The organism is Paraburkholderia caffeinilytica (assembly GCF_003368325.1).
In the GTDB taxonomy this organism is placed as follows: Bacteria; Pseudomonadota; Gammaproteobacteria; order Burkholderiales; family Burkholderiaceae; genus Paraburkholderia; species Paraburkholderia caffeinilytica.
The window spans coordinates 285,112-342,466 of the sequence record NZ_CP031466.1 but is presented as its reverse complement, the minus strand read 5'-3'; the positions used below and the strand labels follow the sequence as shown (position 1 = coordinate 342,466).

The window sequence follows — 57,355 nt, the reverse complement described above, 5'->3', positions numbered from 1 at the left end:
CACGCCCGCTTCGATCCACAGCTTCCAGGACGGCTGCACCCAGCGATAAGTCAGTTCGGCGTTCTTCGCACTCGGCAATTCGTCATGGCCCGGCTCATGGTGCAAATAGGCGAGCCGCAGGCGAATCAGATCGGGACGGCCCGGCACGAAGACAGTTGTTTCGTTTTGCACACCGACATACGAGTAATCGAACTTGCCGACCGATGCCACGTTGAACACTTGCGGGACGATCCAGAAGCTCTGTGCCAACGCGACTGCATTCAGACCACCGCGCAAGCGGTAATTGCTAAACACGCGGCCTTCGTCCATGTTCTTCGTGTTGTAGATCGGCGCGATATAACTCGCGTACAGCTCCGCGCCACGCCACAGCGGTACGAACCCCTCGATGTTGGCGCCGAGCGAGATGTCGAAGTTGCCGTACTCAGTGCCGTACAGGTAACTGACGATCGGCTCGATCTGGATCCGCGTCAGCCCATGCGTATGCTCATTGCCATGCCATGCGATCGAATCCGCGTCATATGTCGGACGCGTGTGCATCGTCAGCGAGGCGCTTGCGGCTGTCGGCGCGCCGCCCGCAACGAACTGCGCAAATGCATCGCGATCGACAATGACTTCGCCCAACGGCTCATTGGCCTTCTTGATGACCACGTGAATCTTGTCGGCGCCATGCGGCGCATTCACGCTCGCTACACCAAGCACAATGCCGAGCGCGTCGGCTTCATTCTGGTTGTAGCGATGGTTCTCGTACTCGACCACCAGATCGCGACCACTCATCCCGACGCGCACGCGCTCGAGGCCGGCGGCAAACAGCTGCGCGGCGATTTCATCGAGCGCGGAGGTATCCAGCGTCTCCGGAATGGCAGGCGACTGCGCATCCGACGATTTGGCCGCCGTCACGTCGCTCAACATCACTGACGCGTACGACTGCAACGGCGGCACATATGTAATCGGCGCTGCGGCCAGCAAGTTGTTGTCGGCTGTGGCGGTACGCATATCCACCGGTTGCAGGCTGGCGAGACGGATTGAGCCGTCATCGTCGGCATCGGCATCGGCAGTCTGGGCGACCGGCACTTGCGAGCCTTCGCACAAGCCGTCCACACACCGCGCACTGCTAAAGCGTTTGCCCAGCGGAATCTGAATACCCACCGAGAACGACGTGCGCGGCGACACACCATCCGTCGAACGGATCGAACGCATGAATGTGCCAATCACGTTCGCATCGGCTAGCCACCTGATACGCGGAGACTGATAGCGCACGCCGGCATAAGGCGTCTTCGAATCGTCTTCTGCGAACAGCGACAAACCGGTGTTCCACAGCGAGACCTGCGCGCCGCCGAACAAGCCATCGAGGCGATCGCCCTGGCCGTAACCGGCGGTCAACGTCACAGGTCCAAATGCTTGCGACACCACGCCGTATTTCGAACGGAAGAAATGTGTCTGACCACCAATGTCGCTAATACCTAACGCAATGCTCGGCTGATACTTAAAGAACTTCGGTACTTCGACCTTGACGTCACCCATCAGGTGACGAAACAGAAAGTGGTCGGCGTTACTGAATGGCGCGTGAACATCAGCCGGGTAATTGGCGAGTCCGCCGGAAAACTCCACATAAGGCAGCAATCCCACCGCGCCCCAATACATTTGCGCGCCCGTCGCCTGCTTTCCATAGCGCGGATCGATGTAGTTGTTGTACTGCGCCTCCACCGTCCCTTCGGGCAACGCAAATCCGTACGGAATCACCAAACCACCCGCCTGCCCGAGGGCATTGAGCGCAGGGTCGGCCGCGTGCGCCGAAGCAGAAAACGCTAAAGCCGCAGCAAGCGCCAGCGCGTTCGGCGCCGATCGGAGTTGTTGTCCGCGTAATTTCATGGCCATGTATTTTTTATTGTGTGCAGGTGTCAGTACGCGTTGCTATGAACCAGACCCTTCGCTATTGTCGCGCCGACAATCCGCATGTCGAGCCCGAACGACCAATTGCGCAGGTAATACAGATCGTGTTCGACGCGTCCTTGCATCTTCTCGATCTGGTCTGTCTCTCCTCTGAATCCGTTGATCTGTGCCCATCCTGTGATCCCGGGCTTTATCCGGTATCGATGGATGTAGCCATTCACCACTTTCTGATAAAGCTCGTCGTGTTCAATCGCGTGAGGCCGCGGCCCCACTACCGACATATCGCCGCGCAGTACATTGAAGAACTGCGGCAACTCATCCAGGCTGGTACGCCTGAGAAACGCACCCACTCGCGTAATACGCGGGTCTCCTCGCGTGGCCTGTTTCACCACGCCCGTTTCGACGGCATGAGGACGCATCGAGCGGAATTTGTAGATCTTGAAGATGCGGCCATCCGCGCCCTTGCGCTTCTGCGTGAAGAACACCGGTCCACGCGAAGACAACTTGACGGCGATCGCAATCGCGATCAGTACGGGGGCAAGCGCAACCAGCGCGCACGCAGCGAACGCACGATCGAAAATCTCTTTCTTCACCAAAGCGCGAGCCGGCACGGGTGACGCAACCAGGTTGATCGCAGGCATGCCGATCAGATCGATCATGCCGCTATCGAACAGTGCAACGCTGCGCATATCGGGTACGAAGCGCACATTCACGAGGTCGTCGCGGAACTCGGCCACGAAGCGCGACAGCGTGCGTTCCTCGGAAAGCGGCAACGCAAGCCACAACTCCTGCACATCGTGAGATCTCACGTAGGCGGCGAACTTGGCAATGTTGTCGTACACCGGCACACCTGAGCCGATCGTTCCCGTCATCGGCCGCACATCGAAGGCGGCCACTGCGCGAAATCCGCTAGTCGTCGAGTCCTCGATATTGCGCACGACCTGGTGGCAGTGCGACCCGCATCCAACAACCGCAACCCGGCGGAGATTCATTCCTGCGTGCCGGACGCGTGCAAGCACGGCGTGCACAGCGAGACGCCACACGATCAGTGCGCCTCCCGTCATGGCCATCCAATAGGCGAACCAGAGACGCGAGATGAAATCCGTTCGATGCAGCGAGAACATCAGCGCGAGACCACAGCCTTGAACCACGAACCACGCGAGCGATACCTGACCGGCCATGCGCAGCATGGCCCGCCCACGCCATGAGCCGTACACGCCGAATGCGGGGAACAGAACCAGCGCAAAAGCCGCGGCAAACGCAACGAAGGCGGTGTCGATACGGCTTTGCATGAGATCTTCAAATCGCACTTGCGAAGCGGCCACCGCCCCAAGGACGACGAGCATCACATCGAGCAAGCGCGCGATCAGGCTTTGCAACCCCGGTATCGTTCTTCTTTGCTGCGCAAAATTCGCCGTATCCATTTTTATCCCCCGCGCTGGTCTCTCGCACCAAACGTTCTTGTCGAGCTGCTCAACTTGTGTTCGCTTCAACAGCTCGTGTCTCTCGCACTTCCACCACCACGCTCTTCGCGACAACAACACCCCGGCACGCGAAGAAGCGCGCAATGCAAAACAACCCGGATTTCACTCATCCAGCGCGAAACGAAGCGACTGGATGTTCCTGAACAACGATTGGGGGATTGACTACAAGCCGCTCGTACCCGCCCAGCCTGGGTACTCAGGCAAAACGCCGCCGCGACGAATCCGAACAAAAGATCACACCGCTTGTGCGTTGAGAAAACTGACCTGATAACCCCCGACCAGGCCAGTCGTTGATTCGAACTTCACCAACTCGAACTTCACCAACTCGAACTTCGCTAACACTTACTGCTTGTCTTGTCTGTGTTGTGCGTCGCGCAACCTATAAAGCAGCAAGCATGCCAATCTTCAGATTTTCTTGACGATTGCTCAGGGGATATCGGACAAACCCTTGTTAGATATAAGTTTTCGTTCGAACGCGTCTCTTAGGAAGCCGATGAGAAAAGACGCGGAATCGTGTGCGGTAACGCGCTCGTTACGTAACACCGCCCGTAACGGCCTCGTTCGATCCTGGGACGCCGGCGAGAGATTGCGAGACGCGGTAAATGTCTGATGAAAGAAGGATTGCGAGAGGGGTTTGCGCAGCGCGAGCAGCACTCTGAATGTAAGTCGAATCGCCTCGACGATCGATTCGTCAAAGGCGCACGCATCAGTACGGACACGAATAATCAACGATCGTTTCAAACAATTCGCGTCAGGACGCTCGTCTTTGGGCACATGGTTTGCTGAATCCCAAGGCGTCGATACTGCTTTTCGCAAGCTCGCCTGAACCGCGTGCTCCATGGCTGTCGTGACGGGCAGTTCCTGTGAACCCAAGCGGAGGTTATTAATATGTTGGGAACTATTCTTCTGATTGTGCTGATCCTTCTCCTCATCGGTGCGTTTCCGACGTGGCCGCATAGCCGCTCGTGGGGTTACGCCCCGACCGGTGGTCTCGGCATCGTGGTAATCGTTGTGATCGTGTTGCTCATTGCCGGCGTGATATAGCCGGCGTGAAGTGATCAGATCGGCAGTTCAACCCGAGCCGGCCGCCGGATATCGATGCAGTTCACAGCATCGATATCCGGCGGCCTTTCTTGTGTCGATCGTCGATACATATTTGCGCCGTCGCGCCGGTTTTATCGGCAATAGGCAGACGTTAGTTTGTCGTCTCCGACAACGGATACTTTGGAATGCTATTCACCTATTCTGATGATGTCCGCATGAGATCTCGCGACCATGTGCAATCTTGCGCGCTGCGCGAATGCCAACGGCATCCGAATAGCTAGCTGGGCATGCCGGATGCTGAAATCCTTTCAACCTGAGCCCTTCACCCGAAGGTCGCTCCGCGTGGCCCTGCCCGTCCCAGCGGCCGCGCATCCGCAGACGTTCGCACCCTGAACGTTACCCTCCTCACGTAAGCGCAAAATCACGCGCCGGCGCACCTGCCTTTTCACTTGCGCTGTACAAAACGGTGCGTAAAACTAGGCCTATTACGATTAGCCCGCGCAAAATGCCATATCTGCACTCGCACACAGACGCTGCGCAGGAGCAAGGAGGGACCGATGGTAAACAATGAGTACACACTGTCACACCAGGAGGTGGTGAAGGCAGTGATCATTCATCAGAACATTCATGAGGGCTTCTGGACGCTGAACATCAATTTCAACGTCGCCGCCAGTCATGGTGCGCTCATGCCGGACCCTTGTCTCGCCGTAACGATCAAGGGCATCGGCATCATGCGGGCGTCGCCTACCGACCCACTCGCGATCAACGCCGCGCTCGTCAATCCGCCGGCGCCTGAACCTGTTGAAGCTGCGGTGCACGTAACAGCCGCCGTCAATGGTGCGCACCAAGGCAGCATGCAATTCTGTCGTGACGTGTATCGCAACATCGCGGTACAAAGCGCGATCAAAGCGCCGACCAAGTCAAGCTAAGGTCCGCCCGCTATCTCGCAACGCGGACGCAGAGGTCCGGCGCCGATCAGCATTCGATTGAGAAAATGCGTCCATGCCCGGCAAGCGCGTCTTCCGGCACGGGTAATGCCGGAATTCGCCTGCGTGCCGCCCTCGTGTGAAGGCAGCAAGACACCGGATGGCAGCTTGTGGCCGCGCAAGACCGCCGGCCTGAGGCCGGCGATCCGGACGGTTGTCCCGGGCATGAATGCACCCTGAAAATATACCCGGACGCCCGCTGGATATGCTTCCTAAAGCAATCCTCCCATCCAGCGGATGCAGGACGTTCTTCCATTAAAATGGCATTTTACTGAACAAAATTCCGAGAATGCCATGACCACCCGAAATCGCCCACTGGACAATCAGGATCGAAAGATCATGCGCGAGTTGCAGAAGAACGCGCGCCTGAGCAACGCTGAACTCGCCGACCTGGTCGGCATGTCGACCACGGCGTGCTGGAATCGCACGCGTCAGCTGGAAACGGAGGGGTATATCCGCGGCTACGTCGCGTTGCTCGATCAACAGAAGCTCGGCTTCGCCGACGTGGTGCTGCTCGAAGTCACGCTCGACCGTCACGACGACGACGCCCTGGCCCGCTTCGGAGCCGAACTGGCGACGCTCACCGAAGTGCTGGAGGCGTATCTGGTGTCAGGCGATTACGACTATCTGGTCAAAGTGGCGGTCGACGGCACGGCGGGCTATGAACGCTTTCTACGCGAGAAACTCTATAAAATCGCGGGCATCCGTCACAGCCGCTCGATGTTCGCGCTGCGCTGCATGAAGAGCATTCCGTCGATTGCGATCTAATTCGGTTTGCCGACAAGACCGTATAGAAGCGCCGCCCAGCCCGATGCGAACCGCCGCGCGATCGCTGCCTCCACAGCATTCGCGCGCCCCGGCGCTTCCAGACATCACCGTGCGCCAATCAGTGCTTGTGGTGCAGCCAGTCCTTGATCGGATGCGCGTGCAGCCAGCGGGAAACCGGCCGGTCGTCGTGTTCCCGCCTGTAACGTACCGCGGCAAATATCGCGATACATAGCACCACCACGATTCCCACTACAAAACTGGTCATCGACTCGGTCATGGCAACCTCCTTTGAGGTCAGAACCATGCCTGTATTTTAGGTGACCGGAGAAATAGCGACTGCGGCGCTCATTCGTCTGCGGAGACCGCGACTCGTCGCAGCACGGTCATCGGACCGAGCGCCTCGATGACTTGCATCTGCGCCGCGTCGCGCACGAAAAGCGATCCGGCAAACCCCAGTGCATTCACCGAGATTCCCTCGACACGTTCCGACGACCTCGGCACGAGCAGCATCCATCGAGGGGCGACAAGCAGGTTGTACGGCGCCGATTGGTGCAGTTCTCCGTTCACCTCGATTGCTTGCAGGCCGACCGCTTCGAGCAACGCGTGGTAGCAATCGAACGCGGCGTGTACCGCGTGCCTTGAGGCGGCAGGAGCCAGTTCCAGACGGGCAAACGCGTGCCTGAAAGGCAGGCCGGGTACGTTGCCAATCGAACCCTCCATGCACGCGGAAGCAAGAACGGACTCAATAGGCAGCGGCGGACCTGATTCTGCGAGCGGCAGCGGCACGATCTGCAGATGCTTGTGGAGTTGACTCGCGCCGGCGTCCACGCCGCCGTTGTAGAAACCCAGACCATGGAACTCGTCCATGCAAGCGATCAATGCAGCAAAGTCCGCCAGATCGAGCAGCGCGTCCTGCGATTCGAAACCACGTGTGACAATCAGCAGATGGTGGTCGATGACGTTGAACTTGTTGAGCAAGGCGACGTGCGTGGCCGATATATCGGCCACAAAAAGGTCCGGGTCATAAGGAAGGAACGGATTGAATGCGCCGCGCGTACCGGCGTTGGGCTTAGGCGCGTGCCGGGCTTCCTCCTTGCGAGCGAGGCTGGAGACCCGGCGGACGAGGAAGCGTACGCCACAGTCTTCGATCAGCGCCTGGGTTGTCTCGATCGGTCGCAGTGCGCCACGACGCAGCGCATGCTCAGTCTGGCGCAGGATGGCCGGCCATAGCGTGCCGGGCTGAAGACGGAGCGGCTCCATGGATCAGGCCAACCGGCACTCATGCCGCAGACGCGCATGTCGCAAACGCGCATGTCGCGTAATGACAGCCACCGCACCTACGCTTTGTAACCGATAGCACGTAGCAGATCCTTGCGCCATTTCACGTCCTCCTCGTTTTCCACGCCAAGCGGCGGGAACCCGTCGACCACCCCCAGGATACCGCGCCCCTGATCCGTCTCGGCAACCAGAATCTGCGTGGGATTCGCCGTCGCACAGAAGATCCGGCATACCTCCGGCACCGCCTTTATCGCGTTGAGAACATTGACCGGGAAAAAGCCGTCGCCCAAAAAGATCAGAAAGCTGTGGCCCGCCGCAATCGCCATGGCATTCCGGCTCGCCAACTCGACCAGATCGGCGGCGGTGCCGGACTGGCGCACGAGGCGCTTACCCGACGCTTCACAAAAGGCCAAGCCAAACTTGATACCCGGCACGGTACCGACCATGGCCTCGTGAAGATCCTCGACAGACTTGATGAAGTGGGTTTGTCCCAGGATGAAGTTCGTCGCTTCGGGTTTGACGATTGTTACCGTAAGCAGTTGCATATCGGACCTCGCTCAGTGGCGTCAGGAACACCGGCGGGAGGCTGCTTTCGTCGGCGGATCGCGATTCGTCACATTCGCCGGCCGGCGACTGCCTTCCACAATCAAGCCTAGTACGAACGACTCGTCAGCGGAAGCGCGGGTCGCCAGTGGCGTCGTCACAGCCAGTGAGCGCTGGGCGAGATGAGACGCATGACCGCGCATTTGCTGCACTAGAATGGATTTTCAGACTACCGGATCGTGCTGGCGAGGTATCCGGCCAACGCAGACGGGACTCATGCTGGAGGGTGTAATGCCGACGTACCAATATCGTTGCGATAAATGTGGCGAGTTGTTCGAACACGCTGAACATCTCGCTGAACACGAGACCGCCCATCCGCGCTGCCCCAAGTGCGGAAGCGAAACGTGTCAGCACGTGCCGACGCCCTTTGTCGCCAAGACGTCACGAAAGAGCTGAACGCAGCGCGACTCACCGGTTAGCGTCTGCCTGGCCGCTATCGCGCGAGTCGCGCTGCGTTCGTCACGTGTTTGCTTCAACGGCTGTCAGGCAACAGGATCCGCTCGTCCACCCGGCGGATGTCCGTGTGGCCGCAAAAGGCCATGGTGATGTCCAGTTCCTTCTGGATGATCTGCAGGCACTGTGTGACGCCCGCCTCTCCCATCGCGCCCAGGCCGTAGAGGAAGCTGCGGCCGATCAGCGTGCCTTTCGCGCCGAGCGCAACGGCTTTCAGCACGTCCTGTCCGCTGCGAATGCCGCCATCCATCCACACTTCGATGCGCGAGCCAACCTCGCGCGCGATCTCCGGGAGCGCCGAGATCGAAGAAGGCGCGCCGTCCAGCTGACGGCCGCCATGGTTGGAGACGATCAACGCATCAGCGCCGCTGTCGGCGGCGAGGCGCGCATCTTCGGCATCCATGATGCCTTTCAGAATGAGTTTGCCGCCCCACAGCTTCTTGACCCATTCGACGTCGGCCCAGCTCAGCGCCGGATCGAACTGCTCGGCGGTCCATGAGCTCAGGGACGACAGATCGCCCACGCCCTTCGCATGGCCGACGATGTTGCCGAAGGTGCGCCGCCGCGTGCCGAGCATGCCGAGGCACCAGCGCGGCTTGCTCGCCAGGTTGATGAGGTTCGCAGGGGTCAATTTGGGCGGCGCCGACAGCCCGTTCTTGATGTCCTTGTGACGCTGGCCGAGGATCTGCAGATCCAGTGTCAGCATCAAGGCGCTGCACCGTGCAGCGCGAGCGCGCTCGATCAATCGCACGATGAAATCGCGGTCGCGCATCATGTAAAGCTGAAACCAGAACGGCTTGCTGGTCTCGGCGGCCACGTCCTCGATCGAGCAGATGCTCATGGTGGACAGGGTGAACGGAACGCCGAACTTCTCCGCCGCGCGCGCAGCGAGGATTTCGCCGTCGGCATGCTGCATGCCGGTCAACCCCGTCGGCGCGAGCGCCACGGGCATGGCGGCCGCCTGGCCGATCATTTCCGTGCGCGTGCTGCGGCCCGCCATGTTGACCGCCACGCGCTGCCGCAGCTTCAGGCGATGGAAGTCGCTTTCATTGGCGCGATAGGTACTTTCGGTCCACGAGCCGCTGTCGGCGTAGTCGTAGAACATGCGCGGCACGCGCCGTTGAGCAAGCACGCGTAAATCTTCGATGCAGGTGATGGCAGGCACGGTTTCTCTCAGCGCAGGGAATAAGCGATGAGTGTACGTGCTTAAGACAGTCGCCCGGTATCCCGGGAATTCCTGGGGACAGTTCAACGCCAGTACGCAGATGCTCCCGCTGCGCCGGCTCAGGCTCTGCGTAACGGCTTCTGGCAAGCCGGCCGCCCGCACCGCTCGCCGCGTCAAGTCCCGTTCAACACACTTTCTAAATGCGAATGATTTGCATTTACCAGAAAATTGGCTCATCATCACGTCCATGCCATCCGCTGTCCGCAAAAACTTGAAGCACGCCGTGACGCACATCCGGCGTCATCGCCTATCCGTCGCACGCAACATGTGGCGGCCTGCGACGCGGCCCTCCTCCGGTCAGGCCGGCGCGACTCATTGGACCGTGTCCATTCAGGAGCAACGATGAACTTCCGCTCTCACCACAACAGCCGTCCCGAACTGGTCGACGATCACGTCGCGGATACCGCCGACGCACCCGATCGCACGGTCCTCAGCGCCGTGCGCACCTGGCTGCGGCCGGCGTGTGAAACGGCGCGCGGCGGCGTGCACTGGCGCGACATCCTGAGCGGCGTGGGCTTGCGGCAAGACGGCATCGAGCATTTCGATCTGCTGATGCGTTCGCTGAGGCACGTGTCCTATCGTCCGCTCGACATGCGATGCCGCTGCGCCAGCGATCTCGGCAAGGACGAAGCCGTGATTCTGCAAACCATCGCGTTGCTGCAGAAAACGCATAGCGGCGCTGCGTTGCGCATGCTGAGCGAATGGCTGCCGGGGCCCGCCGTCAGCGGCGTGTTGAAACTGATCCGCTGGTTCGCCATCGATCTGCTCGATGCCGGTGTCGAACTCGACGTGCAAGCGCGCCGCGTCACGTATATGCATTGAGGACCCGAGCGTATGCCGTTGGAACTCGTTTATCTCGCGCCTTCGCGTGCGCATGGCAACTCGCCTGGCGTCGACTCGCAGGCGGCGAATAGCGCTAACGCGTTGCAAGCCGATCAACCTGTTCGACCGGTTCAAGCTGCTCGCCCCGTCCATGCGATCGCCCGTGCCGTCACGCCCGAATTCATCTCGCGGCCGCTAACGCGCCGCTATCCGCACAGCGTTGCCGCACCCCGCGCGGGTGAGTTGCATGTGTGGCGATTCCGCTGCGAATGGCTACCCGTGCCGGTGCAGGAAGGCGAGACGTGGCTGTCGAAGGGAGAGCGCGAACGCGCCCGGCTTCACCCGAACTCGGCGCTACGCAAACGCTTTATCAGCGCACGCGTGGTGGTGCGCTGGATCGTCGCGAATCTGTTCGACGGCGAGCCACATGCCGTCGATCTGCAGGACGACGGCAACGAGAAACTGCGCGCGCGGCATCCGCACGACGGTCGCGGCATCACGATCGATATCGCCTACGGCGGCATCTGGATCGTGATCGGCATCGCGCCGACGACGCTCGGCCTGAGCGTCGTCGTCCCCTCGCCCGGCGCGAGTCTCGACGAGACACAGGAAGGCTCACGCCAACGCGCGCGTTACAGCAGCTTGTGCAATGCGTTGCGCTACGCACCTGTCGATATCGATCTGGCGCTGCTCTCGAGCGACACCGCGGCCTGCGCGTTCGATCTTGCTGAACATGGCTGCTGGCATGTGCTCGATCTGCCGATGTCGGGCAAGATTCGTGCAGCCGTTGCACTCGCGCAGCCGGTCACGCAAGTGCATGCCTTTGGATGGCCGAAGGCTTGTGTGTTTGGTGAATCGAACGCGTAGTACAGCGCCTACACAGAAAGAATCGGTTCGGACGTCAAGCGCGCTGTCGCAACGGGCTATGCGCGACGCTACCCGATATGACGTTCGAGCCGGTTCGATCTTTAGATGCGCGTCGCTTGCCTCGGTACGCCGAATCGCAACGCAGCCTCATTGTGCTCGCTCACCACGGTGTATCAGATCTCTGCGCGCAACGGCTCCGTTGGATCGGCCACACGGCGATCGGCCTGCGCGGGGCGCAGCATGGCGATCAGAAACGCCGCCACGAGGCCGCTCGCTGCAAGCACATAGAGCCCCGCCGCGACCGAGTGAAACGAAGCCTCCGCCGCGTTACGCGCGGTCGGCGCAAAGAAGCCGCCGAGATTGCCGACCGCGTTGATCACGGCGAAGCCCCCCGCCGCCGCCGTGCCGCCCAGATAAGCCGCCGGGAACGTCCAGAAGATCGGCTGCACGGTCATGATGCCCATCGTCACGAAACACAGCGCCACGATCGCCCCCACGGGACCCATGTTGGCCGAGACCGCAAGACCGCACGCAATCGAGAGCGCCGAGAGCACCGCAAAACCACGCCGGTGTCCGGTACGTACCGCGAAACCCGGATAGAACGCGCCCGCCACAATGGCGCACGCCCATGGAATGGCCGAGGTCAGCCCAACGTGCAACCCCACTTTGACATGCAGAAGCGCGCTCACCTGGGTCGGCAGATAAAACGCCACGCCGTAGCCTGCAATCTGGATCGAGAAGTAGAGGACCGCGAAATGCAGAAGCTTCGGATCGGCTAGCGCGGCACGGAAGCTCATCTTGCCGGTCTGCTGCTTCAGCCGGTCTTCAGCAGCGAGTGCGCGCGCGAGCGCTTGCGCTTCTTCGCGCGGCATCCATTTCGCGTCTTCGGGGCGGTTGCACAGGTAAAAATAAGCCCACACACCCACCGCCGACGCCAGCAGTCCCTCGACAAGAAACATCAATTGCCAGCCATGCAGGCCGAACAGGCCGTCGAGCTCGAGCAGCAAGCCCGACAGCGGACCTCCCAGCATCAACGCGAGCGGTGAGCCGAAATAGAAGAGCCCCATGATCTGTCCGCGCGCACGCGCCGGGAACCAGTATGTCATGTAGAGAACCGCGCCGGGGAACAGACCCGCCTCCGCCGCACCCAGAAAGAAGCGAATGAAAGAGAACAGCGAATCGCTCCTTGCATACGCCATGGTCGCCGAAATCAGCCCCCATGTGACCATGATGCGCGAAAGCCAGACACGCGCGCCGACGCGATGCATCATCAGATTGCTGGGTACCTCGAAGAGCGCGTACGCAATGAAGAAAATGCCCGCACCGAATGCGAATGCCGCGTTGCTCACACCGGTCGACGCCTGATAGGCCTGCTGGGCAAAACCGATATTCGCCCGGTCCAGATAGGCCAGCATGTACATCAGGATCAGAAACGGCACGAGCCGCCACTTGGCGCGCCTGATCGCGCGTTCCAGCAACGCCTCTTCGTCCCCGTTGACGGGGTGCAGGTTCGTCTCCATTTCGTCTCCTTGTTGTTCCCTTGACGGGATACGGCTTCCGGTCTTGTGCCGGTCATCGTGGGCCGCGGTTCAGATCATTCAGATCACTTTGCCGGGATTGAGCAGGTTCTCCGGATCCAGCGCCGTTTTCAGGCGGCGCATCAGTGCGAGCTCAGCTTCGCTGCGCGTGTAGGGTAGCCACGGTTTCTTGGTGAGGCCGATGCCGTGTTCGGCTGAAATCGTTCCACCGAACTGTTGGACAAGACCGTAGACAATGGCGGTAATCTCTTCTTTCGGTTGCGGCACGGCGCCCGGCACGCAAGCAACGATGTGCAGGTTGCCGTCGCCGATGTGTCCGTAGAAGAGCGCGACCGCATCGGCAAAACGTGCCCGCAATGCCGCGAGACAAGCGCTGACGTATTGATCCATCACCGCGACCGGTAAGCCAATGTCGAACGGCTCGTGCGGTCCGAGTACCTGGGGAAATTCAGCACAGGCATCGCGCGCGCCCCAAAACGCCTGAACGTCTGCAAGCGATTGGGCGAGCGCCGCATCGGCGAGCACGCCGCCTTCCATCTGGCGCGTCAGCCAGGCTTCGAAGCGCGGGGCATCGAACGCCTCCTCCATCCCCTGGGCTTCGATCAACACGTAGCAGGCATGCTCGCCGGGTAGCGGATTGCTCACGCCGGGCACGCGCTGCGTGACCGTCCGCCAGTAATCCGGCCACATTACCTCGAACGCGGACAGGAGCGGGCCCAGGCCACGGCGCGCCGCGTTCAGCAGCGCGACCAGCTTGTCGTAGCTTTCCACCGCGCACAGGGCCGCCATCGTGCAGCCGGGCTTGGGAGACAGCCGCAGCACGATGCGCGTGATGATGCCGAGCGTCCCCTCACTACCGATGAACAGATGCTTGAGGTCATAGCCTGCATTGTTCTTCAGCATCTTGTTGAGATTAGTGACCACGCTGCCGTCGGGGAGCACGACTTCGAGCCCCAGCACCATGTCGCGCGCCATGCCGTAACGGATCACTCGATTGCCACCCGCGTTGGTCGACAGATTGCCGCCAATCGCGCATGAGCCGCGCGCACCGAGATCCAGTGGAATGAAGAAACCGGCGTCGTCCGCTGCCTGCTGCACGCTCTGCAATGGCGTACCCGCCTTGACCGTCATGGTTGCCGATGCCGGGTCGATCTCCTCGATCCCAACCATACGCTCGAGCGACAGCGCCACCGCCCCTTCGATAGGCCGCGCGCCGCCGCACAGGCCGGTCAATCCGCCTTGCGGCACGACCGGCACGCGATATTGCGCGCAGATGCGCATCGCGGCGGCCACGCCGTGCGTGTCGGCGGGACGCAGGACCGCGAGCGGCCGCTGCGGTGCGAGCGTGCTCCAGTCAAGTTCGTTGCGCGCGGGGATGTCCTCGCCCGTCAGCACGGCGGCTGCGCCGAGGGCTTCGCGCAGCGCGGCGAAGAGCGTCGCGGCCATATCGTCGGCCTGCTCGGGCAGGCAGATTTCGTGATCCATCGTGTCTTCCTCCTGGTCCTCGCACACTTGCTGCTGCGTGAATTTCACGCTGCTGCGCCGGATAGCAGTGCACGCGGCAGCGCAGCAGTCGCATGCGCGTCAATGCCGACAAGTGGTGCCCGTACCCGGCGCCAGCCGTCGTTACCCTGGCAAGCGGCCACCCACGCCTTGAGAAGCGGTACGAAGGACTGGCCGTCAACGGCTCGCAGCAACGCCGTAATCACGCCGGAGTCCGGGTCCCGTGCGCTGTCATAGGACGCGCGAACCTGCTCCGGCGCGATATTCGCAAGCCCGCAGATCGATCCCGCGCCACCCGCCGCCCGTGCGCGTCCGATCGTATCTTCCGCGCCTACATAGACATTCAGGCCAGGATGATTGCGAATCAGCGCGAGCGAATGGTCGAGGTTCCCGCTACTGTCCTTGATGCCGTCAATCACGCTGCCGTAGCGCTGGCGCAGCGTCGCAATGGCCTCGTCGTCGAAGCCCACTCCGGACACCTGAGGAATGTGGTACAGGATGACGCGCAAGCGCGAATCGCCGACCGCGTCGATCACCTGCCCGATCGCTTCGGCAACGCCGGCGCTGCTGACACCCTTGAAGAAGAACGGCGGTAGTAGCAATACGCGACGGCAACCCTGCGCAAGCGCATGCCGCGTCAGGGAGATCGCGTCGCCGAGTGCCGCCGCGCCCGTGCCGACTACCAGTTCGCTGCTTTCGATTCCCCGCGCGAGCAGTCCCTCGAGGGTAGCGCTGCGTTCATCCACGGTGAACGACGGACCTTCGCCTGTCGTGCCGAACAGCGTAATGCCGTGTAAGCCGCGCCGCAGCAGATCGGCCGAATGCTGTGCCAGCAATGCCACATCCACCCGGTTCGCCGCATCGAGTGGGGTCGTGACCGCCGCCAGCACGCCCTGCCCTTCAAAAGCCATGCCTGTCTCCTCTCGTCATAGACACTGGCGGCGCGAAGCCCGCCCTATCCGGTCAACATCGCCCCGGAACGATCCGGTTACGTGCCAACTACGAACTGACATGTTAGTTAGAAATCGGAGAGGCGTCAAAAAAGAATTTGCAGGGAAGGGAACCGGGGGATTGCGGCCGCCCCGGTTGATCCGGTTGATCCGGTTGATCCGGTTGATCCGGTTGATCCGGTTGATCCGGTTGATCCGGTGGATCCGGTTGATCCGGTTGATCCGGTTGATCTGGTTGATCCGGTTGATCCGGTTGATCCGGGTGATCCGGTTGATCCGGTTGATCCGGTTGATCCGGTTGATCCGGTTGATCCGGTTGATCCGGTAGGTCCGCGCTCTGCTAGCCGAAGTTACCCATCGAGCGCTGCCGCGCGTTCTCGATATGTGTATTGAGCAGATCGACCGCCTTGTCCACATCGCGCTCCTTGATGGCCGCGATCAGTTCAAGATGCTCCGTCATCGTCGGGACCACCACGTCGGGCTTCAGGACCACGTGTTCCAGGCGGATCAGCCGGATGCGCAAGCTGTTGACCCGGTAAATCTGCGACACGATTTCGTTGCCCATTGCATCGATCATCATGTCGTGCAAACCCCAGTCGACTGTTTGCGCGTCGTTGAGAAGACGGTCGTCGATTTTCTTTGCCAGGGCCCGGCGCACGATATCCTTGTGTGCGCGCTCGATCTTGTCGAGGTCGGCGTCGGAAGCCGTACGGGTAAAGTTCGCCACTGCCTCCCGCTCCAGCATGAGGCGAAGTTGAAACGCATTACGGATCAGCCGTAGATCGACGTGACAGACCTGCAGCCCACGGTTCGGCACGGTCTTGATCAACCCCTCGGCTTCAAGTCGCGGCACCATTTCACGAATCGCGCCAAGCGGCATATCCGTGAGAACCATCAGCTCGCGCTGCGACACGAATTGCCCAGGCCGGATATTGGCGTTCAGGATTTGCTGCGTGAAATTTTCATAGGCGACGAGGCGGAGAGACTTTCCCTGGCTTTCGTCGGACTCGGCTTTTACCGATCCCATTGTATTCATTGCCGGTCTCGCGTACGTGTCGATTGCAACGTAACATGTTAGCACGTACTTATACGGGCTCTGGTGCAAAACGCGCAGGTGCATGCCTTTGGATGGCCGAAGGCTTTGGCGTTTGGCGAACCGAACGCTTAGTGCAGCGTGCTGCGCTGCAAACCTGTGCGGTCATTCACGCGGCTGATCGCAGAACGGAGAAAAAAGGCAGACTCTGTCGCGACAACGTCGGCAAGGCTCTGCGGTCAGAGCGCGCGGCTGAAGCCTCCCTTTGATTAACTTAACGGGCGAACATTTTCGTCGACCACGCTACGCATGCGGAATAGCTTTCTGGCGCCGCGATCCAGCGAGCGGCAATCTCGCGCATGTCGTCGGGAATCCGATCGTGCAGGGCCACCTGCATGCCGCCGCGCGGCAGCACGATCAGATGCTGCAGGCCGCGCGCGATGCCCACGCCCGTGGTTTTGACGAGCGCCTCTTTGGCAACCCATGCGTCGTAAAACGCACTGACCTGCTGCGCGACGTCCAGCCGCGCAATCCACGCCGCCTCGCCCGCATCGAGCGTCAACGATGTGATCGAACGCCAATCGAATCGATCGGCATACTGCTCGATATCGACACCGACGCGCCGGCACGGCGACATCGCGATCAATCCATGCGCGCCCGCATGGGAGACATTGAAATCGTACGCATCGGAATCGGCGAGACGGGGACGGTGATTGGCATCGAGGGTCAAGCGCACGGCGTGGGCCGCGATGCCGAGACGCCGCGCGAGTTGCTCGCGAAGCGCCACCCGCACCGTTGCAAACCGCAGCGTGTCTTCGTGGCGGCGAAAGCTTTGGGCCCTCACGCGTTCTTCGTCGCTGAGCGGCGCAAAGGCGGCGTTGTCCAGCGACGCGTTGAACGCGAAATCGATCCGCCACAACGCAATGTCGGGCGGCCCGTCGTGAGGTAACGCAAGAGGTTCGATCGAATACATCGCAAAGATTCGGACGTGAGAGGCGCGGTCGCAAGGGAATAGGTGCGACTCTACCCGATATGACGTCCAAACCCGTGCAATCTTCAGATACGCTGCGTTTCTTTCGGCACGCCCATCAGCAACGCCACACCGCTGACGAACAACAGCGCGGTCAGCAGATACAACGCGTTGTCCATGGTGCCGGTGTGCGTCTTGATCAGACCGATCACCCACGGGCTGACAATCCCGCTCGTAATACCAATACTGCTGATCAGCGCGATGCCGGCTGCGGCCGCGGTGCCGGATAGATAGCCCGACGGCACGGTCCAGAAAATCGGCAACGCGGCAAAGATCAGCACGGCCGCCAGCGAGAGAATCGCAAGCATCGCCGGGAAGCTGCTCAGATGCAATGTCAACAGAGACAGCGCGATGCCGCCGCCGATCGTGCACACCGCAAAGTGGCGGCGTCGTTCGCCACGACGATCCGAATGCCGCGCGATCAGAATCAGGCCCACTGCGCCGACCGCATTCGGAATCACGGTGTACAGGCTGACCGCCAGCACATCGTGCACACCGAAGTCGCGAATCATCAGCGGCATCCAGAAGTTCAACGTCAGCGAGGCGCAGGTGAGCGAGAAATAGATGAACGCGAACAGATAGACCCGCGGATTGCGCAGCGCTTGGATGACGGCACGCGATGAATGCGCGTCCGGTGCAACCCGGCGGTCTTCATCGCGCTGCGCGATCAGTCGCGCCTTCTCCGCGGTGCTGAGCCACGTTGCATGTTGCGGGCCGTCGACCAGATAAAACGCCGCCAGCAGGCCGAGAACGATGGCCGGCGCACCTTCGATCGCGAACATCCACTGCCAGCCGAACAGACCCATCACGCCGCCCATATCGCGCATGATCCAGCCGGACACCAGGCCGCCGAGCACTCCCGCCACCGCGACACCCGCGAAGAAAATCGACAGCACCGCAGCGCGCCGCCGCGCCGGATACCAGTAGGTCAGATACAGCACAATGCCGGGGAAGAACCCCGCTTCGAACACGCCGAGCATGAAACGCAGCAGGTAGAAGTGCGTGGGCTTCGACACCAGCATCATGCCGACCGACGCAATGCCCCACAGCAGCATGATCCGCGTGAATGTGCGCCGTGCGCCGAAGCGCGCCAGCAGCATATTGCTCGGTAATTCACACAACACGTAGCCGATATAAAAAACCGCTGCGCCCAAACCATACATGGCGTCGCTGAAACCGAGGTCGTGCTTCATCTGCAATTGCGCGAAGCCGATATTGATGCGGTCGAGAAACGACACCACGTAGCACAGAAACAGAAACGGAATGATCCGCATCGAAACCTTGCGATACAGCAGGTCGTCGTGCGCAGCGGCGGATGCGCCCGGCTCGAGCGCGGGGGCGAGGGATTGGCTCATGCGTTATCTCCAAACGTGAGGGTCCAACGGACCCGATGGGTCCGGCGTCTTGATGCGCCGCGTTTCTGTTTTCTACTGGAACGGCATGCGGCGGCACAAGTGCGTCGCGCGCCGAGGTGGACTGCGCGTGGCTCGAACGGCCACGCACGTGCAGCGTTTAATCGTTACAAGTCGTCGTGACGCGCGCTCAAGCGGCCAGCGAATGCGTGTGCGCGCCTTGCGCCGAAACATCGGTCACGCCTTCACGGGCGTGCCGCATCGCTTCGAGCAGCGTCGCGTGATCGCCGATATGGTTGGCGAGCAACAGGATCAGTTGCGCGTTGGCCGACTGACTCTGCGCGTCGTCCAGATCGCGATGCATATCGATCAGCGCCTCGTAGAAATCGTCGGGGCGGGCGAGGTTGGGTTGCGTGTTCAATGCCATGACTGTCTCCTGCCATTCTCTTTTGCCGATGTACTGCGTATGTCGCCTATTGCGCGCCGGCTGCGTTCGCGGCGTTTTCGCGCTGTGCTGGCTTCGCTGCGCCAGCTCTGCCTTCAGGCCGTGCCTTCCACACACAACGCTCGCTTCAACGCGCCTTCCACAAAGCCCACGTCGAGTTGCCGCCGGCGCGCACACACGTGCTGATCCGGGCGGACCAAATAGAACGTGCCGGGTTTGGCGTCGTAACGCGCGGCTGCGAGACCGTCGACGTCGTACACCACCTTTGCACCCGAAGCCGCCGCGACCGGCGCATCGCTACTCGTCACCACGACAAGCCTCAGCGGAACCGGCCCGCGACGCAATGCGTCCAGCGCAGCTTGCGTCGCCTGATCGATACCTTGCGAGCCGCAGAACAACACGCCCGTGAATTGCTGACCGAGTTGCTGCAACAGCCATGCCGGTTGCCCCTCGGCATGAACCGGCGCATCGACGCACGACGCCCCCGGCACCATCAGACCTTCGAAACTGTCGCTGTCCGCCGTATTCAGCGGGGAATCGCGCAACACCGCCGGCACCGAGAGGCGGCCGCTATTCGTCAACTGCCGCGCAAACGGATGATGCCGTGCGAGCTTCAGCACCGCATCGCGGAACACGCGGCTAACCGGGCTTTTCGGCGTGATGAAATCGGTCGAGCGCGTGGAGTTGCGGATGTTTTCGTCGGCGGCGAATTCGCGCTCGCTCGCATAGGTGTCGAGCAAGGAATCGGACGCATTGCCTTCGAGCACCATCGCCAGTTTCCATGCGAGGTTTTCCGCGTCCTGCACGCCGCTATTCGCGCCGCGTGCGCCGAACGGCGACACGCCATGCGCGGAATCGCCCGCGAACAACACGTTGCCGTGCCGGAAACGGTCCATGCGCAAACACGAAAACGTATAGACGCTGACCCATTCCAGTTCAAACTTCGCATCCGGACCCAGCAATGCACGCACACGCGGGATGACACGTTCCGGCGTTTTTTCCAGCACCGGATCGGCGTCCCAGCCCAACTGGAAATCGATCCGCCACACGTTGTCCGGCTGACGATGCAACAGCACCGATTGATTCGGGTGGAACGGCGGATCGAACCAGAACCAGCGCTCGGTCGGAAACTCCGCTTCCATCTTCACGTCGGCGATCAGGAAGCGGTCTTTGAACGTGACGCCATGGCTATCGAGTCCCATCAGATTGCGCATCGGGCTGCGCGAGCCGTCTGCGGCCACCACATAGCGGCCGTGTAACGGATACTGGCCATTGGGTGTATCGACGGTTAGCGTCACACCGGCTTGAGCAGTGCCAGGCGCACCGCTCTGCTGCACGCCGACCACTTTGCTCTTCCAGCGGATCTCGAGATTCGGCAATTCCTGCGCGCGTTCGAGCAGAAAGCCTTCGACGTAGTACTGCTGCAGGTTGATGAACGCGGGCCGGTTGTGGCCCGCTTCCGGTTGCAGATTGAACGTGTACACCAGTTCGTCTTTCAGGAACACCTTGCCGACGTTCCAGCTAATGCCCTTGTCCACCATCCGCTGCCCGCAGCCGAGCCGGTCGAAGATATCGAGCGAGCGCTTCGAGAAGCAGATCGCCCGCGAACCGGTGGACAACGAACAATCGTCGTCGACCAGTACGACCGGCACGCCTTGTTGCGCGATATCGATTGCGGTAGCGAGACCCACCGGTCCCGCACCGACCACGATCACGGGATAGGTCGTCTGCTCCGCATCGCTTTGCCCGCTTTGTTCGCGGCACGGCCGATAGTCGAACGACAGCGTCTGGTAGTTGATGCTCATCTTGTGTCTCCGTCCTTCTCTGCTCTGCTTGACGCTTTCCGGCGTTTCTATGGGGTTATCAGGCCTGCAGCGCGTCCCACATTTCCTTGTCGCGTTGCGCGGTCCAGATGCGCGGATGCGTGATGCCGCTCGCTTCGTCGAAGGCACGTGAAACGTCGAACGGCAGGCAGTGCTCGTAGATGAACACGTGGCCGAACTTCGGGTCCATTGCCTTGCGCGTGTGCGCCATCGCGGCCTTCAAGTCCAGTTTCTGTGCAACCGCTTCACGGCCTTGTTGCAGCAGCGTGGTGACGAAGTCTTTCGTGTAATCGAGGCCCTTGTTGACGTCTTCCGGCGTGGTCAATGCGGGGCCGCGGCCCGGCACCAGCTTCTCGGCCTTCAGCGCGCGCAGCGCTTCGAGCGTGGCCGGCCATTGTTCGAGTTGCGCGTCGCCGCAATAGCAGGCCGCGTCGTATTCGACCAGGTCGCCGGAGAACAGCACCTTCTGCGACGGCAGCCACACTACGGTGTCGCCCTTCGTATGCCCGGCGCCCAGATGCGCGATGCGCACTTCGAGCTTGCCGAGGAACAACGTCATTTCTTTTTCGAACACAAGCGTGGGCCACGTCAGGCCCGGCACCGTTTCGACACCGGCAAAGAGACGCGGGAAGCGCTCGATTTCCGACTTCATGTCCGCTTCGCCGCGCTCGACGATCATCTCGTACGTGCCGCGGCTCGCGATCACCTGTTGCGCGCCTTCTTCGAAATAGGCCGACGCGCCGAGCACGCGCACGGCGTGATAGTGCGACAGCACGACATATTTGATCGGCTTGTCGGTGACGCTGCGAATCTTGGCGATGAGGTCTTGCGCCATGGCCGGCGTGGCGGTGGTGTCGACGATCAGCACGCCGTCGTCGCCGATGATCACGCCCGAGTTCGGATCGCCTTCAGCGGTGTACGCGTAGGCGTTCTCGGACAGTTGCGTCCACGTGACTTTTTTGACTTCCAGATCGGCCTGGGATGCGAATGCCTTTGCCATGCTTGTCTCCCTCAAAAGTTGGATGTGAGGCGAGACGGCCGGCCGCGCGTTCGGATTTCAGAGGCGCGGGCTGACGGTATTGGGGGTTATCTCGCCCCGTTTTGACTCTGTGACTGCACCGGTATGTCGGGGTGAATGCATCTTATGGCTGGGCCAGTTTATTTGTCAATAGCGAAATGCATCGTCATACGCAAATTCTGGAACGTCTAAGATAAGAACAGGAAGGCGCGGTTTTCGCGCAGGGCTTCGGCTAACATGGACCCTTTTTACGGACGAGCGCGGGTGTGAGCAAAGCAGTGAAATCGGCCACCGGCAAAGGCGCGGGCGGCGGCGAGACACCGGACGGCAGCAAGACGCAGCGCGGGATTCAGAGCGTCGAAGTGGGCGGCCGCGTGTTGCTGGCGCTCGCGCAGGCGCGCAGCCCGCTGGCTTTGTCCGATCTCGCCACCGCCGCGCAGATCGCGCCGGGGCAGGCTCATGCTTATCTGGTGAGCTTGACGCGGTTAGGTCTGATCAAACGTGACGAGTTGTCGGGCCGTTATGAACCCGGTCCGCTGTCGTTGCGGCTCGGATTGATGCATCTGGAGAACCAGCCGGCGTTTCGTGCCGCCGTGCCGCGCGTAGCGGCTTTGGCCGAGACGATCGGGTTCAGCGTCGCAATCTGTATTGCCGGGCCGCAAGGGCCGACCATCGTCCGCTATGAGCATGCGGGCTTTCCGTTGCACGTGAATCTGCATGTGGGCACGGTGATGTCGCTGCCGGCAACGTCGACAGGGCGCGTGTTTTGCGCTTATCTGCCACGCGAGGCGTTGGCGGGGATGTGGGCGAATCAGTCGGGTTCGGTGGATAGCGTGATGACGCCGCCCGATGAACGTGCCACGTTCGAAGCCGCTTTGGACGCTATCCGCACATACAGGCTGGAATGCAGCGTCGATGCGCCGAGTCCGGGTATCAGCAGTTTGAGCGCGCCGGTGCTCGATGCGGACGGCCGCTTGTGCCTCGCGCTGACCGTGATCGGCTCGACGGGCACGATCGACGTCGCCGCCGATGGTTCGACGGCTCGCGCGCTGCTGGCTACAGCTCACGCCATTGGCGCCGAACTTGCGGCCACGCCTTCTTTGTTGGCTTCTTCCGTATCGTGACTGACTCTCCCGACCTCTCTTCCATGGCCTCCGGCGCTTCCGCCGATGCAAAGCCGCAGCGCGGTATCCAGTCGCTCGATAGCACGGGCGAATTGCTCGGCGCGCTGGTTGCGGCTGCGCGGCCATTGAGCTTGCGCGATCTTGCGGCTGCGGCGGGCATGCCGCCGGCCAAAGCGTTTCCGCATCTGGTGAGTCTGCTCAAGATCGGCTTGCTGAACCGCGATACCGCCGGCTGCTTCGAAGCCGGACCTTTAGCGCTCGAGCTCGGTTTGATCGGCTTGCAGCGTTTGTCGCCGACGCGGGAAGCTGAGCCGGAAGTGGTCGAACTGGCGGCATCGACGGGGATGAGCGTCGCGATGGCGGTGCTCGGGCCGCTCGGGCCGACCGTCGTGCGGCTGGAAGAGTCGGCGCGGCCGCTGCATGTGAGCTTGCGGGTCGGCACGGTGATGTCGCTGGTGAATACGGCAATCGGACGGGTGTTTGCCGCGTATGTCGCAGACGATGTGCGTCACGGGCTGTTGGCGCAGGATCATTTGCGGCTGGCAGGGGCTGAGGCAGCGGAGATTTTTGCGGGGACGGCGCAATCACCGCAGCAGCTGACAAAAGCCTACACACAGCGCCTCACGCAAATCCGCGCGGACGGCATCGATACCGCGTTGAGCCGGCCCGTGCCGGGCATCAATACCTTGGCCGCGCCGGTGCTGGACCATACCGGCAGCATCTGCCTCGTGCTCGCCGTAATGGGGCCAAGCGGCAGCTTCGATAGCGATCTCGTGGGCGGCCCGGCGCAGACGTTGCGCGCGGCAACGCTCAGGTTGTCGCGGCGGTTTGGGTGGATGGCGACGGCGCCGCGGGCCGAATAAACCGTCCCGGGAAGGGAAAAGTAATCGTTTTTCTAGAAAACAGGTGTTTTGTAATCGTTTTGAGAGCCGAGTAATCGAAACGATGCGCAGACGCCGTATAATCGTTTTTTTGAAAAACAGGCGTTTTGTAATCGTTTTGAGAGCCGAATAATCGAAACTGAGCGAAACAGACTGTCCTCGCACGCGTCCCAGCCACCCCGGATCGAAAATCATGCCGCAGATCGGTTATCAATGGCTATCCAACACGTACGGCGTCGTACCGGTCCACCCGTTCGCCGTTCAGAGCGAAATCGGACGGATTCGCTCCACGTCCACCGACGGTGATATTCGGCGAGAGGTTTACCCCGAACCCTACCGTCCGGCCGCCAGCCTGACCGATAACCTGACGTTCGCCTTCAGACACGAGGGCATTCATCTGGAGTTCCTCGCACGGCTTTATGCGCTGCAGCCGGTGCGCCACGAACTGGAGGCATGGATCGCCCGCGAACCCACGGGCGCGTATGCGCGCCGCGCCTGCTTCTTCTATGAATGGCTGATGCCGGAGCCGTTAAACGCACCTGGCGTCTCCCGGGGAAACTATGTCGATGCGTTGAATCCCGAGGAATTCATCGTAGGCACGCCGGCTAACAACGCGCGGTGGCGTGTGCGCGACAACCTGCCGGGGAATCGAGACTTCTGCCCGGTGATCCGACGCGTCGACGCGGTTCAGCGCGCCGAAGCGTACGACCTTACCGCGCCACTGGCCGCGCTGGAGGCGGACTACGGCATCGATCTGATTATGCGCAGCGCCGTCTGGCTGACGGTCAAAGAAAGCCGCGCGAGCTTTCTGATCGAGCACGAGCAGGACAAAGAGGATCGGATCCGCCGCTTTGCCGCGGTCATGGAAAGCGAATGCGGACAGCATGCCAATCCGTTCGACGCCGAAACGCTCGACGTCTTGCAACGTGGCATCCTGGGGCAGTCGGCTCTGCGTTACGGCATCCGCCGCTCCCCGGTGTACGTGGGACATGTGGCGCGCTATCAACCGGTGGTCGATTACATCGCACCGCATTGGGAACACATCGAGACGATGCTAGCAGGGCTCAGCCGCTTCCTGGAGCGTACCGAAGGGGGGGCGTCGATCGTACGTGCAGCCGCGGCATCGTTCGGTTTCGTTTATGTACACCCTATGGCCGACGGTAACGGCCGCATTTCGCGCTTCCTGATCAACGACATTCTGCGTCGCGACGGTGCGGTGCCTACGCCGATCATCTTGCCGGTGTCCGCAACGATCACCCACAGCACGCGCGATCGCGCCGCCTACGACAAGGTCCTCGAACGCTTCTCGCGCCCCTTGATGAAACACTATGCAGATCAGTACACGTTCGGCAAGACCGAGATCGCGGAAGACGGTGTCGAATACAACCTGCACTTTCGCGCCTACGACGACGCACTGCCCGCCTGGCGCTATCCCGATCTGACCGCACACGTCATCTATCTTGCTGACGTGATCGACATGACACTAACGCATGAAATGCGCACCGAAGCGCGCTTTCTGCACGCCAACGACTCGGCACGGCGCGCCATCAAGGAATTTCTCGAAGCGCCAGACAACGATCTGGACAACATCATTCGCAGCGTCCGGCAGAACGGCAACAGCGTGTCGAACAACTTGCGCAAGCGCTATCCGCTGTTCGACGATCGGCCTGCGTTGGGCGCACAAATCGTGCAGGCTATTACCGAAGCATTTTCGGACGAGAACGATCGTTAGCCGGCGCCGAAGCAAGATCACTTGCCATCGGCGTCAGTCCGCTGCGCCTTCGCCGCGCCACAGTCACTCATAGTGCAATGCTTTGGGCACCCGGTAAGCGGTGCCGTCATATTCGAGCGTCGTGGTGGAGTGTTTCGACGGACGATCAGTCGATACGCAGTCTTTGCTCGTCTGCTTACTGACGCTTTCCTTCGAGGTTTCGCCGACGCGCAGCGTCGCGTAGCCTGCGCTGTTGGTCGGACCGATGGCGAGCGTGCGCGTGGTGGCCGAGAACGTGCCGGCACAATTGCCGTCCCATTCGCCGGAATTGTTCTCGACAGCCAGATCGTCGACCACGCGGCGCAGCGTATGGCCGTCCAGCACATATAAGCTCAGCGCCTGAGCCTCGTACGGATTGACACGCGACGCGCCCTCGTAGGTCACGCCAACGCCGAACGCACGCAATTGCGCGGTGAGTTGATAGCGAGCGGTATCCAAGTCGATTTTTCCCCTCGGGGTATTTTTTGGCAATGCGCGGCGCATCTGCGGGTTCAGCTGATCTGGCGGATTTTATGGTGTGCGCTGTTCGTTGTAAAACGATGACGCGAAAGCGATACCGCACCGAAAATATCTTGTTGACTCGGCCCCAAGGGCCAACTCCATGATGTGCGTGGTCAGCAAACGAAGAGGTGACTCATGCGTTGTTCCACCCCATTTTTGAGTGCTTCGGAAGCAGCGAGGCAGCTCGGCGTCTCGGCCAAGGCCCTACGACTCTACGAGCAGCGAGGCCTGGTGACGCCAACACGCACTGTCGCCGGATATCGCACCTATGGCCCCGACGAGATGACTCGTGCCGCGGAGGTTGTGGCCCTACGCGTACTTGGCCTCAGTCTCGCCCAGGCGGCGCAAGTGTTGAAAGGCGATCCTCAGAGCCTGGAACCCGCCTTGGCTGCCCACGAAGCGACGCTTGAAGCTGGAATTCGGCAGCTCGTGGATACGATAGCCAAAGTCAAAGGGCTTCGGGCCGATCTCGCCCGAGGTCAGGTGCCTGCCGACGGAGAACTGGCACGCCTGCTTAACCCTTCCACCGGATTCAGCACGGCCTTCGATCTGCCTTGGCCGTGGGGCAGCGAACGGTTCGAACTTCGCGAAATCCGGCCGCTGAATTACATCATCGGCCCGTTGGGAAGCGGTAAGACACGGCTGGCGAAATGCCTGGCTGCGAACCTACCGAATGCCGTTTTCCTGGGCCTCGAGCGGCTAAACGATGGAAATGCCGTGACCGTAGCCCGCCTTGAAGCGGATGCGGCGCTCAAATCTCGAGTGGATCAGACTCTGGCGTGGCTCATCGGAGAAGGCGCAGCAGAATCGGAAGCCTTAATCGCCCTGCTCGTCGGCTTGGAATCTGAAGAGTCAGCCGCCCTCGTGGTCGACATGGTGGAGCAAGGGCTGGATCATACGACGCAGGAAGCATTGGTCATCCATCTTCGCCAACGCGCCAAAGTGAGTGCGCGCCCGCTGTTTCTGATGACGCGCTCTTCGGCGATCCTGGATCTGGCTGTAACCGGCCCTGATGAGTCAATTATCTTTTGCCCAGCCAATCACAGTCCGCCCATTCTCGTCGCCCCCTATCCAGGCACACCAGGATACGAAGCCGTAGCGACCTGTTTAGCCTCGCCGGAGGTTCGTGCACGGACGGCGGGCATGATCGCCTGGCGTCCTCGAGCAGCGTAATTGTTCACGTATTCGTCGCAGGGGTCGTGCGGCGGACCTGACGAGAGAAACAGGTCGCGTCCCGGTATGGAATGGCCAATTGATCAGTTGCTGCCAGAAAGACCCGATGCGTTCAGGATGGCACTTAAATCTTCCGGATAGATCGTTTCTGAGGTGCTCGCTAGTTCAGCCAGCGACCACCAACGGCTATCCGCCATAACCTCGCGTTCGAGCGCGGTCCACTGCGCTCGCGAAAGTACGTTGCTCGACACGCTTACGAGAAAGAAGCGCTCCTCGGCCCAAACATATTCACCGTCAGGAAGTTGCATGCGGAAAGCACGTTCGGCGACATGTCGACCGACATCATTTCGCTCAATACCGGTTTCTTCCAGGAGTTCTCGACACGCAGCTTCCTCGAAGCTCTCGCCTTCTTCTAGTCCGCCTCCTGGTGTTGCCCAGTAGGCTTGGTCTGCAAGCGCCCCGTACTTGTGAACAAAACGAAAAAGCAGGGTGCGCTGAAGCGAGTCAACGACTAACAATCGAGACGACAGCCTTTTCCGCATGGCAGTCCTTGTACAATTCTGGCTGGCCGTCCATCTTAATCAATCCCCCGCCGCTTCCGGCTCATGCGACGACAACCGCGCCTTCGCGTGCCGCATTTTTTCAAGCGTCTTGGGCCGCGCCTTCAACGCGACGCCGATCGCCAGCGCATCCATGATGCACAGATGCACGAGCCGGGACACGCCCGGCGTATTCGGATCGATCGGACTCGGCACGCGCAGCAGCAGCGGAATATCGACCAACCACGCCAGCCGCGAGCCCACATTAGTCAGCGCGATCGTCGTCGCGCCTCGTTCCTTGGCGATCTGAATGCTTTCATTCACTTCGACGCTGCGGCCCGAATGCGAAATCGCAAACGCCACATCACCCGGCTCCATGAGACCCGCGTAAAGCCGTTGCAGATGACCGTCGGTAAACGCAGTCGCCGCGATATCAAGCCGCAAAAACCTTAAAGCCGCATCTTGCGCGACGAGTCCCGAACCCGAACCCACACCGAAGAAGAAAACCCGCCCAGCGCTCGACAACGCCGCAATCGCACTCTCAACCACCGCCGGATCCAACGCAGCGCACGCATGCGTGATCCCATCGACTGCTGCCTCACCCACCTTGTCCATCAACGTCTGCACGTCGTCGTCACGCGCGACCGCCGTCGACGCATACGGCACCCCGCCCGCGACGCTTTGCGCCAATTGCATCTTGAAGTCGCGCAGACCATGCGCACCGATCGCGCGGCAAAAGCGCGTGACGGAAGGCTCGGACACCTCCGCGCGCTGCGCGAGCTCCGTGATGCTCGCGCGCATCGCAAAGTCGACGTCGCTCAGCACCATCTCGGCAACTTTGCGCTCTGCGGGCCGCAGATTGGCCAATGCGCTGCGGATGTGGGGAATCAAGTTCGGTGCGGACACCCGGTGTTCCTTAAGGGTTAAATGAATCCGCGTCGCGTCGCAGCTTCAATCGGCTTACTCAGCTTGAATCAGCCTCAAGCGGCAACACGCGGTTCAGACCAGCCTGCGTCCACTCTCCGTATCGAACAGATGAATATGCTCGGCCGGCAGACGCAGCGTGACGCGCTGACCGGGCTCGACTTTCGAGCGCTGGCGAGTCGTCACGCACCACGTGTTGCCGCCTATTTTCCCGTACAAATGGGTCTCGGCGCCAGTCGGCTCGACCACTTCGACTTCCATGGCCGCGTCCGGCTTGTCAGCCATCGTTTCAATGTGTTCGGGACGGACACCGAGCGTGACCTTTGCGCCGACCACCGCCGAAGCCGGAGTGCCCTCCAGCACGATCTCGGCGCCGTCCGTGAGTTTCAACGCGAAACCTTGCCCTTCCGTCCGATTGACCAGCACGCCTTCCGCAAAATTCATCGACGGCGAGCCAAGAAAACTCGCGACGAACAGATTCGCCGGATGGTCGTACAGGTCGAGCGGACGGCCCACCTGCTCGATCCGCCCCGCGTTCATCACGACGATGCGGTCGGCCATCGTCATTGCTTCGATCTGATCGTGCGTGACGTAGATCACCGTATTCTTCAGACGCTGATGCAGCGCCTTGATTTCCGTGCGCATCTGCACGCGCAGTTTGGCGTCGAGATTGGACAGCGGTTCGTCGAACAGAAACAGCGACGGCTCGCGCACCACCGCGCGGCCCATCGCCACCCGTTGACGTTGACCGCCCGACAGCGCACGCGGCAAGCGATCCAGATAACCGCCGAGGTTCAGCATCTTCGCCGCCGCTTCGATCCGCGGCTTGAAACTCGCCGACGATTCCTTGCGAATCCGCGGCCCGAACGCGATGTTTTCGTAGACCGACAGATGCGGATAGAGCGCGTAGCTCTGGAACACCATCGAAATATTGCGCTGTTGCGGTGCGAGCGTATTCGCACGCGTGCCGCCGATCATCAGATCGCCGCCGCTGATTTCTTCCAGCCCCGCCACCATGCGCATCAACGTGCTCTTGCCGCAACCCGACGGGCCGACCAGCACGACGAACTCGCCGTCGTCGATGTGGAGATCGATGCCGTGCACCACTTGCGTGTCGCCATAGCGTTTGAAGATGCCGCTCAGTTGCACTGCTGCCATGCTGTCCTCATCGTCGTGCTGTCATGCGAACGTGCTGCCTTGCTTTATCGAGCAAAGAGCGCGCCGTGCTATCGGGTCAAAACCGTTCAAAGCGAATCCAATCCATTCAGAGCGATTCGAGCGTCAATTCTTCCGCCATCAAACGATTGCCGGCCATCAGTCCACCGTCCACCGGCAACGCGACGCCGGTAATTACACGCGCCATCGGCGACGAGAGGAACAGCACCGCATCGGCGATATCGTCCGGTGTCGCGAAGTCGCGCAACGGGTACCACTTCTTCAGATCCTCGAAGACCTGCGGATTTTTGTCGACGCGCGCCTGCCACGCCTGCGTCTTCACCGTGCCCGGACAGACGATGTTCGCGCGGATGCCGTACCGGCCGAGCTCGATCGCCAGCGCTTTCGTGTAGCTGATGAGCCCCGCCTTCGCCGCGCTATACGCCGGATGCCCGAGTGCGGCCATGCCGTTCACCGAACCGATCAGCACCAGCACGCCCTTCTGCCGTTCGATCATCGACGCGCGCACCGCTTCCACCGTGTGGTACGTGCCGTTCAGATTCAGATGAATGTCGCGTTGCCAACTGACGGCGTCGGTCGTGGCGAGCGTCAAACCTTTGGCCGCACCCGCGTTGGCAACCAGCACGTCCACCGGACCGCGCGTTTTCACCGCGTCGGCGACCGCTTGCTGCACTGCGGCGGCGTCACCCAGGTCGACCGCGATCGGCGTGACATGCGCGTCGCCGAGTTGCGCAACCAATCCGCGAAGCGCGACCGCGTCGATATCGAGCGCCAGCACAGTGTCGCCCTCCTCCACAAAGCGCTTGCACAACACGCGGCCGATCCCACCGCAAGCGCCCGTCACCAACACCACACGGTTCATGTCCTTCCTCGCTCCTCAACCTCGTTGCCGCACCGGTCTAGCGTGTAAATTTCCTACAAAACCGATCCGGAACAGTTGTCTAGCCATCCCGAAGATTGGGTATCCGTGACTTCGCGTTACGCAGAATACCCCTGCTTTACAGCATCTTATGCACAAAACTGACTGAGAAAAAATATGGCAGACCCTACGTGACAAGCTATTTTTCGTCATGTAGGATTTTTTCAAACAATTTAACCCAAAGCGGCCGGCGACGGCAGCAGACCACCCCCACCATCGTTGGATGGGACCGGAGCAAGAGCTTTGCATGGGCCCGGAGTAAGTGCTGAAGCACTCACTCCGGCCGACAGCAAGAGCGCGAACTCCGATCGACACAGGAGAGAAAAATGTCGTTGCATGCCCGTGCTTCCCTCGCGCTAGGCAAAGTTGCCGTGGCGCTCGCGTTTGCAGGTATCGCCGTCGCGGCTCACGCCGACACGGTCCGCGTGACGGTCGCGCATTACAGCGATGCGACCGCGCCGTACTTCGAAAAGATGGCCCGTAACTTCGAGAAGGCCAATCCCGGCACCACGATCAAGATCGAAGACGTGAACTGGGACACGTTGCAACAGAAACTGCAAACGGACATCTCCGGCGGCGCCAACGCCGACCTGGCGATTGTCGGCACGCGCTGGCTGCTCGACTTCGTGAAGGACGACGTCGCCGAGCCGCTCGACGGCTACATGGACGCGAGCTTCAAGGGCCGCTTCATCGGCCCGTTCCTCGCACCGGGCGAAATCAACGGCAAGGTGTACGGCCTGCCGATCGCCGCTTCCGCTCGCGCGCTCTACTACAACAAGGATCTGCTCGCGAAGGTCGGCTATCCCGACGGCCCGAAAACGTGGAATGACGTGATCGAGGCCTCGAAGAAACTGAAGGCACAGGGCGTTGCCGGCTTCGGTCTGCAAGGCAAGGAAATCGAAACGGACGTCTACTATTACTACGCTCTGTGGACCAACGGCGGCGACGTGGTCGGCAAGGACGGCAAGGCCGCCTTCAATTCGGCGGCTGGCGTCAAGGCGGCCACGCTGTACAAGACGCTGATCGACGACGGCCTGACGCAGCCTGGCGTGACCGGCTACAGTCGCGAAGACGTGCAGAACCTGTTCAAGCAGGGCCGCGTCGCGATGATGATCTCCGCGCCGTTCCTCGCGAAGCAGATCAAGAAGGAAGCGCCGAACCTGAAGTACGGCATCGATCCGATCCCGATGGGCACGACGCACGCTACTTATGCGGTGACCGACTCGATCGTGATGTTCAAGAACTCGAAGGTGAAGAAGTCGGCCTGGAAGTTCCTGGACTATCTGTTCACGAAGGAACCGCGCGTCGAATTCACGACAACGGAAGGCTTCCTGCCGACCACCAAGGCTGAGGCGACCGATCCGGCATTCAATGATCCGGATACCAAATCTTTCGTCGCGCTGCTGCCCACGGCTCACTTCGCTCCGACTGTGACCGGTTGGGAAGACACCGCGAAGGCTGTGACCGATTCAATGCAATCGATCTACCTGGGCAAGGCGAAGCCGGCGGACGCGTTGAACACCGCGGCGGCGCAAGCAAACAAGTCGCTCGGCAAGTAAAACGCGTCGTCTCGTAGCGATTTGCTGAAATTTGCTGAACACGGAACGCGCGCCGCCGTTGCGAAGGCGGCGCGCGTTTCGGTTGTCATGTCCGTAATGCACTATCCGGCCCATCCCGTCGCGTCCGCTTTTTAGATGTGGGCGCGTCTTACGATCGAGCACGCATGAGCCGTTCCGCTTCTTCGCGCCTGCAAGCGCCCTGGTTGCTGATTGCGCCGAGTCTGGTGTTGGCGCTTTTCATCATCAGCTATCCGATTTTCAACATCGTGTGGCAATCGCTGCACGAGGTTTCGCGCTTCGGCGCGATCCGCGATTTCACCGGTCTGCAGAACTTCTACACGATTTTCACGGACCCCTCGTTTCTCGCCGCCGCCAAACGGACGATTATCTGGACCGTGTTCGTGGTGGGCGGCACCGTGCTGATTTCGGTGCCGGTTGCGCTGGTGCTGAACCAGGATTTCTATGGACGCGGCGTGGCGCGCACGATTGTGATGCTGCCGTGGTCCGTCTCGCTGACGATGACCGCCGTGGTGTGGCGCTGGGCCTTCAACGACGACTACGGCATGGTCAACGTCACGTTGCAGCGGCTTGGATTCATCAACGGTCCGATACATTGGCTCGCGACGCCGGAACTCGCGTTTCCCGTGGAGATCGCCGTTGGCATTCTGGTGTCGATTCCATTTACGGTGACGATTCTGCTGGGCGGGTTGTCGTCGGTACCGGGTGATATTTACGAAGCGGCGCGAATGGATGGCGCCAGCGCATGGCAACAGTTTCGCAAGCTGACGATGCCGCTCTTGCGGCCGTTCATCAACATGGCGATTCTGTTGAACGTGATCTACGTGTTCAACTCTTTCCCGATTATCTGGGTGATGACGCAAGGTGGGCCGGATAACGGCACGCATATTCTCGTTACGTATCTCTATGAGCTTGGGTTCCGGCTGGGACGTCCCGGCGAAGCCGCAGCAGTATCGCTGATCATGCTCGTCATGCTGTTCGTTTTCTCGATCGCCTATCTGCGCCTGCAGCCCGCGAAAGAAGGAGAGACGTCATGAGTCTTAGCGTCAAGATGAAGCGCTCGCTGTGGTGCTGGTTGGCGTTGTCGCCGCTGATTGTGGCGGTGTTGTTTCCGTTTGCTGTGATGTTGTTTACTGCGTTGAAGCCGGCTACTGAGATCTTTGTTTATCCGGCGAGGTGGTTGCCGGTGCATTGGCAGTGGAGCAATTTTTCGGATATGTGGGTTGCGGCTAACTTCGGCGTGGCGCTGAGGAATAGTTGCGTGATTAGCTTCTTGTCGACTGCGTTGGCCTTGGCGGTGAGCTTGCCGGCGGCTTATGCGTTGGCGAGGTTTCCGTTTCGTGGGAAGGGGCTGTATTCGCAGTTTCTGCTGGTGACGCAGATGCTGTCGCCGATTTTGCTGGTTGTTGGTCTGTTCCGGCTCGCGGCGATGATTCCTTATGGGGATGGGAATCTGGTTGACTCCAAGATTGGCGTCATCGTTTCTTATGCGGCGTTCAATATCGCGTTTGCGGTTTGGATGTTGTCTTCTTACTTTCAGACGGTGCCGAGGGATTTGGAGGAGTCGGCCTGGTTGGAGGGGTGTGGGAGGACCAGGGCTGTTTTTAAGGTGTTTTTGCCGTTGGCTGTGCCTGCGATTGTTGTTACGGCGATCTTTACTTTCATCAATGCCTGGAATGAGTTTGCGGTTGTTTATACGTTGATTCGGTCGCCGGAGAATAAGACTTTGACCGTGCAGGTTACGGATATGGTGGCCGGGAAGTACGTCGTCGAGTGGCATCTGGTGATGGCCGCTACCCTCTGTGCGACGTTGCCGGTTTCGATTGTGTTTGCCTGGTTGCAGCGGTTTTTGGTGAAGGGGTTGGCGTTGGGGGCGGTGAAGTAGGGGTGGGAGTCGGCGAGGGAAATTGGCCTGCCGTCGCGAAACCATTCTGAAGAACTAGCGCCGCCGTGTGCTGCCGCTATCCGCGGCACGACTCGTCAAGTCCATTCGAGATTTGAGGACGGCTGATTTTCGCGCAGAGGAGGGGCGTTTCGCTCGCCTTTCGCGGGTGCCAGGCGCCCACGCCCCAGACCGATACGGCGACACCATCCATCAGAGGCATCCAGATGGCATGCGGCGCAACCTGATCTTGAATTTAACTAACTCATCAATTATTCTGAATTGATGAACGCGAAACGCTCGCCCGCGAAGCCACTCGGCCGCCGCCCAGCGGTCGAGGATTTCAACGTGCGAGAACATCTGCTCGATACCGCAACGCGGCTCTTTGCCGAACGCGGCATTGCCGCCACCACCGTCGCGCAGATCGCGGCTAACGCGGATGTCGCGTCGGCGCTAGTCCATTACTACTTCACTAATCGCGAACGATTGCTCGATGCGGTGGTCGACGAGCGGCTTGCCCCGGCCGCGGAGTTCGTCTGGCGGCCTGCAGCAGAAGACCCCTCGAGCGATCCGTTCGCGCTCGTTCATGAATTCGTCGCGCGCCTGTTCGATGTGACGGAGCGCATGCCGTGGTTGCCGCCGTTGTGGCTGCGGGAAATCGTCAACGAGGGCGGCCTGCTGCGCGAACGGATGCTGCAGCGCATTCCATTCCACAACATCAAGCGCTTTGGCGCTCACGTCGCGCAGGCGCAGCAGGATGGCACCGTCAATAGCGAACTCGAAGCGCTGATGCTGTTCAACTCGATACTCGCGCTGGTGATGTTGCCGCTTGCCACTGCGAAGATCTGGCAGAGCGCGCGCGGTCTGCCCGTTATCGAGCGCGACGCGTTGCGCCGGCATGTGAGCGCGCTGCTGATCGGCGGCATGCAGCCGCTGTCGCGTGCGGCGCCGTCGAAGCGCCGCGTAGCTTCACGGAGCAAGTCATGACCCGGCTTTTGCGTGCCTGCGTTTGTATGCTGTTCGTCGCACTGACGCTGGCCGCCTGCTCGCATCACGACGACAACACGTATCAGGGGTACGTGGAGGGCGAGTTCGTGTATCTCGGTTCGTCGCAGTCCGGCACGCTGACGCAACTGTCGGTCGGGCGCGGGCAAACCGTCGCGGCAAGCGAGCCTGTCTTCGCGCTCGAATCCGTCGATGAAGCCGCCGCGCTTCAGCAAGCTCAACAGCAACTCGTCGCGGCGCGCGCGCAATTCGCGGACATCCGGACCGGCAAGCGCCGTCCCGAGGTGAACGTCACCCGGGCGCAACTGGCGCAAGCCGTCGCCAATGCCCGCAAGGCCGCGCTGAAACTGACGCGCGACGAAGCGCAGTACCGTGTTGGCGGCATCGCGAAGGCGCAGCTCGACGACTCGCGCGCGGATGCCGACGCCACCGCCGCGCAGGTCCGCGAGCTGACCAGCCAGGTCGAGGTCGCGCTACTGCCAGGCAGAACGCAGCAATTGTCCGCACAGAGTGCGCAGGTTGCGGCGGCGCAGGCAGCCGTCGCCCAGGCGCAATGGAAGCTCGACCAGAAGCGCGTCAGCGCGCCCGCGGAAGGACTCGTGTACGACACGCTATATCGCGTCGGCGAGTGGGTCCAGGCCGGCAATCCGGTCGTGCAGATGCTGCCCCCGCAGAATGTGAAGGTGCGCTTCTTCGTGCCGGAGACCGTGGTCGGCAAGCTCGCGCTTGGCCGTGCGTTGACGATCCACTGTGATGGCTGCGCGGCGGACGTTGCGGCGAAGATCACTTACCTGTCGAGCGAGGCCGAATACACGCCGCCCGTGATCTACAGCAACGAGAATCGCGCGAAGCTGGTGTTCATGGTTGAAGCCCATCCGTCCGCCGCTGACGCAGTCAAGCTGCATCCTGGCCAACCCATCGCGGTCACGCTGAAATGAACCCGCCCGCGCCGCAACACGCGATCGACGTGCAGAAGCTCAACAAGCGTTTCGGCGACAAGCATGTCGTCATCGATGTGTCGTTGCAGGTCGCGCGTGGCGAGATCTTCGGCTTTCTCGGGCCGAACGGCAGCGGCAAGACGACCTCCATCCGCCTGATGTGCGGCCTGCTGACGCCGGACTCGGGCACCGGCACATGCCTTGGCTACGACATCGTGCGCGAGAGCGCGCAGATCAAGCGCAACGTCGGCTACATGACGCAGCGCTTTTCCTATTGGGACGACCTGACGATCCGCGAGAACCTCGACTTCGTCGCGCGCATCTATCAGATGCCGGGCCGGCGCGAGGCGGTCGACCGCTCGCTCGAATCGCTTGGACTGCAAAGCCGCGCGAACCAGTTGACGGGCGCGCTGTCCGGCGGCTGGAAGCAGCGCCTCGCGCTCGCCGCCTGCATGCTGCATGAGCCGCAATTGCTGTTGCTCGACGAACCGACCGCAGGCGTCGATCCCGCCGCGCGCCGCGACTTCTGGGAAGAACTGCATCGGCTCGCCGCGCGCGGCATTTCGGTTCTCGTCAGCACGCATTACATGGATGAAGCCGAGCGTTGCCACAAGCTGGCGTACATCGCCTACGGCAAACTGCTCGCGCAAGGCACGGCGAAACAGATCATCGAATCGCAACACCTCGCCACCTGGACCATCTACGGCGAGCACCTGAGCAAACTGGCGGAGCAATTGCGCAAAACCCCCGGCGTCGATCAAACCGTCGTGTTCGGTTCAGCGCTGCATGTAAGCGGCCTCGACCACGCCGCGCTCGAGGCCGCGGTCAAACAGGCCACAGAAGGTACGGCGTTACGCACCGAGCGCATCGAAACCGGGCTCGAAGACGTCTTCATCTCCCTGATGGCCCGTTCGACCGACAACTACGGAGCACCATCGTGACCACGCGCGTACTGTTCTCGCTGACGCGCTGGTGGGCCGTCGTGCTGAAGGAGTTCCGCCAGTTGCGGCGCGACCGCGTCACGTTTGCGATGATCGTAGGCGTGCCGATCATCCAGCTCACGCTATTCGGCTTCGCGATCAACACCAACCCGAAGCATCTGCCGACCGCCGTCATCGTGGGCGACGAGAGTCCCTTCTCGCGCAGCTTCGTCGCGGCGATGAAGAACTCCGACTATTTCGACATCGTCGAAACCTTGCCCAATGAGGAAGCCGGCCGCCGCGCGCTGGCTCAGGGCCGTGTGCAGTTCGTGCTGAGCGTGCCGGTAGACTTTTCGCGTCGTCTGCTGCGTGGTGAACACCCGTCTCTGCTGGTCGAAGCAGACGCCACCGACCCGACCGCGACCAGCACCGCCGTCGCAGCCCTGCCTGGCCTCGTGCAGCCGGTCGCGAACAAGAACATTACCGGGCCGCTCGCGCACCTGAACGGCAGCCCCGCCGCCTTCGACGTGGAGGTCCACCAGCTGTACAACCCGGAAGCCATCACGCAATACAACGTGGTGCCGGGCCTCATGGGCGTGATCCTGACCATGACGATGGTGATGATGACCGGCCTTGCGATCACCCGCGAACGTGAGCGCGGCACAATGGAAAACCTGCTCGCCACCCCCGTGCTGCCGATCGAAGTAATGACCGGCAAGATCGTGCCTTACGTAATGATCGGACTGATTCAGGCGACGATCATTCTCACTGCGACACGCTTTGTGTTCCATGTACCGTTCCTCGGTAGTGCCATTGCGATCTATCTGGCCGCGCTGCTGTTTATCGCTGCGAATCTGACGGTGGGTATTACGCTGTCGTCGCTGGCGCAGAACCAGCTGCAGGCGATGCAGTTGACCATCTTCTATTTTCTGCCGAGCCTGCTGCTGTCAGGCTTCATGTTTCCGTTCGCGGGGATGCCGGGGTGGGCGCGCTTCATTGGTAATCTGCTGCCTCTCACGTATTTCAACCGGTTGATTCGCGGCATTCTGCTCAAGGGGAACGGCTGGGTGGATCTGTGGCCGTCGGTATGGCCGGTGGCGCTGTTCACGATCGTCGTGATGGGCATTGCGCTGCGCTTCTATCGGCGCACGCTCGACTAGGGAGACGGGTCGATGAAACCGCTCGCTTTCGTTTCCGTTGTCGCGCTATTTGGTTGCACGGTTGGACCGGATTTTCAGGTGCCTGCGGCGCCAGATACGAAGACCTATACGCGCGAGGCACAGCCCGCCGCCACGGTCGCCGCAAACGGTGCTGCAGGGGCGTCCCAAACGTTTAACGCTGCCCAGCGGGCCACTCCGATGTGGTGGACGCAGTTTCAATCCGACGCGCTCGATCGTCTGGTCGAGCAGGCCTTACAGCAGAGCCCGACGCTCGCGCAAGCCCGCGCGAAACTCACCGAGGCGCGCGAAAACTACAACGCGCAATTTGGCGCTAGCGAATTTCCCAGCGTCGACGCGAACGTATCCGGTGTGCGGCAGCAAATCGATATCGCGCAGTTCGGCATTCCCAATGCGCAGAATCCGGGGCCGTTCACGCTGTATAACGCGTCGGTCAGCGTGTGGTATGCGCTCGATATCTTCGGCGGCAATCGCCGGGCGCTGGAAGCGCTGATGGCGCAAGTCGACTATCAGGCGTTCGAATTCGAAGCGGTGCGGCTCTCGCTCGCGGGCAATGTCGTCTTGACTGTGGTCCGGCGTGCATCGCTGCAGCAACAGATCGCGCTGACACAAAACCTCGCCGACACTCAGGCACAGCAACTTTCGATCATGGAAGGACGCTTTGCAGCAGGTGGTGTCTCGCAGCTCGATGTGCGCACCCAGCGGACGCTGCTTGCGCAAACCCGTGCTTCGTTATCGCCGCTCGCGACGCAACTCGCGCAAGCCGATCATCAGCTTGCGATCCTGCTTGGCATTGCGCCGTCGAAGGCGGATTTCGGCGACATCACGCTCGATTCGCTGCATCTGCCGGATACGTTGCCCCTTACCCTTCCGTCGACGCTCGCGCGCGAGCGGCCTGATATCCGTGCGTCGGAGGCATTGCTGCATCAGGCAAGTGCGAATATCGGCGTGGCGACAGCGAACCTGTATCCACAGTTTGCGCTATCGGCGGGGATCGGCTCGGAGCGCACCAGTATCAAGGACGTGGTAAGCGGGTTGAACATCTGGAATTTCGGCCTGAATCTGACACAGCCGATCTTCCACGGCGGCGAATTGCGCGCGAAGAAGCGTTCGGCGCAAGCGGCTTACGATGCGGCGCTCGCCGACTATCAACAGACGGTGCTGCAGGCGTTGCAACAGGTGGCGGATGCGTTGACAGCGCTCCAGAACGACGCACATGAACTGCAGGCGCGTGACGATGCCGCCCAGCAGGCACAGGCGAGCCTCGACATCGCGCACGCGCAGTATTCGGCGGGCGGGGTCAGCCAGTTTGGCTTGCTCGATACGCAGCGGCAGGTGTTGCAAATCGCGCTCGACCGCACCCGTGCGCAGGCCGATCGATTCGCAGATACGGCGGCGCTGTTTCAAGCGCTGGGTGGGGCATGGCAGGTTCCGGCGGCGCAGTAAGCCGTCGGCAGAGCAAGTCCGCCCGACCGCGGCATATCGCTCGGCGTTGCCTTTGATCGCCATCGGACCTTTGCTTTCAGGCGCGGAGCGATTCCCTACGCCGTACCCGTCGGCAACCCGATTCGACAGTTTTCCAGCCCGGGCGGCTATGCCTCGTCGTTCAAATCGCATGTGCCAAGGCCGCCATACCAGATCGAATTATTTTCGGGGCCGTCGCTCCCCAGCCTCCCGATTCTCAGTCACGGCTCGGCGAACGGCTTCCAAAAGGTCGGGGCGCGCCTCGGGGTCGGGGACTTCGATCAGCTTGCGCGGAGCCCGGGCTTGGGGCTTCAGCGTCACACCGTAAAGTTTTTGCGGCGCAGTCATGGTTCGTCTCCGGCTTAGGTGACAGCTAATTCGGACGGCAGGCTCGGTCCTGCTTCTGGTTTCCGAAAATCAGGCTTTCGGAACTTTACTGAGTAGGGAACTGTGGACTCCGTGCGTCGTGCGTCTCCAGGCTTCGTCGGCGCGTTGCTGGGCCGATTTCACGGTATATGCGACCCCTTGCTTGCCCTTCGGACCTGGCGAAAACGCCGAAGTCAGACCGGAAAATGTCCGGCGGACGGTCTTGGTGACCATGGTGCGCTCCGCGTTTGTGTCGGAATGATAAGTCTAGGTCTTTACGTGCAACCCGCGATACTGTACGTTTACACAGTAGTTTGGCGAGTCCACCATGGACGCGAGAGGACGCCTCGGGCGAAACCGTGCCCGTACGGTCAAGCCACGCCAGCGGGGCCCGCGTCAATCCACTACGCCCTTGGGAGAGCGCTGATGGGAATCGGGGAAGCTTGCTGGATTATCCACAGCCTTCGGCATCGCCAACGGGAGCCAGGGCGCACTGGCGTCGCTGGAGCGGGTCCAGTAGGAACAGGATGCGTTCGTCCGTCGGGAGGATTGAAATGACAGATGACCTGCGACGACAACTCTGCGAAGTTGAGCAAGCCCTAGTGGCGCTTGACGGCGTGATTGCGGTGCGAAGGGAGTACATTTCGCTGCTTCAGCGTTTGGGATCTCGCGACAAGGAGCTAGCGTCCCTGGACGCGCTTATGACCGCCCGGTCACGTCTGCAGTCGCAGCGAGACTGCCTTGCCACCGCTATCGCTAGCGGGGCCCGTTGACTAGCGTCGGGGAGTGTGTGGGTCGTATGTCGATTAAGACAGGCGATCTACCGGCGTTTGTGACAGAGTTCGCGCCCCGCGTAGACGGCAGAAAACAGGCCGATGATGACGGCCGCTACGGCCAACGATTCATCCTGTCGTCCTGAGGAGGCCGACGACGTCGCGTAAAACCAGAGGCCTATTCCGATTGCCGTCATGAACATGCCAAAGACAAGCCCCCACACCGGCCCCGCCGTATCGGGGCTCCCTATTCTGTGAGACATTTTCATCGTTATACTCCCCGTCCCGCACCGACATTTTTCCTGATTGCTACAGCCCGCGAGTTCCGCATTGGCACGATTTTTACTGTAGCGTACGCGGCCAAAAAGGCGTCATCAACAGGCCAAATTATGATTGAGGTCTTTCAGAGTCTTGCGATTGACGGACCGAGCGCGTACTACCGGCCATGAGCGGTCACCCAGAGCCGCAAACATAATGTCCGAATTGCGCTGGACGTCGGCCGCCCAGCGGACAGTTGCATTCGGCTTGACCGGGTTGCTCGCCGAATTCAGGAACCACAGAGCGTGAAGTCGACGTCTTTACTCTCGATGACTCCGCCCCAGCGGCCCGGCGCCCTTTGATTGCTCCAGTACAGATTGGTGTGCCTGATCACGGCATCCGGTGGCGGCGCGCCCCTTTCCGTCATGTCATCCGTCGTATGGGCATCGCTGACGAGGATCGCGTCATAACCGCGCGCGAGTGCGCCATGCAGAGTCGAGCGTACGCACATGTCCGTCTGTGCTCCGGTCACAATGAGTTTGCCTACTCCGAGACTGGATAGCACCTCCTCGAGATCGGTGCCTTCAAACGCGTCTCGATAGCTTTTTTCGACAATCGCTTCCCTTGGCGCCGGAGCAAGTTCGGCAACGATCTGCCACGCTTCGCTGCCCGCCTCGAGGTCTTCGTCGGTGTGCTGAATCCAGATAACCGGCACGTGCGCGGTGCGTGCCCGCTCGATGAGCATGTTGACTGCGTCGAGCACTTCATGACGTCGATATGCATTCGCGACGACTTCATTTTGAAGATCGATAACGACAAGTGCGGTGTTGGGGCGATCGGCTATCGTAGTCACGAGCAGAGACCTCCTGAGATAAAAGCATATGTTAGCGGGATCTACTGCTCGCAATGCGAGGGTCGCCTTGAGATGTTAACCGGCCACTCGTACGTGGGTGGTGACGGTCCGTAACGGGTCGGGTTGTGCCTGTCGCATCAGGCTCTGTGCGGCCAAATCCGGCCGCTCGCCGGCGAGCCCTAACGGTCATCCGAGCGTCGGCTCCACGTCCGGTAGCGATCGTTCGCGAATGGAGGTGCCGAACGCTACAATGCTCTCGGCGTCGCAGCACGCAACAAAACGCTACAAATAACAATTTGACCACAATGCGGGGAAAAATGAAGACCGGGATTTGGGGGACCATGCTGTCCATGGCGATGCTTTCTGGATGCGCATCGATCGTAAGTGGCACGAACCAGATCGTGTCAGTGCAGACGATGAAGGACGGTGACCAGCTTGCTGGTGCGTCGTGCAAACTCGAGAATAGCAAAGGTATCTGGTTTGTTAAGACACCAGGCTCGGTGGCCGTTCATCGCGCATATGGCGACCTCAGCGTGAAGTGCGAGAAGGATGGCGTTGATCCGGGACTCGCAACGGTGAAATCGCACACGAAAGGAATGGCTTTCGGCAACCTCCTATTCGGCGGCGCAATCGGTGTCGGTGTCGATGTGGGTTCGGGTGCCGCTTACGACTACCCTACGCTCATTACCTTGAGCATGGGTCACACGTCGGTGATTGATTCGTTTCCGACCACGGCGACTGCCACCGCGTCGCCGCCAACAGCAGCCTCAATCACCACCGCAGCAGTGCCGCAATCGGCCTCCGTGTCAGCGCATATCTCGACGGCTCCCGGCAAGGAGGTGAGACTGTCGTCGCATGCGACGTGGAGCAAGCAATGCGTCGGCGGGGAGGCGCCCGATCTCACGTTCCTCCATGAACCGGCGCACGGACGTGTCGAAGTGCGTAGCGAATCGTTCCAACTTGCCAATACGGCATCCATGACCGCCTCGTGCGACGGCGCAACGGTACTCGGCAAAGTGGTCTACTACATCCCGAATTCCGATTATCTCGGGCAAGATGAAGTCGACTATAGAATCGCATCGCGATACCGGACGTATACCCGCGAAGTTTCGATCCAGATTAACTGACGACACGACCGGCCAACATCGCGACGATCAATGTAGGCCGGGAGACTGACATCGGCCAGGAAGCGACGTTCATGACGTGCGTTTGAACGTCCGTTGTAACGCTAAAACGGGCTGCAATGTCGACACGCGAACGCCCACAACGTCGCCCCCAAACGGCACACCTCCGCTCAGTCTTATCGACAGAACTGCAGAATGGCATCGGCAACGTCCTGCGGCGCTTCACGCTGCGGGAAGTGTCCCACTCCATCGAGCACCTTTCGCTCATAGCGCCCGAGGAAGAAAGCCTCCCGTCCCCTGGAACTATCGGGATGGTTGCAGGTGTCCGCCCCGCCGTGCAGCACGAGCGTTGCAACCGATAGCGCCGGTGCGGGATTCAGACGCGCCTCGTCCTCGGCATAGGCGGGGTCGCCGTCGACAAAACCCCAACGGTGACGGTAAGAATGGAGCACGATCTCGGCCCAGTCGTCCCCCTCGAATGCCTGCGCTGCTTCGTCGAAATCGGCCTCCGCATACCAGCCGGCCGGCGCCCAGGTGTCCCACATCTGTCGGGCGAAGGCCTTGCGTTCGTCCCGCACTACGCGCTCGCCCCGCGGCGTGGCCATAAACCAGTGGTACCAGTAATTGCGCGCCTGCTGCAGCGTCAACAACTGGTCCGGGGCGTTGGTGCCGTAACCCACCGATAGCATCGCCAGATGTGAAGCCACGCCGTCTCGCAAGCCGCAAGCATTCGCGACCGCGCGTGCGCCCCAATCATGGCCGACTAAAACCGGCCGCTCCAGACCCAGCATGTCCAAGAAATCCAGCAGATCGCGGCCCAGCGCGGACAACTGGCCGCTTCGCTGCGTGGCCGTATCGCGGAACCGGGTGGGCGCGAAGCCTCGCAGCGCCGGCGCGAGCACGCGGTAACCCGAGCTGGCCAGTATGGGCGCTACGCTATTCCAGCACTGCGGGCTGTCCGGCCAGCCATGCAGTAGCACCGCTGTGCGCGGCCCCTGTGGGTTCCATTCCAGATAGGCGATGTCGAGCCGCTCAGTCGCGACGTGGCGGTAGGCGTTCATGGTTCTCCTCATGAAAACAGGGGCTGGGATGTGTCACGATAGCTCGACTTCTCGTATCGATTGGTGAATAATCAATAGTCATTGATTATTTTTCGTGTCGAATTATCTGATGGACATTCTGACCACCGCCGACGGTATTCCGCTCGATACCGTGTTACTGCGCACCTTTCTCGAAGTCGTGGACAGCGGCAGCTTTGCCACGGCCGCTGAGCGCCTGGCGCTGACGCCGTCTGCTGTGAGCGGACATATCAAGCGTCTGGAACTGATCGTGGGGGTTAGCCTGCTGACACGTACGACTCGCCGCCTTGAGTTGACGCAGGGCGGCGACACCCTGTACGCCTACGGCCGCAATATCCTGGATCTGGAACGCGAGGTCCGCGCGAAACTGCGCGGCGCGCCGCTGCGCGGGCTGCTGCGGGTCGGCGCATCGGAAGACTTTGCTGGAACCTGGCTGCCCAAAGTATTGCAGCGTTTTCGCCAATGGCATCCGGAGGCGACGATCGATCTGAAAGTCGGCGTCACGGCCGATCTATTACGCCAGCAGGAGCGCGGTCGTCTGGATCTTGTGTTCGGCAAGCAATGCAGCCGCGTCGAAAAAGGCGGCGAACTATTGTGGGAAGAGCCGCTAATCTGGGCGTTTTCGGAGGATCAACCACTGGATCCTGACCAGCCGTTGCCGCTGGCCGTGTTTCCCGATCCATGCATCTATCGGGAGTCAGCGATTACAGCCCTGAACAAGGCGGGCCGGGCGTGGCGGTTGGTGTTCGAGAGCAGCAGCATGGCGGGCTGCCTCGCGGCGGCGCGCTCGGGTTTTGCTGTTACGGTCATCGCCGATAGTCAGCGAGTCGAAGGACTGTGCCAGTTGGGTCGCAAACAAGGATTGCCCGCGTTGCCGGTTGCACGTTTCTACGCGTTTCCTCGCTCAGACTCGCCCGCCAGCGTGGCTTTGATAGATGCTGCACGCCGCGCCGGCCAGCAGGTTCGCTTCAGTCCACTCGCACTTCGTGGCTGATCGGTCCATCGCATCCTTGGAGCGGCGACATAGTCAACGAGTACTTGCGACACGAATGCCACAGGCGGGCGGCCTGTGGCAGATCGCCGTCACGAGTCTGCAAGCCGGTGCTTCACCAGTGCCTCAGAAACTCCAGAAGAGGAAATGGTGGCGCTTGCGCACACGAGGTGCGCGCTGCGTAACACTCCCTGGGCTCAACTGTTCGTGTGCATCGATAACTCGCGCACGCAGCGCTGTGTCATAGAATGCGCCAACCACTGGCAAGGCGCTGTGTGCACCTTCACCCCAGTAGTCGTCGCGTAACGTCACGCGTGCATCGTCGAATCCCACCCATGCACCGGCGACCAGCTGGGGGTGGATCAGGATGAACCAGCTGTCCGTGTTGTCCTGCGTCGTTCCCGTCTTACCGGCCACGTCGGCATGAATCCCGAAGCGTGTCCGGATGTCGCTACCGGTGCCGCGGTTGACGACGTCGCGCATCACGTCGGCCAGCTTCAGTGCTGCAGCGGCCGGCAGCGCCTGCTCCGATCGCGCGGCCGGAAATTCAGCGAGGACGTTGCCGTTGCGATCCTCAATGCTTGTCACCATGCGCGGCTCGACATAGGCGCCGCGATTCGCGATCGTGCAATACGCCGAGACCATCTCCCTGAGCGTGACCGGGCTCGTGCCCAAGGCGAGCGACGGCACCAGATCGAGCGGGCTCTCGCGCACACCCATCACCCGCGCGAGCGCGGCCACCTTTGCAGGCCCCTCCCGCAGCATGAGCTGGGCAGTCACGCGGTTCCGTGAAAAGGCGAGGGCGTCACGCAGCGTCATCGGCCGGCTGGTCGGCGGTTCCGGGTCAGTCGGCTTCCATACCGCAGTGCCTTTCAAAGGGATCGAGACGTTGCGATCAACGATCGTGTCACCCGGCTGTGCGCCATCCGCGAAGGCGGCGCCATAGACGAAGACCTTGAACGTGGAACCAGGCTGCCGTCGTGCCTGCTGAACGTGATCAAAAGGCTCGTCATGAAAATCGCGGCTGCCGACCCATGCCTTGATGTCTCCGTTGCGCGGATCCATGGCGACGAATCCGGCCTGAATCTGCGTCTTGCTGTGACAGAGGCCATCGATAAACGATGCGTCCATTGCGAGTTTCCTGATGGCGTCCTGATCCGACAGTCCGGTATCCCGTGCAGTCCGGTACTCGACTGTTTGTCTGATGAACGACTGGAACAGCGCGTTACCTGGCCAGCAGCCGGTCCGCGTGTTCCACGCGTCGTTGGAGATCGACTGCAACTGGCGGGTCTGCCACGCAACCGCTTGCGTTGCCATTGCCTGAAGCCGGGAATCGATGGTCGTTCGCACGACGAGCCCGTCGGAATAGATGTTGTAGTCGTTGCGATCCGCCCACGCAGTCAGCCACCTGCGCAACTGGGCTGCGAAGTGCGGAGCGGGGCCAACAGCCTCGGACTGGGGCTCGAAGTTGACATTGAGCGGCTGGCGCATGAGCCACGCGTATGCACCCGGTTCAAGTTTGCCGAACTTCACCATCTGCTGGAGCACTGTGTTGCGGCGCTCCAGTGCGCGATTCGGATTGAGCACCGGGTTGTAGGTGGTGTTCGCTTTCAGCATCCCCACGAGCGTCGCACTCTCGAGGACATTCAGCTTTGCGGCGGGTTTTCCAAAGTACGTGCGGGCAGCCATCTCCACGCCGTATGCGTTGTACAGAAAGGGCACCGTGTTCAGGTACGTCTCCAGGATCTGGTCCTTGCTATACACGGATTCGATCTTGAGAGCAGTGATCGCTTCCTTGAGCTTGCGCGTCAATGTTGGTGCGCGGCCGATTTCATCCGGATACAGGTTGCGTGCGAGCTGCTGGGTGATGGTGGAGCCACCCTGGCGACTGCCAGTGAACGTATGGAGCGCGGCCGCCGCAAGGCGCTGGAGGTCAATCCCGTGGTGCTCGTAGAACCGGTGATCCTCGGTGGCAACTAGCGCATCCACCACGTGCGGCGAAATCTGGCTGAGCGTGACCCATTCACGATTGACTGGCTTGAACTCCGCAAGCAGGTAGCCGTCGGCGGAGAGCATCAGCGCGGGACGATCGACGCGAGCCTTACGGATGTCCCCGAGGCGAGGTGTGAATGGCACCAGGGCCAGCGTGTAAGCCAGCGACAGCGCCGGCAATATCGCAACTGCCAGTGCGATACCGCGACGGGTCGGGTGGCGAACGCCGTGCAGCGCCGCGCGGATAAGGCCGCGTGCCTTCGCGCCGGCCGTGGCGGCAATCGAGCGGGCACGGCTCACCCAGCGTGCGCAGAGTTCACGAAATAGCGACACATACGGGTGATTCACGATGGCTGCGCAAGGGACGAAAGGCCGGATCGTATCAAAGCGCAGGTGACTTTCTGGCGGAAAAACAGGCTTGCATGCCCGCTGCTAACAGATGATTACACTTGTTTCGAATCTGCGGCGCTGCCGACGAGGAATGGGCGTCGGCAGCAACGTACTTCCGGAATCCACATGCCTCGTTCACGCTATACGCCTGGCCGGAAGCGAAGTCCGATTAGCACTCGCCTTTCTTGGCGTGTCCGGGCGGACAGTGCCAACCCTTATCATGATGATGGTGCTTTTCCCAGTCGTCGCGTTCCCAGTAGCGATGGCCATCCCAATAGCGGTCGCCATGCCAACCCGGCGTAACGACGATGGCGGCAGGAGGCGCCGGCGCGACCACGACAGGGGTACCCACGTTGATGCCTACATTGACATCGGTCGCGTGTACCACGCTGGTCAGGCCGATTGCAGCGGCAGCAAGTGCCAACCGTGCGAGTGCTTGTTTCGTCATGGAACGGTCCCCAAAATATTAACGCGTGCCCGGGTTGGATTACGCAGGACAACAAAAAACCCACTCGAAGGCGGGTTCATTGGCAAGACGAATTCTAGCCGGATTCGCGCGGCTTTTGCCCCTCTATTCACCCAGCAACGTACTTTACATGTTGTTACCGTCGCGCAGCAGACGTCCACGCGGGCTTTCCTTATACTGCGGCGCAATCGCCGTCCTCGTCACGTTTGCTGTGTGCGGCGTCAATTCAAACCACACTGTGATGCCCATGCTCTCTACCAGGTCCGCCCTCACCGCTGCGCTTCTCGCTGCAGCAAGTCTTTCGTTGTCGGCATGCGTTGCCCCGGGCTATACGCCGTATGGCGCGCAGCAAGGCTACCAAGGCCAGTATGCAGCCGCCACGTATAGCCAGCCCGCTTACGCGCAACCGGGCACCGTGCAGCAACCCGCCTACGCGCCACTGCCTGCGCCGCAACAGCCGTATGACACGCAAAACAACGGCCAGTACGGTTCGCAGTACCCCTCGCAATACGGCAACCAATATGGCACGCAGTTCGGCACGATCTCAAGCATCCGGCCATTGAGTAGCGCCACGGGCACCTCAGGCATTGCCGGAACCGTGGTCGGCGCGCTGGTTGGCGGTGTTCTCGGTAATCAGATCGGCGGCGGCCACGGTCGCGATGCTGCGACCGTCATCGGCGCGCTCGGCGGAGCCTACGCAGGCAACCAGATCGGCCAACAGATGGGGCAGCCCGCTGGATTCCAGATCGACGTGCAGCTAGGCGACGGCTCAACCCGCGCGTTCAACGTGCCTACGCCCGGCGACCTGCGCCCGGGCGACCGCGTGCAGATCAACGGCAGCCAGCTCGCGCGCTACTGATCCCGGCCGCTATCGCAGAGCGAAAGTAGCGGGACTCCTGACGTCGAAGCCCGAGCCGAACTGCTGTACGTCCTCGCCGTCGGCCAGCTCTTTGCCTTCGCCCGCGATGTCGCGTGGCGGCGCACCGGTCACCTGATCGGATCGGCGCAGATCTGGTCAGCGTCGTGAGCCTCGGCGAACACATTGCGACCCATGAGATCCTGGAGAACGAGCGGCTAATCGGTAATGAGCTGGTGGTACCGATTGACCGCGTGCTCTCGAGGACGACCGTCCCAAACCGCGCAGATGTGGAAGCGCGCACAGGACTGCCGTGTAGTGTCGCGTGCCATCGCCTGTGCGACCGCATCGCCTCAGTCGCGATTGGCACATCACTATGGTTGCGGCTGATAGTCGCGCCCTGGTTTAAGTAGGCATGAGACGCTCATTGCACGACGATGTGTTTGCCGCATTCGCGAGAGCTTGCAAGGTGGAGGAGTTTGCACTTACCGAGCATCTGCTTCGCGCCATCGAGGTGATCGCCCGGCAGCAGGACGACAGCGAGCAACTCAACGCCGCCTATGCACTACTGGCACAAACCGTGGTTCGACCGCGAAGCGATGCTCGCAAAGGCAAGCAGTAGTTATTCGAGTGCGGTGCTCAGGGGAAGACTGGTGATGCAGGAAGCTGCCGTCCGGCAGGACGAAACTAACCCCGTCAGCATTCAGCCAGATAGTTGACATAGAGCCCGCGCCGCCCCAATGTCAGCTATGGCCGACAACCAGCCCCCCATCGCAAGTCCCCTACTTCTTCACCGCCTCCGCCATCCTCGCCAGCTCCTGCTTTGCCAAGACCTTCTCGATGAAATCAACCGGGCATTCTGCGCTCGCCGCGTCAAAACTCTGCCTTGCACCGATCGCATCGCCTTGAGCCAGCCGCCACTCTCCAAGATAAGCGTCTGCTTCGCATAGCTCGCCTTCTCGATCCTGTATGCCCCCACGATTGATAGCCGACTGCAACGCCGCAGCAGTCGCTTTACCCATGTAGAACGCCAGCACAGGGAAAGGCCAGCGTCCCGCATCCAAATGCGCGGACTCCTCCTCGAGGACCGTCCTATCGTCGACATCCAGCCTGAGCGCAACAAGATGTCGCCAGATGGCGACATAGTACGGAGTTGTGGCCAACGCATCGATCTTTCCCTGTCGATGCAAGTCTTGCCATCTTGCAAGGTCCGCATCTGCTCGACGAAAGTCCCCGGTGTAAAACGACAACTGCGCGCGTCCAAAGAGAAGCGTTCCTTTGTCGGGAGCAGCACGACTGGCGATCTCGTAGTCGCGGGCAGCGTCCTGATATCGACCCAGCGTGGTTTCGTCGTCAGCGAGCCAGATACGGTTGTCTACATCCGTCGGGGAGATCCGCAAGATGACTTGATATTCCTGAATCGCAGACGCGTAGTCGCCCCTGTGTTCCAGCACGACCGCAAGGTCATAGCGAAGACTCACGTCATCTGGCATTAATTGGATTGCGCGCGAGAGAACTTCGATTGATTCTTCGCTGCGGTGCGAATGTTCAAGCGCATCCGCCCACAGCGCGTATCCTCGCGCGCTGTTAGGAGCAAGCCGGGTCACTTGAGTGAAGTCAGCAATAGCTTTGCTGTAGTCGCCCTGATGATCGTAGGCTAGTCCCCGCAGCCGGAGCACAAATTCGTCATTCGGCTGAAGTGCAATCGCTTGAGAATAGTCAGAAATCGCGTGCGGTAAATCGCCCATTTCTTCATATGCCCACGCTCGCCCGCTGATCAGTAACGCGTCTCCAGGCTTCATTTTTAAGGCCGATGTATAAGTCGCTATCGATTCAGAATACCTGTGCTGATCGCGCAAAACCATCGCCAGACCCCGCATGGAATCCAGATCGTTCGGGTTTAGCCTCAACGTGGTGTTGAACTCAGATTCGGCACCTTCCAGATTGCCCATATTGTAAAAGACGACCGCTTTTCCAAAATGTGCGCGAGGATCGAACGGTGCCCGTGCGATAGCAGCGTCATAGTCAAGAAGTGAGTTTTCCGCGTCGCCCTTTGCACGATACGCATTGCCTCTTGAGACATAGATGTCCGCGCTTTGCTTGCCGTTGTCCATAGCATGGCTGAAACTGCCGATGGCCACGTCATATTGCTCGAGCGAGAGTGCCAGGTTTCCGAGGTCCAGCCAGGCGTATACATTGTCATGCTCGAGTTGCAGCGCCGCTGTGAAATCTCGCGCGGCCGCGTCGGTTTCGCCAAGTTGCTCGTGCACAATGCCGCGATAAATGAAGGCCGCCGCAGTTGGGGATAGGTCGAGCGCACGAGTGAAGTTCCGTATGGCGCTCAGATGCTGGTTTGTTTTGGCAGATAACTTAGCCTGCTCAAAATACAGCGCAGATCTCACGGGTGCTCCGATCGCGGGATCGTCGCTGATGTCGCTTCCAAACACTGCCATGGCTTGCGGGGAGTGCCTGTAACGCAGAAATTCAGCGCTGATATCGACGGGCTTGGTGAAGTTGGCGTACGCAGAAAGACTGACTGCCCACAACGAGAAAAGTAAGGTTCGATGGATTTTCACTATTTTTGACCGTTTCGCGCTTCTCTTTATATCGACGGTCAACTCTGAATCTTTAGAGGCGGAGGCGGGGAAACCGCAGTGAGCACGCAGTCGCTGGCTATGCTTGGCTTCATGCCGAAGCCTTATCCAATCAGCCAAACGCAAACACTTAGCCCGCCTGGTTGATCGCTACGCCCTCGCCTTGATTTATAATCATCAAGCCATCGGGATACACCCGGCGGTCAGGTGTGGAAGCCTGTTCTCTATACCCGCACACCCGCTCACGCGGGTCGTGCGTCTACCTCTGCACGTCTATATTCCAATGGGCGGGCTGTGGTGGGGGAGCCGCGAGGCTCGCCGGTATGGTATAGAGCCGGTCTTCCAAACCCGCCACGTGCCCGCTCACCCACTACCCCAAGCGAGTGTCGGGCGATCCAGGAAGTACCAGGGAGGTCGCACCATGAACAGCCATTCCACAAATACAAAACAATCCCAACCCGCTTCACGCCCGCCTGTCGACGCGCTCCAGTACGAGAAACTTGCATTGCAGACCTTCGACCTCTGCAACCGGCAGTTGAGCCAACTCAACACATTGATCACACTTTCGTCCTCAATATGTAGGAATCCTGCCATCACAAGCGACGAAAGACGGCGTCAACAAACCATGCTTGAACTGCTCGTCGACACAGCAGAGCAATATCAACGGGAGCTCGAATGTGACCGTGAGCTATACCAGGTAATCGCACTCGATGCGAAGGGCGTCCCTCAAAGCCGCATCACCGCGAACCGTGCCGCGCGCCTTCTTGCAGAGGCATCAAAAATAGCAACAACGGAAACACCGGCAGCCACGAAGCCCAGCCCTAGCAAACGAGCGTCAACCAAATCCGCAACGATCGAAGAAGCAGACGCGGCCCAACAGCCGGCTCCCGTGCAGCATTAACCATCCATGCACGAACAGGCAGGCGGCTTGCGCTGTCGGGCAAGCGCTGCCTGGTCTGTCGGCGATATCGCTGGCTCACCGCCTCCGCCATCAATGCCCAATTCAATGTCGGGCCCAATGAATATCTTCTGATGAAAGTCCGTATAGAAGATGTTCGCGGCGGTGCCGAGCACGGACTCTGCCCGGCGCTCAAGATCACGATCAGGATTGCTGCATCGCACAGCAGCCTGACTGGGCTTGTCAGCACCATCTCCCAGATTCGACGAAGACTGCAAGCGCGCCATACAGCAACCTTCCGTGCACGAAAACGCAAACAGCGCGCCGCCACAACGGCTACGATAAGTTCATCGGCCCGCACGCGCCGCACCAGCGCCCCAGAGGACCGACGCTCACGCAGGAAAAGCGAGATGTGGGACAGCGAACGAAATCAATCGATCGGCCCGCCCTCCCCAGCCTGAAAGGACAAGGTCATGAGTCAGCAGACGCTCTATTTCGACGACCTCAAGGTCGGCGACACCTTCACCACCGGCACGCATGACGTCAGCGCTGCCGATATCAAACGGTTCGCCGCGGAGTTCGATCCGCAGCCGTTCCATCTCGACGACGAAGCCGCACGCGACACAATGTTCGGTGGACTCGCCGCAAGCGGCTGGCATACCGCAGCGATCACCATGCGCCTGCTCGTCTCAGGTGGCCCGAAGCTGGCCAACGGCGTGCTCGGCGCCGGCGGCGAAATCGAATGGAAGATGCCGACGCGCCCCGGCGACGTGCTGCATGTCGAAAGCGAAGTCGTGGAGCTAATCCCATCCCGCTCACGCACCGATCGCGGAATGCTGGTGCTGCGCTCCAGAACGATCAATCAGCATGGCGAAGTTGTGCAAAACCTGAACGCAAAGCTGATCGTCTCGCGCCGGAGCGCCCCGATGCTGAATCCGTCCACAAACTGAAGTCGCGCGTGACGCTCCAAATCGACGCCCTGCGGGCGCCGATGCGGGACCGCTCCGAGCAGCACGGCCAGTCAAACTGCGCGATTTCCCCAGGCCTTGCATGGGCGCCAGCGAGATCGTCGCGGCACACGCGCCAGGGGTTCGTGTCGTCAAGGCGTTCAATGCCATCCGCATGGAACACTACGGCAAAGGTCCGGTGTTTCATGACGGAAAACGCGTCATCTTCGTCTCAGGTGACGACAGGGAAGCAAAGGCGGTGGTGATCGGACTCGTCAACGATTTTGGCTACGCACCCGTGGATCTTGGCGGTCTGGTTGAAGGCGGTCGCATGCAGCAAGCCGGTGGCCCAATTGCCGCCCACGACTGGTTCGCCGCATAGGACTGCAAGGTATGCAAATCAATGTCGCGTTATTCGGTGCCAGGCGCATTGCCAGATCGTTGACGTATGCGACCGAGACACTATCCAGCCTTAAACGTCTTGGGTATCGAATACCAAAAGCTCGACACCGGCCTGCGCGAAATTGGCTAGATCACCCGCTGTCGCTCGGCCTTCGGGTGATTTGAGCGCCTGTTGCAGCGCATCCATCGAATCAAAGCTCAGGATTGCTGCAAGATGATAGGGAGCGTCGCCTTGCGGGGTCGTGACCGGCCCGGCACTCACTTCATAGCGCCGAAGCCCGGATATCGTTTTGGCAAGCGGCACATGATTCGAGAAGTAGTACGCATCGAATGCATCCGGGTTTGACGGCGTCTTGTACAGTGCGATGAGCTTTGTCATGGTCATGTCTCCTTGAGCGCCCGGTCGGAATCGGTACGCAGCAGAATGAGCGCCTCACGCTCTAAACCGCTGAAGGTCTGCGGTCCCCCGAAGCGTCAATATACCCCCTTCTTTCCCTACCTATTTGTAGGGCATCTACCCATCGGAACCGTCAAAGGCGCGCGCGATAATCGTCTGCAACACACTAGCTGGCCGGTCATTCCGTCACGATCATGCCTCGCCTTTTCTACTCGAAGATTGGCGGCATTCTCAGATTGCTTTCAATCCCGATGGCAATGCTCGCACCACCGGCCTCGCAAACCCTTTCGGCCGATCAAAGTGCCGATCTGATCGCGGGCGCTTTCTGTTCCGCGCGAAACGGCCCTGACTTTCAGTTACCCGATTCGGTATCTGTCCAGCCGGTCCGGCCCGCTCGGGCCGATGGCAGGCGTAAGGAAAGCGCCATAAAGGCTCGCCATCCGATGGACAGAGTCCTGAAAATCTTTGACTACCCATGAAGCTCCGCGCCCACCAACACGCTGTCGCATGGCTTGGCCTCATCGCCATGTGGCTCGTCGTTTTCGCGCCGCTCGTGAGTCAGTTGCTCGTTGCGTCCCGCGCCGACGAACCGGTCAGTGCGATTTGTTCGGCGGTCGACAGTGGCGCTCCCGCCGCACACCATGCGTTCCCAGACAAGATCGCGGCATGTGGATACTGCGATTTCCTCGCTCATCATGTAGCCGCGCCGGGCGTCCCTCCGGCTGGTCTCGTTGCAACACTATCGTTAGCGGATGCGCAAGTATCGGCGCCGCCTCCGTTTGTCCCTCACGCAGCCGCGTTTCCCTCTGGCCGGCCTCGCGCTCCTCCCGTCCTTTCCTAGTCGTTGCTTCTGTCAACTGAAGCGTCAGCCTGCTTTGTGATCAGGCCGTCGCGGCAGTCTGTCGTCTCAGGAAAACATCCACGTCCTTCCACTCAGGAAGGGGTCGGCGCGTATCCGTGTGAAGCGGAGAGGAAATCATGTCTACCAACCAGAATGCGCTATTGCGCTGCACGCTGCCTTTCGTCATGGCCGCGATCGTTCCCAGTGCGGCTCACGCCTGCGCCACTTGCGGCTGCTCGTTGAGCACCGATGCAGCGATGGGCTATTCCGCCGCCCCAGGCTGGCGAATCAACATCGAATACGACTTCATCAACCAGAACCAGTTGCGCAGCGGCACAGGTTCAGTGTCGAACACACAACCCGCCAGCATCAACGACGCCGGTGGCAGCCAGGAGGTGGAGCGCCAGACGATCAATCGATACATCAATCTCGGCATCAGCTATAGCCCCAGTGCGAGCTGGAATTTCAGCGCGCTCATTCCTTACATCTACCGTAGCCACACGACGTACGGCAACGCGACGACGGACCAGCTCACACCCGACAACGTGAGCGGCGCAACCAGCAAAGGTCTGGGAGATATCAAGCTCATCGCCAGCTATCAGGGTTTTCTGCCGACGCACAACCTTGGATTGCAGCTTGGTGTCAAGTTACCCACGGGCCGGTACGGTGGTCAGAACGTCGATACGGGTGCAACCGTTGGGCACAATCCCGTGTTCTTCTCGAACGGCCCCAATGCGGCAGCAGGCCAGGCGCTCGACACCAGCCTGCAGCCCGGCACCGGCAGTACCGACCTGATTGTCGGCGCCTACTATTACCAGGCAATCAGCCAGAACTTCGACGCGTTCATCAACGGGCAATTCCAGTCAGCAATCGTCGAAAATCTCGATCACCCCGGCGCGACATATCGCCCTGGAAATCTGGCCAGCTTGAGCGTGGGACTGCGCTATGAAGCAAACCCGAAGTGGGTTCCGCAGTTGCAGATCAACGTGACCCGCAAGAGCCATGATCAGGGCACGCTCGCGGACAGTGCAAATACCGCGGGAACGGTCGTCTACGTCAGCCCCGGCATCACCGTCAACGTATGGAAAAACCTCGAGGTGTATGGCTTCGTGCAGCGCGCGATATACAGCAAGCTCGACGGGTATCAGTTGTTTCCACGCTGGACCGGCAATGTGGGGATGAGCTATGCGTTCTGACGTAATGCGGGCGCCACTGGCGCATACAGACTCCGCCCCCTCGACTTCGACCGCGCGGCGGGCGTGGTTGCGTGCAGTGCTTGCATTGTCTCTAGCGGCGAGCGGGTTGGGCCGATCGTCGGCGACCCGCGCCGCCACGCTGGCCGTTGGTCAACCTGCACCGTCGCTCGTCCTTCATACGCTGGATGGGCGAAACATCAGCACCGCCGATCTGCTTGGCAACGTGATCATTCTGACGTTCTGGGCCACCTGGTGTGAACCATGCCGTGACGAACTGCCTCTGTTGTCCGCCTATGCCGCGCGCAATGCGGATCGGGGTCTGCAAGTGCTCGGGTTCAGTCTGGATGGAGCCGACGACCTGTCTGCGGTTCGCGAGATTGCCGCGAGCCTGAGCTTTCCAGTGGGTCTGCTGGGCAGCGCCTGGGCAGGCGACTATGGGCGCATGTGGCGCATTCCAGTGAGCTTCACGATCGGACGTACGGGTCTCCTGGCGGACAACGGGTGGGACGATAAATCTCCCGTTTGGACGTCCGAGCGCCTGCAACGTGTTGTCACGCCGCTTTTGAGGCAATAGATGCGTGAATGACGGATGAGAAGTCGCAAGTCATGCCGCAGAAGTGGTGTTGTCTCGCTTGCTGAGTAACTGGCTAACTGGATTGTCGCCGATGAAAGGCATGCGGCTCAACGACTGATCATGCCCGCGTGCGGTCCGCTAATCAATGGACCTCCATTCGAAAGAAACCTGGCGACATCCCTTTCCATCCTTGGTACGCGCGGATGAACGAGTTGGGTTCCTGAAATCCCAGCAGAAAAGAAATCTCCGCCAACGACAACGCCGACCGTTTCAG

The 57,355-nt window shown here is 60.8% G+C and carries 56 protein-coding genes (2 of these 56 running past the window's edge); 28 read left to right on the top strand and 28 right to left on the bottom strand.

Translation table 11 applies throughout. From position 1 onward, the window contains the following. Positions 1-1,875 carry the 5' portion of a YjbH domain-containing protein gene (locus tag DSC91_RS01640; protein ID WP_115776527.1) on the bottom strand. 510 nt of this gene lie to the left of the window's left edge, so the window shows 1,875 of its 2,385 coding nt (coding positions 1-1,875); the start codon lies at positions 1,873-1,875; its stop codon lies off the left edge, out of view. Between the two features lie 23 nt (positions 1,876-1,898). Continuing rightward, positions 1,899-3,278: an undecaprenyl-phosphate glucose phosphotransferase gene (locus DSC91_RS01635; protein WP_115779640.1), complete on the bottom strand. Its 1,380-nt coding sequence runs from the start codon at positions 3,276-3,278 to the stop codon at positions 1,899-1,901. A 984-nt stretch (positions 3,279-4,262) separates the two neighbouring features. Here DSC91_RS01635 and DSC91_RS01630 point away from each other — a divergent pair. From DSC91_RS01630 to DSC91_RS01620, 3 genes are all read left to right on the top strand, one after another. Further along, the gene (locus tag DSC91_RS01630) at positions 4,263-4,418 is read left to right on the top strand and encodes a DUF3309 family protein (RefSeq protein WP_115776526.1); all 156 of its coding nucleotides are present in this window, start codon (positions 4,263-4,265) and stop codon (positions 4,416-4,418) included. Positions 4,419-4,975: 557 nt separating this feature from the next. Beyond that, positions 4,976-5,347, top strand: a complete 372-nt coding sequence (locus DSC91_RS01625) for a hypothetical protein (protein WP_115776525.1) — start codon at positions 4,976-4,978, stop codon at positions 5,345-5,347. Between the two features lie 351 nt (positions 5,348-5,698). Then, the gene (locus tag DSC91_RS01620; protein WP_115776524.1) at positions 5,699-6,172 is read left to right on the top strand and encodes an Lrp/AsnC family transcriptional regulator; all 474 of its coding nucleotides are present in this window, start codon (positions 5,699-5,701) and stop codon (positions 6,170-6,172) included. Positions 6,173-6,290: 118 nt separating this feature from the next. On the opposite strand, the gene DSC91_RS37800 is transcribed toward DSC91_RS01620, so the two are convergent. The 3 genes from DSC91_RS37800 to DSC91_RS01610 all read right to left on the bottom strand — a co-directional run bounded on the left by DSC91_RS37800 (position 6,291) and on the right by DSC91_RS01610 (position 7,995). Further along, positions 6,291-6,449, bottom strand: a complete 159-nt coding sequence (locus DSC91_RS37800) for a hypothetical protein (protein ID WP_167470484.1) — start codon at positions 6,447-6,449, stop codon at positions 6,291-6,293. A gap of 68 nt (positions 6,450-6,517) precedes the next feature. Next, complete coding sequence (locus DSC91_RS01615; protein WP_115776523.1) at positions 6,518-7,432, bottom strand: ATP adenylyltransferase family protein; 915 nt, start codon at positions 7,430-7,432, stop codon at positions 6,518-6,520. Between the two features lie 77 nt (positions 7,433-7,509). Continuing rightward, on the bottom strand, positions 7,510-7,995 hold the full coding sequence (locus DSC91_RS01610) for an adenosine-specific kinase (protein ID WP_115776522.1): 486 nt from the start codon (positions 7,993-7,995) through the stop codon (positions 7,510-7,512). Positions 7,996-8,284: 289 nt separating this feature from the next. On the opposite strand from DSC91_RS01610, the gene DSC91_RS01605 reads away from it, so the two are divergent. After that, positions 8,285-8,449: an FmdB family zinc ribbon protein gene (locus DSC91_RS01605; protein WP_115776521.1), complete on the top strand. Its 165-nt coding sequence runs from the start codon at positions 8,285-8,287 to the stop codon at positions 8,447-8,449. Between the two features lie 76 nt (positions 8,450-8,525). Here the strand turns inward: DSC91_RS01605 and DSC91_RS01600 are convergent, their stop codons facing one another. Beyond that, the gene (locus DSC91_RS01600) at positions 8,526-9,671 is read right to left on the bottom strand and encodes an alpha-hydroxy acid oxidase (protein WP_115776520.1); all 1,146 of its coding nucleotides are present in this window, start codon (positions 9,669-9,671) and stop codon (positions 8,526-8,528) included. A 402-nt stretch (positions 9,672-10,073) separates the two neighbouring features. On the opposite strand from DSC91_RS01600, the gene DSC91_RS01595 reads away from it, so the two are divergent. Beyond that, positions 10,074-10,553 (top strand): hypothetical protein, encoded by a 480-nt coding sequence (locus tag DSC91_RS01595; protein ID WP_115776519.1) that lies wholly within the window; start codon positions 10,074-10,076, stop codon positions 10,551-10,553. 12 nt (positions 10,554-10,565) lie between these two features. After that, positions 10,566-11,420 carry a 4'-phosphopantetheinyl transferase family protein gene (locus DSC91_RS01590; RefSeq protein WP_115776518.1) on the top strand — a complete coding sequence of 285 codons (855 nt, stop codon included), beginning with the start codon at positions 10,566-10,568 and terminating at the stop codon, positions 11,418-11,420. 173 nt (positions 11,421-11,593) lie between these two features. Here DSC91_RS01590 and DSC91_RS01585 read toward each other — a convergent pair whose 3' ends face one another. From DSC91_RS01585 to DSC91_RS01540, 9 genes are all read right to left on the bottom strand, one after another. After that, on the bottom strand, positions 11,594-12,940 hold the full coding sequence (locus DSC91_RS01585) for an MFS transporter (protein WP_115776517.1): 1,347 nt from the start codon (positions 12,938-12,940) through the stop codon (positions 11,594-11,596). A gap of 78 nt (positions 12,941-13,018) precedes the next feature. Then, positions 13,019-14,491 (bottom strand): FAD-binding oxidoreductase, encoded by a 1,473-nt coding sequence (locus DSC91_RS01580; protein ID WP_229758379.1) that lies wholly within the window; start codon positions 14,489-14,491, stop codon positions 13,019-13,021. After that, a complete protein-coding gene (locus tag DSC91_RS01575) occupies positions 14,488-15,372 on the bottom strand; it encodes a dihydrodipicolinate synthase family protein (RefSeq protein ID WP_115776516.1) in 885 nt (294 codons plus the stop codon). Before DSC91_RS01575 ends, DSC91_RS01580 begins: the two co-directional genes overlap by 4 nt. A gap of 379 nt (positions 15,373-15,751) precedes the next feature. Then, positions 15,752-16,447 (bottom strand): GntR family transcriptional regulator, encoded by a 696-nt coding sequence (locus tag DSC91_RS01565; protein ID WP_229758380.1) that lies wholly within the window; start codon positions 16,445-16,447, stop codon positions 15,752-15,754. Between the two features lie 271 nt (positions 16,448-16,718). Then, a complete protein-coding gene (locus tag DSC91_RS01560; RefSeq protein ID WP_115776514.1) occupies positions 16,719-17,417 on the bottom strand; it encodes a 4'-phosphopantetheinyl transferase family protein in 699 nt (232 codons plus the stop codon). Between the two features lie 83 nt (positions 17,418-17,500). After that, on the bottom strand, positions 17,501-18,829 hold the full coding sequence (locus tag DSC91_RS01555; protein ID WP_115776513.1) for an MFS transporter: 1,329 nt from the start codon (positions 18,827-18,829) through the stop codon (positions 17,501-17,503). Positions 18,830-19,016: 187 nt separating this feature from the next. Then, positions 19,017-19,253, bottom strand: a complete 237-nt coding sequence (locus DSC91_RS01550) for a DUF2783 domain-containing protein (protein WP_115776512.1) — start codon at positions 19,251-19,253, stop codon at positions 19,017-19,019. Positions 19,254-19,366: 113 nt separating this feature from the next. Next, the gene (locus tag DSC91_RS01545) at positions 19,367-21,076 is read right to left on the bottom strand and encodes an FAD-dependent oxidoreductase (protein WP_115776511.1); all 1,710 of its coding nucleotides are present in this window, start codon (positions 21,074-21,076) and stop codon (positions 19,367-19,369) included. A gap of 58 nt (positions 21,077-21,134) precedes the next feature. Then, the gene (locus DSC91_RS01540; RefSeq protein WP_115776510.1) at positions 21,135-22,094 is read right to left on the bottom strand and encodes an MBL fold metallo-hydrolase; all 960 of its coding nucleotides are present in this window, start codon (positions 22,092-22,094) and stop codon (positions 21,135-21,137) included. A gap of 284 nt (positions 22,095-22,378) precedes the next feature. On the opposite strand from DSC91_RS01540, the gene DSC91_RS01535 reads away from it, so the two are divergent. From DSC91_RS01535 to DSC91_RS01525, 3 genes are all read left to right on the top strand, one after another. Next, on the top strand, positions 22,379-23,236 hold the full coding sequence (locus DSC91_RS01535) for an IclR family transcriptional regulator (RefSeq protein ID WP_115776509.1): 858 nt from the start codon (positions 22,379-22,381) through the stop codon (positions 23,234-23,236). A gap of 23 nt (positions 23,237-23,259) precedes the next feature. Further along, a complete protein-coding gene (locus DSC91_RS01530; RefSeq protein ID WP_115776508.1) occupies positions 23,260-24,099 on the top strand; it encodes an IclR family transcriptional regulator in 840 nt (279 codons plus the stop codon). 211 nt (positions 24,100-24,310) lie between these two features. Next, complete coding sequence (locus tag DSC91_RS01525) at positions 24,311-25,849, top strand: Fic family protein (RefSeq protein ID WP_115776507.1); 1,539 nt, start codon at positions 24,311-24,313, stop codon at positions 25,847-25,849. 63 nt (positions 25,850-25,912) lie between these two features. Here DSC91_RS01525 and DSC91_RS01520 read toward each other — a convergent pair whose 3' ends face one another. Then, positions 25,913-26,326, bottom strand: a complete 414-nt coding sequence (locus DSC91_RS01520; protein WP_115776506.1) for a PA3715 family protein — start codon at positions 26,324-26,326, stop codon at positions 25,913-25,915. A 198-nt stretch (positions 26,327-26,524) separates the two neighbouring features. On the opposite strand from DSC91_RS01520, the gene DSC91_RS01515 reads away from it, so the two are divergent. Then, positions 26,525-27,562, top strand: a complete 1,038-nt coding sequence (locus DSC91_RS01515) for a MerR family transcriptional regulator (protein ID WP_115776505.1) — start codon at positions 26,525-26,527, stop codon at positions 27,560-27,562. An 83-nt stretch (positions 27,563-27,645) separates the two neighbouring features. Here the strand turns inward: DSC91_RS01515 and DSC91_RS01510 are convergent, their stop codons facing one another. The 4 genes from DSC91_RS01510 to DSC91_RS01495 all read right to left on the bottom strand — a co-directional run bounded on the left by DSC91_RS01510 (position 27,646) and on the right by DSC91_RS01495 (position 31,063). Beyond that, a complete protein-coding gene (locus tag DSC91_RS01510) occupies positions 27,646-28,104 on the bottom strand; it encodes an NUDIX hydrolase (protein ID WP_115776504.1) in 459 nt (152 codons plus the stop codon). 39 nt (positions 28,105-28,143) lie between these two features. Continuing rightward, on the bottom strand, positions 28,144-29,007 hold the full coding sequence (locus tag DSC91_RS01505; protein ID WP_115776503.1) for a MurR/RpiR family transcriptional regulator: 864 nt from the start codon (positions 29,005-29,007) through the stop codon (positions 28,144-28,146). A gap of 93 nt (positions 29,008-29,100) precedes the next feature. Continuing rightward, positions 29,101-30,183 carry an ABC transporter ATP-binding protein gene (locus DSC91_RS01500; protein ID WP_115776502.1) on the bottom strand — a complete coding sequence of 361 codons (1,083 nt, stop codon included), beginning with the start codon at positions 30,181-30,183 and terminating at the stop codon, positions 29,101-29,103. A gap of 106 nt (positions 30,184-30,289) precedes the next feature. Next, positions 30,290-31,063 (bottom strand): SDR family oxidoreductase, encoded by a 774-nt coding sequence (locus DSC91_RS01495; protein ID WP_115776501.1) that lies wholly within the window; start codon positions 31,061-31,063, stop codon positions 30,290-30,292. A gap of 383 nt (positions 31,064-31,446) precedes the next feature. On the opposite strand from DSC91_RS01495, the gene DSC91_RS01490 reads away from it, so the two are divergent. The 8 genes from DSC91_RS01490 to DSC91_RS01455 all read left to right on the top strand — a co-directional run bounded on the left by DSC91_RS01490 (position 31,447) and on the right by DSC91_RS01455 (position 40,066). Continuing rightward, a complete protein-coding gene (locus DSC91_RS01490; protein ID WP_115776500.1) occupies positions 31,447-32,679 on the top strand; it encodes an ABC transporter substrate-binding protein in 1,233 nt (410 codons plus the stop codon). 164 nt (positions 32,680-32,843) lie between these two features. Then, positions 32,844-33,734: a carbohydrate ABC transporter permease gene (locus DSC91_RS01485; RefSeq protein ID WP_115776499.1), complete on the top strand. Its 891-nt coding sequence runs from the start codon at positions 32,844-32,846 to the stop codon at positions 33,732-33,734. Next, positions 33,731-34,582, top strand: a complete 852-nt coding sequence (locus DSC91_RS01480; RefSeq protein WP_097395558.1) for a carbohydrate ABC transporter permease — start codon at positions 33,731-33,733, stop codon at positions 34,580-34,582. Before DSC91_RS01485 ends, DSC91_RS01480 begins: the two co-directional genes overlap by 4 nt. Before the next feature lie 282 nt (positions 34,583-34,864). Continuing rightward, the gene (locus tag DSC91_RS01475; RefSeq protein WP_115776498.1) at positions 34,865-35,566 is read left to right on the top strand and encodes a TetR/AcrR family transcriptional regulator; all 702 of its coding nucleotides are present in this window, start codon (positions 34,865-34,867) and stop codon (positions 35,564-35,566) included. Beyond that, a complete protein-coding gene (locus DSC91_RS01470; protein WP_115776497.1) occupies positions 35,563-36,522 on the top strand; it encodes an HlyD family secretion protein in 960 nt (319 codons plus the stop codon). The genes DSC91_RS01475 and DSC91_RS01470 overlap by 4 nt, the downstream gene beginning before the upstream one ends. Further along, complete coding sequence (locus DSC91_RS01465) at positions 36,519-37,463, top strand: ABC transporter ATP-binding protein (RefSeq protein WP_115776496.1); 945 nt, start codon at positions 36,519-36,521, stop codon at positions 37,461-37,463. The genes DSC91_RS01470 and DSC91_RS01465 overlap by 4 nt, the downstream gene beginning before the upstream one ends. Next, entirely contained in the window at positions 37,460-38,602 is a 1,143-nt protein-coding gene (locus tag DSC91_RS01460; protein ID WP_115776495.1) for an ABC transporter permease, read from the top strand. The genes DSC91_RS01465 and DSC91_RS01460 overlap by 4 nt, the downstream gene beginning before the upstream one ends. A gap of 12 nt (positions 38,603-38,614) precedes the next feature. Next, positions 38,615-40,066: an efflux transporter outer membrane subunit gene (locus DSC91_RS01455; protein WP_115776494.1), complete on the top strand. Its 1,452-nt coding sequence runs from the start codon at positions 38,615-38,617 to the stop codon at positions 40,064-40,066. Between the two features lie 1,704 nt (positions 40,067-41,770). On the opposite strand, the gene DSC91_RS01440 is transcribed toward DSC91_RS01455, so the two are convergent. Then, a complete protein-coding gene (locus DSC91_RS01440; RefSeq protein WP_115776491.1) occupies positions 41,771-42,334 on the bottom strand; it encodes a cysteine hydrolase family protein in 564 nt (187 codons plus the stop codon). Between the two features lie 317 nt (positions 42,335-42,651). Between DSC91_RS01440 and DSC91_RS37985 the strand changes: the two genes are divergently transcribed. Continuing rightward, positions 42,652-43,461, top strand: coding sequence for a hypothetical protein (locus DSC91_RS37985; RefSeq protein ID WP_208645727.1), 810 nt, complete (start codon positions 42,652-42,654; stop codon positions 43,459-43,461). Between the two features lie 173 nt (positions 43,462-43,634). Here the strand turns inward: DSC91_RS37985 and DSC91_RS01430 are convergent, their stop codons facing one another. Next, positions 43,635-44,519: an alpha/beta fold hydrolase gene (locus tag DSC91_RS01430; protein ID WP_115776490.1), complete on the bottom strand. Its 885-nt coding sequence runs from the start codon at positions 44,517-44,519 to the stop codon at positions 43,635-43,637. Between the two features lie 109 nt (positions 44,520-44,628). On the opposite strand from DSC91_RS01430, the gene DSC91_RS01425 reads away from it, so the two are divergent. Continuing rightward, positions 44,629-45,531 (top strand): LysR substrate-binding domain-containing protein, encoded by a 903-nt coding sequence (locus DSC91_RS01425; protein WP_115779638.1) that lies wholly within the window; start codon positions 44,629-44,631, stop codon positions 45,529-45,531. Between the two features lie 123 nt (positions 45,532-45,654). Here DSC91_RS01425 and DSC91_RS01420 read toward each other — a convergent pair whose 3' ends face one another. Together DSC91_RS01420 and DSC91_RS01415 are read right to left on the bottom strand one after the other, a co-directional pair. Beyond that, entirely contained in the window at positions 45,655-47,868 is a 2,214-nt protein-coding gene (locus tag DSC91_RS01420) for a penicillin-binding protein 1A (protein ID WP_115776489.1), read from the bottom strand. Between the two features lie 211 nt (positions 47,869-48,079). Then, entirely contained in the window at positions 48,080-48,358 is a 279-nt protein-coding gene (locus tag DSC91_RS01415) for a hypothetical protein (RefSeq protein ID WP_115776488.1), read from the bottom strand. A 256-nt stretch (positions 48,359-48,614) separates the two neighbouring features. Between DSC91_RS01415 and DSC91_RS01410 the strand changes: the two genes are divergently transcribed. Both DSC91_RS01410 and DSC91_RS01405 read left to right on the top strand, forming a co-directional pair. Continuing rightward, a complete protein-coding gene (locus DSC91_RS01410; RefSeq protein WP_115779637.1) occupies positions 48,615-49,235 on the top strand; it encodes an outer membrane lipoprotein in 621 nt (206 codons plus the stop codon). A 424-nt stretch (positions 49,236-49,659) separates the two neighbouring features. Continuing rightward, the gene (locus tag DSC91_RS01405) at positions 49,660-49,854 is read left to right on the top strand and encodes a hypothetical protein (protein WP_115776487.1); all 195 of its coding nucleotides are present in this window, start codon (positions 49,660-49,662) and stop codon (positions 49,852-49,854) included. Between the two features lie 160 nt (positions 49,855-50,014). Here the strand turns inward: DSC91_RS01405 and DSC91_RS01400 are convergent, their stop codons facing one another. After that, positions 50,015-51,850: a tetratricopeptide repeat protein gene (locus tag DSC91_RS01400; protein WP_162831310.1), complete on the bottom strand. Its 1,836-nt coding sequence runs from the start codon at positions 51,848-51,850 to the stop codon at positions 50,015-50,017. 397 nt (positions 51,851-52,247) lie between these two features. Between DSC91_RS01400 and DSC91_RS01395 the strand changes: the two genes are divergently transcribed. Next, complete coding sequence (locus DSC91_RS01395) at positions 52,248-52,727, top strand: hypothetical protein (RefSeq protein ID WP_115776485.1); 480 nt, start codon at positions 52,248-52,250, stop codon at positions 52,725-52,727. On the opposite strand, the gene DSC91_RS01390 is transcribed toward DSC91_RS01395, so the two are convergent. Next, a complete protein-coding gene (locus DSC91_RS01390; RefSeq protein WP_115776484.1) occupies positions 52,724-53,011 on the bottom strand; it encodes a hypothetical protein in 288 nt (95 codons plus the stop codon). The genes DSC91_RS01395 and DSC91_RS01390 overlap by 4 nt on opposite strands. 186 nt (positions 53,012-53,197) lie before the next feature. On the opposite strand from DSC91_RS01390, the gene DSC91_RS01385 reads away from it, so the two are divergent. Together DSC91_RS01385 and DSC91_RS01380 are read left to right on the top strand one after the other, a co-directional pair. After that, positions 53,198-53,674 (top strand): MaoC family dehydratase, encoded by a 477-nt coding sequence (locus tag DSC91_RS01385; protein ID WP_115776483.1) that lies wholly within the window; start codon positions 53,198-53,200, stop codon positions 53,672-53,674. Between the two features lie 100 nt (positions 53,675-53,774). Continuing rightward, the gene (locus DSC91_RS01380; protein WP_175172146.1) at positions 53,775-54,053 is read left to right on the top strand and encodes an NADPH-dependent F420 reductase; all 279 of its coding nucleotides are present in this window, start codon (positions 53,775-53,777) and stop codon (positions 54,051-54,053) included. A gap of 90 nt (positions 54,054-54,143) precedes the next feature. Here DSC91_RS01380 and DSC91_RS01375 read toward each other — a convergent pair whose 3' ends face one another. Continuing rightward, positions 54,144-54,452: an EthD family reductase gene (locus tag DSC91_RS01375; RefSeq protein ID WP_115776482.1), complete on the bottom strand. Its 309-nt coding sequence runs from the start codon at positions 54,450-54,452 to the stop codon at positions 54,144-54,146. 493 nt (positions 54,453-54,945) lie between these two features. Here DSC91_RS01375 and DSC91_RS01370 point away from each other — a divergent pair, with 493 nt between their 5' ends. From DSC91_RS01370 to DSC91_RS01360, 3 genes are all read left to right on the top strand, one after another. Continuing rightward, positions 54,946-55,311 (top strand): DUF2946 domain-containing protein, encoded by a 366-nt coding sequence (locus DSC91_RS01370; protein WP_115776481.1) that lies wholly within the window; start codon positions 54,946-54,948, stop codon positions 55,309-55,311. Between the two features lie 185 nt (positions 55,312-55,496). Beyond that, positions 55,497-56,507, top strand: a complete 1,011-nt coding sequence (locus DSC91_RS01365; RefSeq protein WP_373291974.1) for a transporter — start codon at positions 55,497-55,499, stop codon at positions 56,505-56,507. Continuing rightward, positions 56,497-57,081: a TlpA disulfide reductase family protein gene (locus tag DSC91_RS01360; protein ID WP_115776479.1), complete on the top strand. Its 585-nt coding sequence runs from the start codon at positions 56,497-56,499 to the stop codon at positions 57,079-57,081. Before DSC91_RS01365 ends, DSC91_RS01360 begins: the two co-directional genes overlap by 11 nt. Before the next feature lie 142 nt (positions 57,082-57,223). Here DSC91_RS01360 and DSC91_RS01355 read toward each other — a convergent pair whose 3' ends face one another. Beyond that, positions 57,224-57,355, bottom strand: the 3' end of a protein-coding gene (locus DSC91_RS01355) for an AraC family transcriptional regulator (protein WP_115776478.1). 864 nt of this gene lie beyond the right edge of the window; only the last 132 of its 996 coding nucleotides appear in the window; the start codon falls outside the window, past its right edge; the stop codon is at positions 57,224-57,226.

Coding starts and splice junctions, on each gene's coding strand:
- DSC91_RS01630 (WP_115776526.1), top strand. CDS start 4,263: ATGTTGGGAACTATTCTTCTGATTGTGCTGATCCTTCTCCTCATCGGT.
- DSC91_RS01625 (WP_115776525.1), top strand. CDS start 4,976: ATGGTAAACAATGAGTACACACTGTCACACCAGGAGGTGGTGAAGGCA.
- DSC91_RS01620 (WP_115776524.1), top strand. CDS start 5,699: ATGACCACCCGAAATCGCCCACTGGACAATCAGGATCGAAAGATCATG.
- DSC91_RS37800 (WP_167470484.1), bottom strand. CDS start 6,449: ATGACCGAGTCGATGACCAGTTTTGTAGTGGGAATCGTGGTGGTGCTA.
- DSC91_RS01615 (WP_115776523.1), bottom strand. CDS start 7,432: ATGGAGCCGCTCCGTCTTCAGCCCGGCACGCTATGGCCGGCCATCCTG.
- DSC91_RS01610 (WP_115776522.1), bottom strand. CDS start 7,995: ATGCAACTGCTTACGGTAACAATCGTCAAACCCGAAGCGACGAACTTC.
- DSC91_RS01605 (WP_115776521.1), top strand. CDS start 8,285: ATGCCGACGTACCAATATCGTTGCGATAAATGTGGCGAGTTGTTCGAA.
- DSC91_RS01595 (WP_115776519.1), top strand. CDS start 10,074: ATGAACTTCCGCTCTCACCACAACAGCCGTCCCGAACTGGTCGACGAT.
- DSC91_RS01590 (WP_115776518.1), top strand. CDS start 10,566: ATGCCGTTGGAACTCGTTTATCTCGCGCCTTCGCGTGCGCATGGCAAC.
- DSC91_RS01585 (WP_115776517.1), bottom strand. CDS start 12,940: ATGGAGACGAACCTGCACCCCGTCAACGGGGACGAAGAGGCGTTGCTG.
- DSC91_RS01575 (WP_115776516.1), bottom strand. CDS start 15,372: ATGGCTTTTGAAGGGCAGGGCGTGCTGGCGGCGGTCACGACCCCACTC.
- DSC91_RS01565 (WP_229758380.1), bottom strand. CDS start 16,447: ATGAATACAATGGGATCGGTAAAAGCCGAGTCCGACGAAAGCCAGGGA.
- DSC91_RS01560 (WP_115776514.1), bottom strand. CDS start 17,417: ATGTATTCGATCGAACCTCTTGCGTTACCTCACGACGGGCCGCCCGAC.
- DSC91_RS01555 (WP_115776513.1), bottom strand. CDS start 18,829: ATGAGCCAATCCCTCGCCCCCGCGCTCGAGCCGGGCGCATCCGCCGCT.
- DSC91_RS01550 (WP_115776512.1), bottom strand. CDS start 19,253: ATGGCATTGAACACGCAACCCAACCTCGCCCGCCCCGACGATTTCTAC.
- DSC91_RS01545 (WP_115776511.1), bottom strand. CDS start 21,076: ATGAGCATCAACTACCAGACGCTGTCGTTCGACTATCGGCCGTGCCGC.
- DSC91_RS01540 (WP_115776510.1), bottom strand. CDS start 22,094: ATGGCAAAGGCATTCGCATCCCAGGCCGATCTGGAAGTCAAAAAAGTC.
- DSC91_RS01530 (WP_115776508.1), top strand. CDS start 23,260: ATGGCCTCCGGCGCTTCCGCCGATGCAAAGCCGCAGCGCGGTATCCAG.
- DSC91_RS01525 (WP_115776507.1), top strand. CDS start 24,311: ATGCCGCAGATCGGTTATCAATGGCTATCCAACACGTACGGCGTCGTA.
- DSC91_RS01515 (WP_115776505.1), top strand. CDS start 26,525: ATGCGTTGTTCCACCCCATTTTTGAGTGCTTCGGAAGCAGCGAGGCAG.
- DSC91_RS01510 (WP_115776504.1), bottom strand. CDS start 28,104: ATGCGGAAAAGGCTGTCGTCTCGATTGTTAGTCGTTGACTCGCTTCAG.
- DSC91_RS01500 (WP_115776502.1), bottom strand. CDS start 30,183: ATGGCAGCAGTGCAACTGAGCGGCATCTTCAAACGCTATGGCGACACG.
- DSC91_RS01495 (WP_115776501.1), bottom strand. CDS start 31,063: ATGAACCGTGTGGTGTTGGTGACGGGCGCTTGCGGTGGGATCGGCCGC.
- DSC91_RS01490 (WP_115776500.1), top strand. CDS start 31,447: ATGTCGTTGCATGCCCGTGCTTCCCTCGCGCTAGGCAAAGTTGCCGTG.
- DSC91_RS01485 (WP_115776499.1), top strand. CDS start 32,844: ATGAGCCGTTCCGCTTCTTCGCGCCTGCAAGCGCCCTGGTTGCTGATT.
- DSC91_RS01480 (WP_097395558.1), top strand. CDS start 33,731: ATGAGTCTTAGCGTCAAGATGAAGCGCTCGCTGTGGTGCTGGTTGGCG.
- DSC91_RS01475 (WP_115776498.1), top strand. CDS start 34,865: ATGAACGCGAAACGCTCGCCCGCGAAGCCACTCGGCCGCCGCCCAGCG.
- DSC91_RS01470 (WP_115776497.1), top strand. CDS start 35,563: ATGACCCGGCTTTTGCGTGCCTGCGTTTGTATGCTGTTCGTCGCACTG.
- DSC91_RS01465 (WP_115776496.1), top strand. CDS start 36,519: ATGAACCCGCCCGCGCCGCAACACGCGATCGACGTGCAGAAGCTCAAC.
- DSC91_RS01455 (WP_115776494.1), top strand. CDS start 38,615: ATGAAACCGCTCGCTTTCGTTTCCGTTGTCGCGCTATTTGGTTGCACG.
- DSC91_RS37985 (WP_208645727.1), top strand. CDS start 42,652: ATGAAGACCGGGATTTGGGGGACCATGCTGTCCATGGCGATGCTTTCT.
- DSC91_RS01430 (WP_115776490.1), bottom strand. CDS start 44,519: ATGAACGCCTACCGCCACGTCGCGACTGAGCGGCTCGACATCGCCTAT.
- DSC91_RS01425 (WP_115779638.1), top strand. CDS start 44,629: ATGGACATTCTGACCACCGCCGACGGTATTCCGCTCGATACCGTGTTA.
- DSC91_RS01415 (WP_115776488.1), bottom strand. CDS start 48,358: ATGACGAAACAAGCACTCGCACGGTTGGCACTTGCTGCCGCTGCAATC.
- DSC91_RS01395 (WP_115776485.1), top strand. CDS start 52,248: ATGAACAGCCATTCCACAAATACAAAACAATCCCAACCCGCTTCACGC.
- DSC91_RS01390 (WP_115776484.1), bottom strand. CDS start 53,011: ATGGCGCGCTTGCAGTCTTCGTCGAATCTGGGAGATGGTGCTGACAAG.
- DSC91_RS01385 (WP_115776483.1), top strand. CDS start 53,198: ATGAGTCAGCAGACGCTCTATTTCGACGACCTCAAGGTCGGCGACACC.
- DSC91_RS01380 (WP_175172146.1), top strand. CDS start 53,775: ATGGGCGCCAGCGAGATCGTCGCGGCACACGCGCCAGGGGTTCGTGTC.
- DSC91_RS01375 (WP_115776482.1), bottom strand. CDS start 54,452: ATGACAAAGCTCATCGCACTGTACAAGACGCCGTCAAACCCGGATGCA.
- DSC91_RS01370 (WP_115776481.1), top strand. CDS start 54,946: ATGAAGCTCCGCGCCCACCAACACGCTGTCGCATGGCTTGGCCTCATC.
- DSC91_RS01365 (WP_373291974.1), top strand. CDS start 55,497: ATGGCCGCGATCGTTCCCAGTGCGGCTCACGCCTGCGCCACTTGCGGC.
- DSC91_RS01360 (WP_115776479.1), top strand. CDS start 56,497: ATGCGTTCTGACGTAATGCGGGCGCCACTGGCGCATACAGACTCCGCC.